This window comes from Gluconobacter albidus (assembly GCF_002723915.1).
GTDB lineage: Bacteria > Pseudomonadota > Alphaproteobacteria > Acetobacterales > Acetobacteraceae > Gluconobacter > Gluconobacter albidus.
In genome coordinates, this window is sequence record NZ_BEWL01000004.1 from 115344 (window position 1) to 173014 (window position 57671).

The following is a 57671-nucleotide window of genomic DNA, read 5'->3' on the forward strand; positions in this document are numbered from 1 at the left end:
CAGATTTCCGCCCTTTCCGATAGACAGGCAAAAACATGTTCGGGGTTGGCGGATGCCGCTGGGGTAGCTATAAGCCGCGCGTTATCGCCTGCGGCTGTTGGAAGCGGACGTCGGCGGATCAGCCAGGGATTGGATGCGCATGATTACGCTGCCGCCGGATTATAGGCCTTCCGACAACGAAGAGTTCATGAGCCCGCTTCAGGTCGAGTACTTCAGGCAGAAACTTCTGCGCTGGCGTGTCGATCTTCTGAAAGAGGCCGATGGAACGCTTGCGAGTCTCTCGGAAGGGGGAATCCATGAATCCGATATTACCGACCGCGCCAGCGTCGAAACGGATCGGGCTTTCGAACTTAGAACCCGTGACCGGGCCCGCAAACTGATCACCAAGATCAATATGGCGCTCGAACGGATCGAGGATGGAAGCTACGGCTTTTGCGAAGAGACGGGAGAACCGATCGGTCTGAAACGGCTGGAGGCCCGCCCGATCGCCACGCTGTCCATCGACGCGCAGGAGCGTCATGAGAAGATGGAAAAAGTCCATCGCGACGATTAAGACTTGCGCTTGGCGCGCTGACCCGTTACGAAGCGCGCCAAGGCAACGGTATGCTGCTGTAGCTCAGTGGTAGAGCACTCCCTTGGTAAGGGAGAGGTCGACAGTTCAATCCTGTCCAGCAGCACCATTTTTCCTTACTTCCCTAAAAGTACGGAATACGTCGCAAGATTTATAAAGCTGCGATGCAGGACTATGGTATTCCTGATACCGGGTATCGGGACATGAACTCCGTTACAATAAATGGAGAACACGTCATTCTGGCCTTTGACAGCAGGCAAGATCGACCCCAGCAACGCTAATATTGCGTCCGAATGAGCCGCCTGCAACAGTGTTGCCTATATTGGCTTCTGGTATTTGAAAACCAGAACAAACTTTATCTTTCACAATCAGCCACCATTTCACCTATTCCGACAATCTACAGAAATCGGATAGCGTTTATGGTTTCGTATTCGATAACGGCCTTGCGGGGCTATTCAAGCCAATGAATTCGTCAGGTCGCATGCTGGACAGTAATCTCTCTTACCTGACGGAAATTCATAATTACGGGGAAATTTTCGCACAGCGCGCATGGTCGGCCACTGCGGCGGACTAAACCATTCGCACAAAAACGGGGAGCAACTTCGGCTGCTCCTCGTCTTTTTTTGTGGTGACGAAACAGACTGCGTCGCTGTTATGAAAAAAGCCGCACCTTCTTCGGAAGGGCGGCTTTTTTCGTGGTTCTGTGCCTAAAATCAGTCGCGGCGGTCCCGGATTTTAACGTAGGCAATCGCAGCATGCTCGGCGCAGTATGGCTTTCCAGGGAGCGGCGTTGCCCCGCAGAAATGAAAACCCGGCGTACCGGGGTCGCCAATCGGCCAGCAGCATGAAGGACCACGCCGCGTGGGGCGGTCGATACCTGCCGTTGAAAACCGCGGTGGCATGGCTGGACGGGGTGCAGGAGCCACACGGGGTTCCGGTTTAGGAGGCGTGACGGCAGCCTCCCGATGTGACGCAGCCACATCCTTCTGAACCGGAGGAATGACACGGGCCGCAGCAACAGGCTGGACAGGAGCCTTGGGAAGTTCAGCGGCGGGAGCCTTGCGGGGAGGTGCTGCAGACTTCTCGGCGGGTTTTTCCATAGTGCCTGAAGCGGATTTTTCCGGGACGACATCCTTGCCGTCTGCAAACAGGTCCGACCCGGCAGACTCTGTCGCCTTGGCACGGGAGGGGCTTTTGCGACGGGGCGCGGCTTCTGCCGTTCCTGCTTCACCGTCCGCGGCTTTGCGATTACGGATGGGAGAAGGGCGGGGAGGCAGACCCAGACGGTGAGCCTTGCCGACAACGGCATTCTTGGTGATGGAGAGCTGGCGGCCGATTTCGGCGGTCGAAAGTCCCTGACTCCACAGATCGCGAAGTCTGGCGATCGTCTCGTCCGTCCACTCCATATGTTCGTTTCCCTGTCCCGCTTCGGTACCTGATATGGCCCGATATGCTGTTGATCTGCAGTCCCGGCCCACCGGACCCGAAACATCTTCGGGAGGCTTCTTACCAGAAACTCCCCGCCGCGTCGAAGGCGCTTCTTATGCGGCCGTTTCCGCGACACGCTGAAGCTCCACAAGACCGTTCACAACGGCCAGCGCAATCTCGCCGCGCACCAGCGCCTGGGCATCCAGACCGAAGAGTTCGCGACGCCAGCCACGCAGTGCGCCGACATCGGTCTCTCCAAGAGCAATCAGATCAAGATCTTCCGAAGAGGCGACCAACCGGGGCGCCACCTTGTGCTCTTCGCATTTGGCGGCCAGAAGAACCCGCAGAAGCGCCACCAGAGCGGCTGAGGGCCGGACCCGTTCGGATTTCGACGGCGCTTTTGGAAGTTCGGATTCCGGGCATTCCTGAGCAATACAGATGGCCTCGAGCAGCCCTCTGCCCATCTTGCCCTCGGCAAAACCCCGGGTCACACCCCGAATACGGGAGAGCGCTTCAACCGTATCCGGATGAACGGCTGCGATTTCCAGCAGGCTTTCATCACGGATGACGCGCTGGCGGGGAATATCGGCATTCTGTGCTTCCTGTTCGCGCCATGCGGCCACTTCCCGCAGAATAGCCAGCATCCGGCGGTTGCTGGTGCGGGCTTTCAGCTTTTCCCACAGGCGGCGGGGATCGGGGCGGAACGTCTTTTCTTCTGTCAGAATTGCCTGCTCGGAGTCGGCCCAATGCAGACGGCCCTGCTCGGCAAGCTGTCTGCGCAGGGCCTCATAGACCGTGCGCAGATGGGTGACATCGGCGGCGGCATACGCAATCTGGGCACTGCTCAGCGGACGGGCCGACCAGTCGCTGAAGCGATGCGCCTTGTCGATGCTGCGACCAGTGATCGCGCCCACAAGACTGTCATACCCCACCTGATCGCCGAAACCGGCAACCATGGCGGCAACCTGCGTATCGAAGACCGAGACCGGAAGACGATCGAAAATATGAAGGAAAATTTCCAGATCCTGCCGCGCGGCATGGAAGACCTTGATGCAGTCCGGCTTGGCCAGAAGATCACCCAGCGGCGCAAGGTCAATGCCGGGAGCGAGCGTGTCTATCAGGACAACATCCTCGGTTCCCGCGAGTTGCACGAGACAGAGCTCCGGCCAGTAGGTCTTTTCCCGGACGAACTCCGTATCGATGGTCACGAAAGGCTCGTGCTGCAGTTTTTCGCAGATACGGGCCACCTCCTCGCTGGAGGTCAGGAGAACGGGAGTCGGGAAGGTCGGAGCTTTCGAGCGCATGACACGATCCTACACAAAGCGCAGGATCGTGACCACGCCCCTCACGTCCTTCCCTTACCCGTTTTCCGGGCTGCTCAGGGGAGAACGATCAAAGAGACTGGTCGATCCATGCTTTGAGCTGGCTCTTCGGCAGCGCACCCATCTGCTGGGCAACCGGCTTGCCGTCCTTGAAGACGATCAGCGTCGGGATGCTACGGACGCCATACTTCGTCGGGGCTTCGGGATTGGAGTCGATATTGACCTTCGCAACCTTCAAACGGCCCTGATACTCGGCGCCGATTTCTTCAAGCGCCGGTGCGATCATCTTGCACGGGCCGCACCATTCCGCCCAGAAATCAACCAGAACCGGACCTTCGGATTTCAGAACGTCTGCGTCGAAGCTGCTATCGCTGACGGCAACGGTGTTTGCGCTCATGAGTGTGTTCCTTGTGGCAAATGAAGTTTCTGAAAACGGATATCGGCTGCCATGCCCCTCACTGCAAGGGGCTTTTGATGTGGATCAAGACCTTTGCAATGCCTGATCCAGCAGCGAGGACGGAAGTGTGACAACGGCAGGCCCTTCCGTCCAGACCAGCGAGCAGTGAATGTCGTAGCCGGGATGAAGTTGCTCCAGCACGGCACGATAAGCCGCCATCTGACGCAGATAGACGACAGGCGTCCGATCGGCACGCAGCTGCGGATTGCGGTTCGTCTTGTAGTCGCAGATCCAGATCTGTCCGTCCCCGATCCGCAGACGATCGACCTGCCCGAGCACGACGCGCCCGTCACTGACACCCGAAATCGGCTGTTCGGCGCGGCTTCCGGGCGCAAAGAGCGGCGCGAGATCCGGATGGGACAGAACGCCCAGGACCTGTCCGGCCAGACGATGGATTTCCGGCTCCGTCAGACCGAGGGCCCGTCGAGACAGCCAGCGCACCGCCACAGCTTCACGCTCTGTCACCGGGGTTTCCGGCAGAAGCTGAAGCAGACGGTGAATCATGGTCCCGCGTCGCATGGCCTGTTCACGCACCGGCGTGGGACGACCGGCCAGAAGCTCCAGCGGGGAACGGGCAGCGGGGAGTTCGCCAAACTCGGCCCCATCCGGACGGCTGGGCGCGAGCGGACGCGTCAGGGCATCTTCACGCTGGGCAATGAACGGCTTCCAGTCGGGAGCACGCCCCATCCAGTCCGGCAGTGTTGCACAGGAGGCTTCGGCCGCTCCGGGCCTGAATGAAACCGGCGCCAGCGTGCGGTCTTCTTCCAACACGAACCGTTCACCTTCCCAGCCGAGATCCATCGGTTCGGAACGGGCATTTGCCAACTGCTTAAACCCCGCCTCGCACTGCCGGTACCAGCTCTTGTCATCCGGCTCCCGCTTGGCTCCGGCCCCGCAGATCACCAGCCAGTCACTGGCCCGGGTCAGAGCGACGTAAAGCAGGCGGTTGCTTTCCGCTCGGGCTTTTTCGGAATCCCGTTCGGACAGAGCGGCTGTGACCTCCGTGCCCATGCCCTTCTTGGGGACCCAGAGTGGAAGTTCGAAGGCGCCTGCCTCTTCCCACAGGAAATCGCTGCCAGGTGGCGGTTTGGACGTCGTGTCCGGCATGACAACCAGACGCGCCTGAAGCCCCTTGGAGCCATGAACCGTCATGACGCGAACGGCACCCAGATCGCTCTCGGCCTCGCGCTTGCTGGTGATCTCGCTGGCCTCGAGCCAGTGCAGGAAGCCCTGAAGCGACGGAGGATGCAGCCCTTCATAGCGCAGGGCCGCCGTCAGCAGTTCGTCCACCGGCTCGGCCGCTTCCGGCCCCAGACGCCGCAGAAGCCGCGTGCGTCCACCATGCTGCCCCAGCGTTTCGGCGAGCAACCGGTACGGAGACGCATAATCGACACGTGCATAGAGCGTGGACAGCATCTCCCATGCTGCACGCCAGTCCTCCCGTTCCCGGTGACGATCCCGCAGAACGGTCCAGAGCGGCTGACCTTTCGGGCCGAGGGCATGGGCCGTGCCATTGCGGGTGGCGAGCGCCATCAGCGAGTCGTCCGTCAGCCCTCCCAGCGGCGATGTGAGGACGGAAGCCAGCGTCAAATCATCCTGCGGCAGAAGCAGGGCCGCGCAGAGCGTCATGAGATCGCGGACCGCGACCTGCTGCGTCAGCCCGACCCGGACCAGCGTTGCGACCGGCACATTGCGCGATTTCAGAGCCCGGATCAGCGAGCGCAGGAACGGCGAGCGACGGGGGACGAGGATCAGCACGTCCCCCGCTGTCAGAGGCGCCTGCCCCGGCTGGGGCGGACGCCCGATCTGCCGGTCAATCCATTCCGCAAGCGCTTCGGCGAGGCGCTGGGGCGCGCTGCGCTGTCCGGTATTGGCTGAAGGCGCGCGCCAGGGTGTCAGGCCCTCGTCATCGTCCTCGCCCTGAACGACGGGGACGAGCGGCCACAGTTCCACACGCCCTCCCTGCCCCGGACGGGCCGAGACATGCGGGCGGAGCGTCTTTTCGCCTTCCTGCAACAGGCCATGCGCGGCAAGAGTCTGGGAAAATACCGCATCCACGAAGGACAGAACAGGTGGGACCGAGCGGAAAGAGACGTTCAGTTCCGGATCGCGCCACAGCAGCCCGGCATTGCGAACCCGATCCGCGAACTCCGTGCGCCAGCGATGAAATTCTTCGGGCTGGGCGCCCTGAAACCCGTAAATCGACTGTTTGTAATCGCCGACCGCGAAAATCGTGCGCGGGCGCGGCCCCATGTCCCACGCGCCTTCCCCCGCAAAGAACTCGGAGGTCAGCGCACCGGCAATTTCCCATTGCAGGCCGGAATTGTCCTGCACTTCATCCAGCAGCAGATGGTCGATGCCACCATCGAGCTTGTACAGCACCCAGGCCGCACCCGGATCGCGCAGAAGGTTGCGGGTTTCCTGAATGAGATCGTTGTAATCCACCAGACCACGGGCGGACTTGCCGTCCTGAAACGCCGTCAGCATCGGTGCGGCCAGACCGAGCAGGGCACGGTTCAGCAGCACCAGACGCAGGCTTTTGAGGCTGGACTGAAGGTCCACCAGACGTTGCGCCTCGTCTTCCAGCAAGGGCGCAATGCTCGGAACGGCTTCCTGTGCCTTCTTGGCGACGATCCGGTTCATCTGCCGAACGGTCCCCTTGTCCGTCAGCAGACATTTCGCCCAGACGGCCGGTGCCCGCTCTGCCGGTTCCGTCCCGAGCCATTCCAGCATCTGTTCGACGTTGACGCGGGCGGTGGGTGTCACAAGCCCGAGCACATCACGCAGTCCGGCCCGCAGATCGTCTTCCTTCGGAGGGCGACAGGCGAGGGCCTCAAGATCCTCAAGGCTCTGCTGCCCGGCTTTCAGCGCCTTGCGATAGGCGCTGACCACGCTGTCCGGCAGGATCGCCCAGCGCTCCAGCAATGGCCGGGCGCGGCTTTCCTCCATGTTCAGTGTGCGGATGCGCCTGAAGAAATCGTCCAGCCCCACCGTGCCAGCCACATCGGCCGCAAGCTCCGGCGCGCGGGCGAGGCCGTCTTCCATCGCCTCACACAACGCCAGTGTCGTGTCCGTCTCTTCCATCAGCGTGAAATGCGGATCGACCGACGCTTCCAGCGGGAAACGCCGCAGCAGCGACTGACAGAACGCATGGATCGTCTCGATCCGCAGGCCACCGGGCAGATCCAGAACACACAGGAACAGGGCCCGCGCACGCGCCCGGGTCTCGTCCGTATTGGGAACATCGAGGCTTTCAAGTTCCGCCCCCAGCGTCGCATCCGGCAGCGAGACCCAGCTTCCCAGCTTCTGCTGAAGGCGGTTGGCCATCTCGGCGGCGGCGGCCTTGGTGTAGGTCAGGCACAGGATACGCGAGGGATGCGCGCCATCCGCCAGAATGGTGTCGCCGTCCTCGGTCTGGACATAGAGCGGCAGCATGAGCCGAAGCAGACGGTCGATCAGCAGCTTGGTCTTGCCCGAACCCGCCGAGGCCGAGACGAACACCGAAGCGCGCGGATCGGACGCCTGACGCTGCGTGCGGTCGGCAGCAGCAATGACTTCGTCGCGGGTGACGGGGCGGGAAACGGGGTGCATCACAGGCGGCATGTCGTTCATTCGCCCTCTCCTTCCGCATAGGCCGCGCGCCATTCATCCACGCGGGCAAGCTGCGCGTAATCCGTGTAGCGCGGGACATGTCCGGCCCAGGGCTGGGAGCGGTAGGGCTGATCGGGGGTATCGTATTCGTCCACGAGGGTCCGGAGCTTTTCCATGGCCTCGGCAATCAGGGTAGGCGCATCCGTATGAGAGCGCGAACCCGGCACTTCGCTCTCCTTGCCGGGATCGTCTCCGCCCGTCAGATGCCAGTAGAGCAGTTTCTTTGTCTCAACGGCCGGAACGTCCCTGAACGCCCCTTTCGCCAGAAGCGCACCTTCGAGCACGAGCTGAACAGACCAGCCTTCCGCAACGTTCTTTCCGCTCGGTGGCTGCCCGGTCTTGTAATCGAAAACAGTGGCCAGACCATCGGCACCGATATCAATCCGGTCCGCCCGACCGCGCAACTCGAACGGCGCGAAAGCCGCCTCAAGACGGAAAGACGCCGTGACTTCCACGAACCGGCCCTGCGCCGGGCCGCTGTCTTCCATCTCCAGGCGGTAAGAGGCTTCCTTTTCCGCCACCCAGTCCGCAATCCGGGCCAGACGCGGGCCCCACCAGTTCACAAGGGCCGGACGCATATTGGCCTTCGCCAGCTCCTCGGCAAAGACGCGGCGCAGAATGGCGCTCGCATTGGCGGGCCAGCGCTCGGGGAAGTCCCGCAGAACGCGTTCCATCGCATCATGCACGATCATGCCGAAATCGGCGTGTTCCGCGCCTTCCTCCAACGGTTTGAGAGCCCGGAGCTTCAGGACATGCTTGGCGTAGATCGCATATGGATCCTGCATCCACGTCTCAATTTCGGTAATGCTAAGCCCCCGTGGACGCAGAGCGACAGGCGGCCGTGGTTCGGGCGGCGCAACGGCTTCGGCACCCGCGAGCGGCTGATCCAGACAGCGCTGCCAGTCCAGCGCAGGATGCACCGGCAGGCTCTGCGACCGGCCGCCGAGAAACGCCTCCATCCGCACCATCCAGCGCGCCGGAACACCGGGCGCACCCTCACGCCGGGCCGAACTGGCGAACACGGCTTCCTGCGAAGCCAGAATGGTCGAGACGAAATCATGCGCGCTCACGCCCGTCTGCCGCTCCGGCGAGGGCAACCCCACACGCACGCGCATCGGGCGACTCAGCCAGGGGCCCGGATCGGTCGCGGGCGGCCAGACGCCTTCGTTCAGGCCGCCCAGCACCACGACATCGAACGCCAGAAGCCGCGCTTCCAGCACGCCCAGGATCGAAACGCGCGGATGCGCCAGTTCCACGCCGCCCCGATGCGCGCGCAGACCGGTCAGCATCTGCCCGGCCATGGACGTGTTGAGGAACGAATCCAGATGCGTCAGCCGCTGCGGCGGCAGAATACCGGTATTGACGATCAGCGCCGCCAGATGCCGCGACAGCGCCTCCCCATCCTCGCCCAGCCACAGACGCGCGCCCGGATGACGCGGCTCCTCCTCCGGAGCGTCCAGTTCGTCCGCCGTGGCGGCCAGCGCTTCCGCCGTATGGATCAGGCGTTCGAGCAGGTCCGGCAGGGGAATGGCCCCCTCGATGGAGAGAAGCGGATCGAAAGCCTGCTCGATCCGCGCGATGAAGGCAGCGGGGCCTTCCGGCTCGTCCGGGGCATCCGCGCTGGCCCCGTGATCCGGGGCATGTTTCTTCTGTGCATAGTCGTGCAGCGCAGCTTTCAGTCCGGCAATGCCGGGCGCAGGGGCAGGCCCGCGCAGCAGAAGCCGCTCCAGACGCCGGGCGGAAGCGTGGCAGTCCCCCGGCGTGCGGCCCAGAGCGGCGAGCGGATGTTTCAGAACGGACAGCAACGCGACGGGAGAAAGCTGCGCTTCCGCAGCGGTCGCGATCAGCCGCAGAAACACGGCGGCCGGGGTCTGGGACAGGGACTCGCCCGCACTGTCATCGGCATGGATCCCGAAACGCAGAAGCTCGGTCCCCACGCGCTGTGCCAGAGCACGATCCGGCGTGACGAGAGCGCAGGTTTTCCCGGCTTCGGACACGACATCGCGCAAGATCAGCGCAATGGCCTGCGCCTCCTGCTGCTGGTCCTGCGCCGGGAGAATGGAGAGCCTGTCGATATCGCGCGGGCGGCTGTCCTGCCCCCAATGAGCGATACCCTGTTCCGGCAACAGCACTTCGCGCAGCATCAGCTCGCGTCCGCGATCCCTGCCCCCATCCCAGTCCGTCAGTTCCTCACGGGACAGACCCAGATCCGTCAGGATTTCCTTCAGACCCGCCTGAGGATGCGACGGCGGCAGAGCAGCCCAGATCTCGTCCGCCATACCCAGATCCACACCCGGCAGGATCACGAGCCCGGCCGGCAGCCGCGCCACCACAGCCAGCACGTCCGATACCGCCGCAGACCCGTCCGCGAAGCCCACGCCCCAGACCGGTGTTAAGGGCGGCTTTTCTCCCCAGGCGCGGGCCTGCGCCTTCAGCCGCGCAATCTGCCGGGCCACCGGGTTGCACAGCCCCTCTTCTTCCAGCCATTTCGGCCAGACGGCAGTGACGATCTCCAGAAATTTCAACGTCTGCTGCCAGTGATCGGAAAAGCGCTCCTCCACCGCATCCGGCAGGCGCTCGGCCAGATCGACACCGCTGCGCTCGGCCTCGTCCATCAGGTCCGCCAGCGCTTTAGCCAGCGGCCAGGCCCGGTCGATCCCCTTGGTGCTGTCCACACCGACACTCACAAGCGGCGTCTGAAGGATCAGCATCGACAGCACGGCCAGACGTCGCTGCGGCTCCACCGCCGGAGGCAACATGACGTCGATCCCGATAGAGGCCAGCGCGTCCTCGTCCACGTCATTGATCGCAACGATACGCGGCAGGAGTGCGGCCTGCGTGTCCAGAACCCGCAGGAAGGCCTCCATCAGCGCACGGCCCGCGCGGCGGCTGGGAACGAGGATCAGGCCCGGACCATCCGTTCGGGCGGCCGGATCGCGATCGAGCCATTCCTGCGCCACACGATCCAGAAACGGCTCCGTGCCCGCAATGGTGACGACGCCGCTCATGGCTTCAGTCCTGTCAGCCGACCATCGGGCCAGCCCGTCAGGTCAACAAGGCGAGCGTCCTCGGTCTTGCCGGGGGAGAATGTGAGATGCAGCGCGCCTTCCGGCAGCAGGTCTTCGGCCCGCTCTGGCCATTCGACCAGCATGATGCCTTCGCATGCCTCGTCCCATGCCAGTTCATGCAACGCATCCGGCCCGTCCAGACGCCACAGATCGTAATGGTAAGCCATGCCCTTCGGCGTCTCGTATGGCTGGACAAGCGCGAAGCTGGGGCTGGGAACTTCCATCTGCGGGTCCTGAGCCAAATGGCGCAGGAAGGCCCGGGAGAATGTACTTTTCCCCGCCCCCAGACCACCCGAAAGCGCAAGGCAGTCTCCGGGCGCACAACGGTCGGCAATCAGGGCCGCCAGAGTTTCGGTCGCAAGCTGGTCATCAAGGCGTATCTGCATGCCACCAATGTGGCCCGACTGCCGTATGCCAGCAAGGGCGTCCGGAGCCCGTTTAGCGACCGCCATTCCGGAGAAGATCCATCCAGCGCGCCATGACGGCTTCTTCCTGAAACGCGGCGGCCCGCAGCCGGGAGGCGGCCGACATGGCCTGACGCTGTTCGGGCGTGCGCATCAACTCCAGCAGGGCAACGGCCAAGGCCTCCGGCTCTTCCGGCGGGACGAGCAATCCGGTTTCGCCGTCGCGCACGATTTCCACAGGCCCCGTCTCGCAGTCGAACGCCACAACCGGCACCCCAGCCGACAGAGACTCAAGCAGTACCATCGGCAGTCCCTCATAACGCGAAGAGGCCACAAACAGGGCCGCACGGGCATAAGCGGCGTCGATCCCGCCGATAGCCGGCGCAATCGTCACGCGATGCAACCCTTCCGCCTGTTGCAGCAGGGCGTCACGATCCGGCCCGTCCCCCCGGATCAGGAGATCCCAGCCCATGCTCGCCGGGTCCTGTTCCACGATCCGCCAGGCCCGCAGCAACAGGTCATAGCCCTTCTGCTCCGTCAGACGTCCCGCCGCCAGAACCAGCCGGGACTCGGATGGATAGAGGCGATCCGTCACAGGAGGAGCCATGTTCGGAATGGCGGTCAGCCGGGCACGAACCGTCGTCCCTTCTCGCCACAACGCCGTGTCCCGCTGGGTCAGAACCACCACATCATCGGCCCAGCGCGCGGCGAGCTGCCGTCCCCAGACGCGCTTGCGGCGATTTAACGTCACGTTAAAGTTGAAATGCTCCCAGACCACGCAGCGCACACCCGCCAGCTTTGCTGCCGCCACGCCGTAAAGCGCATGGGTGGACTCCACGACCACCAGCGTGTCGATCTTCTCCCGTTTCAGGAAACGCGACAAACGCCACACGATCCGGAACCACGAATTGAAAATCTTTACCGGCCGGACGAACAGCGCGGTCATGGGAATCTCAGGCGACAGGGCAAAGGCCGGAGCGCCCGCGCCGACCAGTTCCACCAGCCGCACGTCGCACCCCTGACGTACCAGTCCGTTCATGACGGCACAGGCCGAACGCTCGGTCCCGCCGAGGCCCTTCAGGTCCTGAATTACAAACGTATATCGTACGTTCAATGCCCTACCCCAAGCCCTTCAAACCGATTATGAAACAGATCATGACGACTGCACCTCAGACCCTCAACACCGATGTCGCGATTGTCGGCGCCGGTCCGACCGCTCTCTTCGCCGCGTTTGAATGTGGCATGCTCAAACTGTCCTGCGTCCTGATTGACGCCCTCGACAGTGTCGGCGGACAATGTGCGGCGCTCTATCCGGAAAAACCGATCTACGACATCCCGGCCCATCCCGCTATCGAAGGCGGCGCCCTGATCGAGGCGCTCGAACAGCAGATCGCCCCGTTCGACGTCCCCCGTCTGCTGGGCTCGCGCGTCGAGACGCTGGAAGGCCATCGTGGGGATTTCACGCTGAAAACCGCACGCGGCGACGTCATCAACGCCAAAGCCGTCATCATCGCGGCCGGTGCCGGTGCGTTCGGGCCGAACCGCCCACCGCTCGACGGGCTCGAAGCCTATGAACGCACGGGCGCGGTGCAGTATTACGTCAAGAAACGCGCAGATTTCACAGGCAAGCGCGTCGTAGTCGCAGGTGGCGGCGATTCCGCGCTGGACTGGGCGCTGTCCCTCTCCGACGTCGCCGAAAAAATCTATCTGCTGCATCGCCGGGATCGTTTCCGCGGTGCGCCTGAGACGCTGTCACGTATCGAGCAGCAGATTGAGGCTGGAAAGATCGAGAAGGTTGTGCCCTATCAGCTCCATGCCCTGCACGGCACGGACGGGGTGCTTTCCACCGTGGAAGTCACCACGCTTGAAGGCACATCGCGCCACATCGGGGCCGATGCACTTCTGCCGTTCTATGGCCTGTCCACCGATCTGGGGCCGATCGCCCTCTGGGGCTTGGACACACATCGCAACACCGTTCCCGTCACCCCGGCCACGCTGGAGAGCAGCACGCCCGGCATTTTCGCGATCGGGGATGTGGCAACCTATCCGGGCAAGCTGAAGCTGATCCTTCAGGGCTTCTCCGAAGGCGCCATGGCAGCCCATGCCATCCATGCCATCGTCCATCCCGACACGGCTCTGCATTTCGAATATTCGACCAGCAAGGGCGTTCCGGGCTAACGAAACGGAACAATATTTTCGTGGCGCTGAGCCGATCACGGTCAGTTCAGGGCGGTTCTACAGACGACAACACAGCAGGACAGATATGAAAGTCATCGTCATGGGCGCCGGAGTGATCGGCGTTACAACGGCCTGGTATCTCGCTCAGGAAGGCCATGAAGTCGAAGTGATCGACCGCCAGCCGGGTGTGGGTCTGGAGACATCTTTTGCGAATGCAGGACAGGTTTCTCCCGGCTATTCAACCCCCTGGGCCATGCCGGGCCTGCCGCTCAAGGCCGCCAAATGGATGTTCGAGAAGCACAGCCCGCTCGTCGTGCGCTCGCGCCTCGATACGGCCATGTTCCGTTTCATGGGCGAACTGCTCATGAACTGCACGGAAAAGGCCTATGACATCAACAAGGGCCGGATGCTGCGGATTGCGGAATACGCCCGCGACCGCCTCGACGCCCTGCGCGCCGAGACCGGCATCACCTATGACGGCGCCCAGAAAGGTCTGATCCAGCTCTTCCGCACGGACAGCCAGGTCGAATACGCCGCCGAAGACATGCGCCTGCTGGCCGAAAGCGGCGTTGAGCACAAGCTGCTGACCGTGGACGAGATTCTCGCCCGCGAGCCCGGCCTCGCCCATGCCCGACACCTGCTCAAGGCCGGTCTGCTCCTCCCCGGTGACCAGACGGGCGATGCCCATCTCTTCACACGCCGTCTGGCCAAAATGGCTGAAGACAAGGGCGTGAAGTTCCATCTCGGCGTCACGATCGAGGCTCTGGAAGCCGCCAGTGACGCCATCGTCAGCATCCGCACCAGCGCAGGACGCATGACGGCGGACCGCTACGTCCTCGCGCTCGGCAGCTACTCCCCGCGCTTCCTCAAGCCGCTGGAACTGCGCCTGCCGATCTATCCGGTCAAGGGCTACTCCCTGACCATGCCAATCACGGATGAAAGCCGCGCCCCGGTCTCGACCGTCAATGACGAGACGTACAAGGTCGCCATCACGCGTCTGGGCGACCGCATCCGCATCGGTGGCACGGCGGAACTGAACGGCTTCAACCTGCGCCTCAGCCCGGATCGCCGCGAGACGCTGGAACTGTCCTTCAGCGAAATGTATGGCGGCGGCGACCTGTCGTCCGCGAAATACTGGACCGGCCTGCGCCCCTGCACGCCGGACGGCACGCCGATCGTCGGTCCCTCCCCGCGCTATGGCAATCTGTGGCTCAACACCGGCCATGGCACGCTGGGCTGGACGATGACGGCCGGCTCCGGCCAGATCGTCGCAGACCAGATCTCCGGCCGCCAGACGGCCATTCCGTCGCTCGACCTCTCGCTCGACCGCTACTGACACTTCCCATCCGTAAGCCTGCGCGGCTTACGGATGCACAGGGCATAAAAAAACGGGGGTCTGCCATGTGCAGACCCCCGTTTTGCTTTCCGCAGTCCTTCAGAAGAACCGACAGAGACGCCTCAGTTGGACGGTGCAGCGTCTTCAGTCGGCGCGGCATCCGTAGCAGCGGACGTCTTATTGTGGTGCTTGTGCTTGTGGTGGTGCTTCTTGCCGGAATGCTTCTTCTTGGGCGTCTCGGCTTCAGCAGCCGGAGCGGCATCGGCAGGAGCGGCCGGGGCAGCGGCGGCGGGAGCCGGAGCTTCAGCGGCAGGCGCAGCAGGGGCTGCCGTCGTGGCGGGGTCAGCGAATGCCGGAGCAGCCGTCAGGGCCAGGGCGGAAACGGCAGCGATCAGGGAGAGGTTGAAAAGACGCATCTGGAAACGAAGCTCCATAACAGAATAAAAATGGACCAGCATTCAGGTTTTCCGAAGTGGTCTCGTCTCCGACGTTATCATTCCCACTGCGCACGGTCGCGCATTAACTTTATGAAATTTCAGTCTCTTGCGCGTGTAACGTGCGAATACGCCTCAATTCAGACAAACTCCCTGAAACCGCATAAAAAAAGGCGTGTCCCAGCAAACCGGGAACACGCCTTTCTTTAAAGAACAGTCCTGAAACGGACGGTTCAGCTTGCGCGGGACTTGGTGGCGCGCTTGCGATCATGCGGGTCCAGATGCAGCTTGCGGATCCGGATGGCAGACGGCGTCACTTCAACCAGCTCATCGTCTTCGATGTAGGCGATGGCCTGCTCAAGGCTCATGCGGCGCGGCGGCGTCAGAAGCAGGGCTTCGTCCTTGCCGGAGGCACGCATGTTGGTCAGCTTCTTTTCGCGGACCGCGTTGATGTCGAGGTCGTTCTCACGGGAGTGCTCACCAAGGATCATGCCCATGTAGATCTTCTCGCCGGCATCGACGAACATCGTGCCACGATCCTGAAGGGAGAACAGCGCGTACTGCGTCGTCGTACCGTCTTCAGCCGAAATCAGCGAGCCGTTACGGCGGCCTTCAATCGTGCCCACATACGGCAGATAGCCGTGGAACAGACGGTTCATGAGGCCCGTGCCGCGCGTGTCGGTCAGGAACTCGCCGTGATAGCCGATCAGGCCGCGCGACGGGATCAGGAACGTCAGACGCACCTTTCCGCCACCGGACGGACGCATGTCCTGCATGACGCCCTTACGGAGCGACATTTTCTCGACGACAACGCCCGAATACGGCTCGTCCACGTCCACCAGAACTTCTTCGAACGGCTCTTCGCGCTCGCCGGTCTCTTCGTTTTCACGGAACAGAACGCGCGGACGGCCGATCGTCAGCTCGAAGCCTTCACGACGCATCGTCTCGATCAGAACGCCAAGCTGAAGTTCGCCACGACCGGCGACTTCGAATGCTTCGCTTTCCGGGCTTTCCGTCACCTTGATGGCCACGTTGCCTTCGGTTTCCTTGAAGAGACGGTCACGGATCTGGCGCGACGTCACCTTCTTGCCTTCACGACCGCCCAGCGGGCCATCATTGATGCGGAAAGTCATGGACAGGGTCGGCGGATCAACCGGACGCGACGGCAGCGGCTCGTTGATGGACGGATCGGCAATTGTGTCGGGAATCGTCGCTTCGGACAGACCGGCCACGGCCACGATGTCACCGGCTTCGGCTTCTTCCACAGGCACGCGGTCGAGGCCACGGAACGACAGCAGCTTCGTCAGACGACCGGTTTCGACGATCGTGCCATCCGGACGCAGCACGCGCACCGGCATGTTCACCTTCGCACGACCCTGGTCGATACGACCCGTCAGGATGCGGCCCAGGAAGTTGTCGCTCTCAAGAATGGTGGAGACCATTCCGAACGGCGCGTCCTTGTCCACGTTCGGCGTCGGCACGTGGCGCAGCACCAGATCGAACAGCGGAGCGAGGTCCTTCTTCGGTCCGTCCAGCTCCAGATCGGCCCAGCCCTGACGGCCCGAAGCGTAGAGCATCGGGAAGTCGAGCTGGTGCTCGTCGGCGCCGAGGGAGGCGAACAGATCGAAGATCTCTTCGTGCACTTCGTCCGGACGCGCGTCGGAACGGTCGATCTTGTTGACGACGACGATCGGGCGGATGCCACGGGCCAGCGCCTTGCCAAGAACGAACTTGGTCTGCGGCAGCGCGCCTTCAGCAGCATCGACGAGGATGATCGCGCCATCCACCATGCTCAGGATACGCTCGACCTCGCCGCCGAAATCGGCATGGCCCGGCGTATCAATGATGTTGATGCGGGTTTCTTTCCACACAACTGACGTGCACTTGGCGAGAATGGTGATGCCACGCTCGCGTTCGAGGTCGTTGCTGTCCATCGCACGATCAGCAACATGCTGATTGTCGCGGAAAGAGCCGGACTGTTTGAGAAGCGCGTCAACCAGCGTGGTTTTGCCATGATCGACGTGCGCGATGATGGCGATATTACGGAGTTCCATGTGGTCTTCCAGACGGGAGGCATCGAAGAGAGGATTTGCGCCGTCTTCTGCACCGAATCCCGCCAATATGCAAACTCTGTCACTGTCTTTTCGTCCTGAAGATGTCTTGAGCCCACAGGAGAGCTGGGCCACATCTCACAAAACACGGCCCCTTCAAGGAGTTCAGCCCCATGTCCGACCACCAGACCGACCACCACCCGACCGGCCCCTCCGCCCCCGGAACCGACGCGCTCAGCCAGCTCGGCCGCGCGACCACAACGCCGCAGAGTCCCGAAGAGGCCGTTCTCGAACGCGTCCCCTCTCCGCATCAGGGACGGCAGTATGTCGTGCGCTTCACGGCCCCCGAATTCACCTCTCTCTGCCCCGTGACCGGACAGCCGGACTTCGCGCATATCGTCATCGACTACATCCCCGGCGAATGGATCGTCGAAAGCAAGTCCCTCAAGCTCTTCCTGACCAGCTTCCGCAATCACGGCGCGTTCCATGAGGACTGCTCCATCGCCATTGCCGAGCGTCTGGTGGCACTGCTCAACCCGCAATGGCTGCGGATCGGGGCGTACTGGTACCCGCGCGGCGGCATCCCGATCGACGTGTTCTGGCAGACGGGCGAGCCGCCGAAGGGCGTGTGGATTCCCACGCAGGACGTGCCCGGCTATCGCGGTCGCGGCTGAACCATGACCGAAGCCGCCGCCATCGCCCGCTCCAGCGGTCCGCTCACGCAGGCGCGGCTGGTGGTGGATCTGCAACGCCTCGGCGTCCTGCCGGGGATGACGCTTCTGGTCCATACGTCCCTGAGCCGGATCGGCTGGGTCAGTGGCGGGGCACGCACCGTAATCGACAGCCTGCTTCAGGCCGTGGGACCAGACGGTACGATCGTCATGCCCGCGCAGTCCTCGGAACTGAGCGACCCGTCAGGCTGGTGCGATCCCCCCGTCCCGGAAAGCTGGTGGGAGACGATCCGCGCCACCATGCCGCCCTATGATCCGCATCTGACGCCGACGCGCGGCATGGGGCAGACCGCCGAAATTTTCCGGACATGGCCCGGCGTGCAGCGCAGCGCCCATCCACAGGTTTCGTTCACGGCTCTGGGGCCGCTGGCCGGGGATATTCTTGCTCATCAGCCGATGGACGATCCGTTCGGCTCGCACTCCCCGCTCGCCGCCATGGCGGACGTGAACGCGCAGGTTCTGATGATCGGGACGGGCTGGGACACCTGCACGGCACTGCATCTGGCCGAGCGGCTCGCTGCCCCTGACGGACCCAGATTTCAGGATGGAACCTGCATCATGGCAGACGGGGAGCGCCGCTGGATCAGCATCCGCCTCCCCGAGACGCAGACGGAGCGTTTCGAGCCTTTTGGTGCAAAGCTCGACGGAAACAGCCTGCTCCGCCACGGGCATATCGGTTCGGCGGCCTCACGCCTGTTCCCGCTGGCCCCGGCCATTCACATGGCCGTGGAGGACTGGAGCAGACCGGAACAGCAATCAGAAAACGATCAGTAAGACGCGCTGATCTCGCCAAGGAACATACGCCCGGCGGACGGTGTCGCACGGTTGGAGAACAGGCTCTGGTAGTTCAGGCGGTTCGCCAGATTGTAGCCGTTCATCGACACCTTCCAGTGCTGGTTGAAGCGGTGTGAAATCATGGCGCTGAAATCCAGATTTGCCGGGGCCCGAAGCGTATTGGCCGAGTCCAGCCACACATGCTCGCGCCAGGTCAGCCCACCGCCGAACGTCACGTTGTAAGGCTTGCCAGCGAAAGCATTATAGGCCGACCACAGCGTCGCCTGGTTATGCGGCACATACTGCACGTTCTTTCCGCGGTTGGCTTTCGTGGCGGAATAGGTGGTGCTGCTGTCATACAGGGCATAGGTGGCGGACACGTTCCAGCCCGGCAGGATCACGCCACCCACCGACAATTCGAGCCCCTGGTTGCGCTGCCGGTCGGACGATCCCGTGACTTCTCCCGTCACCGGATCAGCATTCAGAGCATTGCCCTTGTCCAGCCGGAACAGTGATGCCGTAACTCCCAGCCGGTCGTGCAGGATGCTGTACTTGGCGCCGAGTTCATAAAGCTGCGCCTTTTCCGGGCTGGCGAACGAGTTGGTGCCGGGACGGATGGGCACGGAGCCGTTGGTCACATACATGCCCATCGGCGTGGTGGAATTGGCCCACGTGAAATAATAGGTCTGATGTGAATCCGGCGTCAGCACCAGGCTGGCATTGGGATTGAACACCCCGGTCACATCATGGAAATGCTGGTCCGGGTTCTTTGCGACATTTCCGCCCGTCATGGTGTAGCTCGTCTGCCAGCGATCCCAGCGGAACCCGCCCTTGAGAGACAGCCAGTTCGTGAACCAGATCTGGTCGAACAGGAAAAGACCCGTATCGAAACCGTAGCCGTTGCTGTGCGACTTTGCGCCCAGAGAACCCAGCGAGACGAGACCGGCCGGGTTCATGTCCCCCGGCACCAGATCCAGATTTCCGACATGCGAATTCGGATTGACCAGGCTGGCATAAGGCTTGGGCTTCAGATAGGTCGACTGCGACCGGACGTCATTGACGCGCTCGATATCAAAGCCTGCGACGACCTGATGCCGCAGGAACCCCGTATGGAAATCTGCAACCATCGAGCCGACGTTCTGCACCGACCAGCTCGTCTGCTGATACGGCAGCGGCGCCATGTAGGTTCCCGCCCCCGTTCCAGCGCCGGCACCCACCGGCCCCGAGCGCGCCACAAGCGCCTTCGACGGATCACCATTGAAATAGTTGTTCACGCAGGTCGTATCGCAGGTCGCCTTGGAGGCCGCGAAAGTCCGGTAATATTCCCCGCCCCGCAGATCGTCATAGAAGGTGATGTGTTTGTTCAGTTTGAAGCTGAAACGGGCCGTTTCCATGTTGGCGTTCGTTGCGTTCTGGTCATTGTCCGTCCCGTACCAGTTGGTGCGGCGGATGCCATATTCCGTGATGGGCTGACCGTATTTCGCACCCGGCTTCGTCACAACAGGCACACCGAAATCCGGAACCGAATTTTCCTGCTGGTGCATGTATTGCAGAACCAGCGTCGTTCTCTTGCCGATGCCGAAAGCCAGTGACGGGGCGATGCCCCAGCGATGGGAATAGAGGTTGTCCCGCCCGACGATATTGTGCTCGTCGCCCATGCCCGTAACGCGGAAGGCCGTTGAGTCATTGATCTTCTGATTGACGTCCAGCGTCCCGCGATAATAGCTGCCAGACCCCCCGGAAAACTCAGCGTTGTAATGGTTTTTCAAACCGGGCGTCTTGGTGACCATGTTGATGGCGCCGCCCGTCGTGCCGTTGCCGAACACTTCAGACGACGGCCCCTTGATGACCGAAACGGTCTCGAAATTGAACGCATCGCGCGAATAGACGCCGAAATCCCGCAGACCATCTTCGTAGATGTCATTCTGGGCCTGAAAACCGCGGATCAGGAACTGATCGCCGTTCATGCCGCCCGCGCCCTCGCCGATGGACGTCGTCACACCCGGAACATTCCGCAGGGCCTCATCGAGGGATTTCACATTCTGCTGCTGCATCAGGGCCTGTGGCACTACGTTGATGTTCTGCGGCGTATGCATCACGTCCTGCGGCATCCGCGACAGGCCGGTGGAGTCATGCATGGTGTTGAAGCCATGTCCCTGCACCGTCAGATATTCCGCATCGGCACCTTCAAGGCTCTGCGTCGTGTTCAGGGATTTTGCCGCAGAAGGCGCTTTGGGGTCCGGTTTTTCATCCTTTTTGACGGGATCCGCCGCATAGCCCTGTGAAGACATCAGCAGCGTTCCCGCAACTGATAGCGAAGTGATGTGCGCACGCAGCGAACCGGTCATCGAGGGCCTCTTGGTTACGGAGATGTCTGTTTGTGTTACAGAGGCCAATATTAGAAATAAGAATCATTCGCAACAAATTTCTGAAGGAATGCCTTTCCTTTCGCCAGAAAAACGCTTTGCCGGATCAGAAACTGCCCAAAACACATCAGGCTCCCCGCCCCAGACACAAAGGGTGGAGAGCCTGTCCGGTCTCGTCAGAATTGCGCAGGCTTCAGAGCGTGATACCGAGCTGTCCCTGGAAATACAGCAAAGGCGCACGGTTTTCGTCGAGCTCAAGCGAGACAGGACGCGCCATGAAAAGCGCATGCGTGCCACCCTGGAACGTTTCGACCAGTTCGCAGTGCATCTTCACCAGCGAATCCCGGACAAACGCCGTGCCATCCGCCGAACGCTCGATTACGTCGGAGCCGAACTTGTCTCCCGTCCGGCTGGCGAACAGCATCGCCACGTCCTTGTGGTCATTGCCCAGAATGCTGAGGCCGAACGCCCCTGCTTCCGCAATCGCGCGATAGGTTGCGCTGGCACGGTTGAGACAGATCAGCAGCAGAAGCGGATCAAGGGACACGGAGGTCAAAGCGCTGATGGTCGCGCCCTGCTCGCCTTCGCTGCCTTTGGCCGTCACCACAGCCACACCCGTGGCGAAATGGGACATGGCCTTGCGGAAATCGGTGTCGTTCGGAGTCGTCATGCAGACTCCTTGCCATAATCCGATCGCCAGCGCACCTCCCCCTGCCCGGACGCATGACTTCTCAGAACCCGAGCGTCATATCCGCCCCGAACAGGATGCGGCCCATATGATGCTGGTCATCGAACGGACGCGTGCCGTTGAGGGAACGGTCGAATCGCAGTTCCGGCCGGAACTGGAGCAGCTTGACGTGATGCCCCACGTCCGGCCGCCAGACAGTGTTGAGCGTCAGCGCGCCATAGGTCGTGGCGGGAGCCGACACAGAGCGTGTCGGATTACCAAGCAGAGCCTGTGCATAGCCTTCGTTCTGCGCAAAGCTGGCCACGAAACTGCCCGTATTGTCCCGATACAGCTCGGCCCGCGCATTAACGGTCAGGTTCGGATGGATGTGCCACCCACCCCAGACAACCGCGCTCCATGTATCGGCGCGCAGCCCTTCGTCATGAAGCTGGTTCACCTCGACGGTGGCGCTCCATTTTTTCGAGAATGTCCACGTCCCGTTCAGATCGTTCCAGTACCGCATGGCCCCGTTGGCCCTCGGTCCCAGAGCGCGCACGGCGTCTTCCGGCCCAACCCGCAGCAGATAGGTGAAGGACAGATGCCCGTCCGCCAGATCATTGCCCGTCACGCCGAGATACCCGGCAGGCCGGTCATTGTTATCCCCCCGCCCGAAGGAGGTCTGGTTGCCGGTATCCGCGCCGAACTGAAGATCAAAATGCTCGTCCAGATGAAGCTGGAACATGCCCCCCACATGCTCGAAGGGCGTGGAATATTCGGTCGTATAAGCCAGCGTATAGAACGCCCGCGTCGAGGGATCGAGCGTCTCCACGCCCATGGGCGACGTCAGAATACCGATCTGCCCGTCCAGTCCCCGGCTCGTAAACCAGGGCATGTGCAGCGCGACATTGGCAAAGACCGGCATGGCCTGATAACGGCCATTGATCCAGCGGTCAGACACGCCTGCGATCGTGTAACTTCGCGCGTCAGAGCCATAGAGCATCCGCAGGTTCATCCCCAGCCCGTACCCGTCCCCGATCGGATCAACAGGTTTGGTGAATGTGAAAGTCAGCTGGTTCAGCGTCGCCTGATCGGCATAAGGCGAGAGAAGCTGGCCGAAATTGAGATTGCTGGCGGGATGGCTCGAACTGCCCATGACGCCGCCTTCGATCTGCGCGCCGAAGGACACATCCGAAAACCACTGATCCGTCCACGCCTTGTCCTGGGTGGCCGCAGCACGCGCCTGCGTGCTCCCCAGTAGAACCGCAAAAACCACTCTCACACCCAGGCCGAAACGCTGCCTCATGCCATCCACCTTCCGGTTGCATGAGGCAGCCCATAGCACAGGCCCGGTTTTTTACTTAATGTTGCTAAAGAGGAATATTTCTCAGAATTTGGCCGTTTTCGGGTCTGCCCCCATCCGGCCATCCGCACGATCCATCCCCCCGATGGCCTGCATGTCGTCCGCATCCAGCACGAAGCCAAACACATCCAGATTTTCCGCCAGACGCTTTGGATTGACGGACTTGGGAATCACGATCAGTCCGTTCTGAAGATGCCAGCGGATCACGACCTGAGCCGGAGTGCGGTCGTGCTTTTCAGCGATCTTCCCGATCCGCTCATCGCTCAGCACACGTCCCTTGCCCAGCGGACGCCAGGCCTCGGTGCGGATGTTATGCTTTTCGTGGAATTCCCGCAGGGCGCGCTGCTGGAAATCGGGATGCAATTCGATCTGGTTGACGACCGGCACCTCACCCGTCGCATCCATGATCCGCTCCAGATGCTCCGGTTCGAAATTGGATACACCAATGGACTTCACGCGGCCGGATTTTTTCAGCTCGACCAGGGCTTTCCACGTCTCGACATACTGCCCCTGATCCGGCATCGGCCAGTGGATCAGATACAGGTCCAGCACCGGACGACGCAGCAGACGCGCGCTCTCCTCATAGGCACGCAGCGTATTGTCGTAACCCTGCTCATCATTCCACACCTTGGTCGTGAGGAAGATTTCCGGATGGTCTTCCAGACCTTCGCCGACCCCGGCTTCATTCTTGTAAAGCCGCGCCGTATCAACGGAGCGATACCCGAGTTTTACAGCTTCCCGAACAATATCAGCGGTCTCGTCCGGAGGCGTCTGCCAGACGCCCAGACCGATCTGCGGCATGGTGTTGCCATCATGAAAGGAAATAACCGTCTGGGCGTCGGCGGATGGAACCTGTGACGACATGTCTGCCTCCTTGCAGGACTTGAAGAAAAAATCATCAGCGCGTGGGGTGCTGGCTTTTCAACGCAGGCTCCGGACGGACGGTTCAGTCTCCGTTGAGCAGAAGGGCCAGCTTGCGGTTGAATGTCTCGACCGTGAAGGGCTTGACCAGAAGCGCACATCCGGGTGCAAGAGCCTGATTTCCCAGAATGTTCTGCTCGGCATACCCTGTGATGAACAGCACTTTGAGCGATGGCCAGCGCGTCAGCATCTGCTCGCCCAGTTCGCGCCCGTTCATGCCGCCGGGCATCCCGATATCGCTGATGAGAAGCGAAGGCGGCGCGCCCTCCGCCACGAGTGCCTTCGCTGACGGGCCGTCGCAGGCGCCCTGAACGATGCCCCCCAGATCCGCCACCATATCCGTCACGATCATCCGCACTGCCTCCTCGTCATCCACAACGAGAACGCGAAGCCCCTCCAGAAGACGGGGCTGCGGCGCCGACGGCAACGGAGGCGGCTCGGGGCGCAGGGTCTCCCGTCCTTCATAGCGCGGCAGCCAGAGCGATACGGCGGTCCCGTGTCCCGGAGCAGAACGGATTTCCACCTTCCCACCCGACTGCTGGGTAAAGCCGTAAATCATGCTCAGTCCCAGCCCGGTTCCCGCGCCCTGCGGCTTGGTCGTGAAAAACGGATCAAAGGCCCGCTGCACAATTTCGGGGGGCATGCCACAGCCTTCGTCCTGCACCGTCAGGACCACATAATCGCCCGGCGGGATCGCCGTTTCAACGGAACCCGCATCCCCCAGAATCCAGTTGGCACTCTTCAGCAGCAGCGTGCTCCCCTGATCATGCATGGCGTCACGGGCATTGATGCACAGATTGAGGATCGCGTTTTCGAGCTGATTGGCGTCCACCCGCGTCCGCCACAGATCCGGCTGGAGATCCAGAACAAGGTCTATGCCTGGTCCGACCGTCCCGCGCAGCAGGCTCTCGAGCCCCCGCACCAGCACGTTCATGTCCGTGGGGCTCGGATCGAGGGTCTGTCGCCGCGAGAAGGCCAGCAGACGGTGCGTCAGCGAAGCCGCCCGACGGACCGCCTCCTGCGAGGCCGTGATGTACCGCCCCAGACCCTCCGTCCGCCCCTGCGCGATCCGCAGCCCCAGAAGTTCCAGCCCTCCGCCAATCCCGGCCAGCAGATTGTTGAAATCATGCGCCAGACCGCCCGTCAGCTGGCCGACCGCCTCCATCTTCTGGGCCTGACGGAGCTGTTCCTCAAGTTCGTTGCGTCTGGTCAGATCGCGTCCGATTGCATAGATCGCATCACCTTCGTCGTTGCAGCTCCAGTTATAGGTCCGCCAGGTCCCGTCATGCCGCCGCATCCGCACATCCAGCCCCGCTGCCGGCCAGGGCGTGCCCTCCATAAGGCGTGCGAACGTGTCCCGGACGGTCCGCTTGTCATCAGGATGACACAGCGCATCCAGCCGTAGCCCGGCCAGTTCGTCCATCCTGTAGCCCTGCATTTCTTCCCAGCTCGGGCTGACCGCGACGTAATAGCCGTGGCGGTCGATGATGACGAACAGGTCCTTTGCAATATTCCACAGCCGGTCGCGCTCGCGGGTCCGTTGCAGGATCCGCTCTTCAAGCATGACATTGAGGTCCCGGATCTGCTGCTGGGTCCGGGCCTGACGCATGGACGCATGGGTGCGGTCCGCCACCGCACGCGTGAAGACGATTTCCTCATCCGTCCAGACATGCGGCACGTCATGACAGACGAACATCAACCCCACAAAGCGCCCGAACTTGAAAATCGGAATGGCAAGAAACGCCACGATCCCCTCGGCCGTATACCGCGCCCCGGACCCCGCCGTCAGGGTATCCGTATGGACATCGGTAATGGCAACCGGCTCACCCCGCCCCAGAGGTGACCGGAATTCCCCGTAATCGGCAAACATCCGTACACCCACAAGCGGGCGTCCCGCTTCGGCAATGCCGCCGACGGTCATACCGGTTCCGTCGTCATTGACCATCCCGTAACCCGCGCCGCTGGCATTCAGCTCCCGGCAGATGATCCGGGCCGCGACTTCTTCCATCATACTGGTATCGTCGAGGGCGCGGAGCTGGTCCCCGAGTTCGACAAGCGCAGCCTGCCGCAAAGCCTGCCGCTTGCTCCGGTCGATATCGAAAACAATCCCGGGAAAGCGGGCCACACGCCCCTCATCCCCCAGATCGCAGCGCCCGTTCCCCTCGAACCAGCGCTGCCCTTCCGGCGTCTCCGCCCGGAACTCGAAACGGCATTTTCCGCCGCGCCGCGTCGCCGCCGTGACAGCCTGCACCACCGCGAACCTGTCCCGCGAGTCCACGGCGTCGTAAATGATGTTGGGCATGACGCCTTCACGCAGACAGGCCGGGTCCAGTCCCAGCGTCAGAGCCAGCCTGGCATCGCCCATCATCCGCGACGTACTGTCGTCCCACATCCATGTCCCGGCAATCGCGCCCGCATCGAGCGCAAGCTGGAGCCGCTCGGCAGACTGGTTGGCATCCGTCAGGTCGCGCCCGATCGCCAGCAGGCGCTGCACATCCCCGTCCTCACCGAGCACGGGCGTGACCACCACGTCCCAGAAACGGCGCGCGCCTTTCATGGTCATGGCATAACCCTGAAACCGCGCCGTCTCGCCTTCAAGGGCGCTCTGCACCGCCAGAGCCGCCCGCCGTCGCGGCTGCCCGCGCCACAGATCCACCCAGGGCAAGCCGTGCATGATGATCGGGCTGTCCATTTCCATGGAGCGGACGCCCCCTTCGTTGACGAAGCGGATACAGCCGTCACAGTCGAGAATATGGATGCAGTCCGGCAGGCTCGACAGCAGCAGCCGTGTAAAGGATTCGCTGGATCTCAGGGCTTCTGCCGTCAGCGACGCGGAAGAGACATCCATCGCGAGCCCGACACTCCGGCGCCCGTCAGGGCGGCTCTCGTCTTCCCGCCAGCCACGCAGCAGCACATGCCGGAGCATGGGGGTGTCCTGCGGGGCGTGCTCCGCCGCAGACGGATGCGCAGACTGGTACGAAAAGCGTGAGGGCACCAGAATCCGGAAACGAAGCTCGTACCCCCCCTCGTCCCGCAGTTCGTCCTCAATGCTGTCATCATAGATGAACCGGTCATCCGGATGCAGAAACTCCAGCAGTTCGTCGATGGGCACACCCACCGCCAGCCGCTCGGGCGCCAACCCCCACAGCCCGGCGAACCGGGCATCTCCCGTCACCATTCGCATCGCAAAATCGCAGCGATAGAACGCGACATCCGCCGTATCCGCCACACGCTGCATCCGGAGCTGCATCCGCTCCACAGTCGCATGTTCAAGGGTAGCGTGTTCCTCTGGTGTCGGAGGAGCCGCATGTTCGCGCAGCAGGTCGTCCACCTGCAACGCACACAAGGCCCGGACATGCTCCAGCGCCGGAGCATTCTGCCGTACACACAGCCAGACCTCCACGGCACCGGACCGCACGGACAGCAGACATACCGTACACACACCAAGGGACTGACCATCCATAAGACAGGCCGCGCCCTCGGCGGCAATCGCACTCCCTCCCCCACCCAGCACGCGCACACCCTGCGTGTCCCGAACCAGAAGGGCAGCCTCCCCCCCACCTTCCGCCGCGGCAAGAGCCAGAAGATGAACGCACAGAATGGAGGCACGACCGCCGGAGGGAGAAGGATGCAGCATCTGTGCTTCCGTTTCCCTGTCCGTCTCCTGCACGAGATCCATCAGCCCTCTCCCTCAGCCCTGCCCGTCCGGACACGTCTCCTGCCGGAACTGTATCACGCCATAACAGATCCGCCATTTCCCGTATCCTGTCACGCCTCATCTCGGGCATCGGGCAGGAGGCAGAACAGCCGGTCCGATGCTGCAGCGCGGGGCTTGCCGAAAAACACGGGACGGGAGAAAACTGTGGCGCAACTGCACCAGCAGAGAAAATCCGGAAAATTATCACATATGATTTTGAATATTTTCCCAATTCCATGTTATAGTTTAGGGCTAAAGATGGCGAATCATAGTGCCTGTCACAGAATAGCCCTCTCCCTCACCTCCCGGTACAGGCTGGCCTGATCCGGTTTTTTTCTGCTTTTTCCTGACAGGCCTGCCCTGCGGGTCGCCGGAGTTTCCCCGTCATGAGCGACACAGTGCTCACTTCTTCCGCCACCGCCACCAGACCGCCGATGGTCGGCCGCATGATGTTCGCCGTCATTCTGGCCGCGATCGCCGGCCTGATGTTCGGGCTGGACGTAGGCGTCATTTCCGGTGCACTCGGCTTCATCCGCGACGAATTCCACGCATCCGATTTCGAACAGTCCTGGATCGTGTCTTCCATGATGTTCGGCGCGGCTCTGGGTGCGTTGGGCGCGGGACGCATGTCCTACGCATTCGGACGCCGCCGCGCGCTGATCTTCAGCGCGTTCCTGTTCGTAGCAGGCGGTCTGGTCTGTGCGCTGGCCTCCTGCGTCTCCGAACTGATCATCGGACGCGCGATGCTTGGACTGGCCATCGGCATCGGAAGCTTCGTGGCACCGCTCTACATCTCCGAAGTCTCGGACGAGAGCCGCCGCGGAAGCCTCGTCTCGATGTACCAGCTCATGATCACGTTCGGCATCCTTCTGGCCTTCGTGTCCAATGCCATCCTGTCCTACAGTGGCTCATGGCGCTGGATGCTCGGGATCATGGCCATTCCGGGCATATTCTTCCTGATCGGCTCGTTCTTCCTGCCCGACAGCCCGCGCTGGCTGATGCTGCGGGGCCGTCATGAAGAAGCCCTGTCCATCATGAAAGAGCTGCGCCACGACCCCGAACACGCCCATCAGGAAATCCGCGACATCCAGGGACAGATCCATGACCGCCAGCGCGGTCTGGCCATGTTCCTCGAGAACCCGAATTTCCGCCGCGCCGTCATGCTGGGCATCTGCCTTCAGATCGCACAGCAGCTCACGGGCATCAACGTCGTGATGTACTACGCCCCGCGCATTTTCCAGGAAGTCGGCTTCGGCTCCAGCGGGCAGATGTGGGGTACGGCAATCGTCGGCGTGGTCAACTGGCTTGCGACTTTCATCGCGATCGCCTTCGCAGACAGCTGGGGCCGTCGCCAGATGCTGATCACAGGGTTCGCCATCATGGCCACAGGACTGGCCATGCTTGCCGCCATCATGTCAGGCGGCCTCGGCAGCTCGGACCTGTCGCATTATCTCGCCGTTGCGGTCCTGCTGTGCTTCATCGCAGGTTTCGCCTTCTCGGCTGGACCGCTTGTCTGGGTGCTGTGCTCGGAAGTGATGCCGCTTCAGGGACGCGACTTCGGCATCACCTGCTCAACAGTCACGAACTGGATTACGAACATGGTCGTCGGCGCGACCTTCCTGGGGCTGCTGAGCTCGCTGGGCTCGGCCAACACCTTCTGGCTCTATGCGGGGCTGAATGCACTGTTCATTTTCATGGTGCTGTTCTTCGTCCCCGAGACCAAGGGCGTCTCCCTTGAATCCATCGAGATCCGTCTCAACCAGGGTATCAAGCTGCGCGATATCGGCCGCTGAACTCCGTACTCACGACATAAAAAAGGCCCCCGTTCCGGCTGGAACGGGGGCCTTTTTTACATCCGAAGCCTTAGCCCCGGGATGAGGCGATCTTGCGATCGGTCTTGTACTGGCTCAGCGCATAGACCGACCAGATGGCAGCCGGAATCCAGCCAATAATCGTTACCTGCAGCAGCAGGCACACCAGACCGGCAAACGGACGGCCGATGGTGAAGAACTGAAGCCAGGGCAGAAGCAGGGCAAGAATGAGACGCATGGTGCGCTCCTTTCACAAAGAGACTGTATCGTCAGTGATCGGGGAGAAACGCACCAGATGCAACTCCGGATCCGTCAAAGGCTCAGAGAGAAGCTCCGACCGGTTTGGAAGATGCCGTCTTGGTATGCATCCACCCGCCTTCAAATCCTGCACGTTCCAGACCGGCCCGCAGATAGGGATTTTTCTTCATGGTGTTCCAGACCAGCCCGCTACGCCAGTTCTCCAGCATCAGCAGAATCGGCCCCTGATCAATCCCGAGCTGCTGCCCATCCACCCAGTAGGATTTCTGATCGGCAAAGGACGGATTGAACGCGTCGAGGAAGCCATATTTGTTGTAGATCCGGTCTCCGTAACGGGCGCGCATTTCCTTGAGCGCCGGCAGGGCGATTTCCGGAGCAAAGGCGATGGACCCACCCACGGCCGTCGGTGCGATCGTGCCATCATCCAGAATGTAATCCCGCCCCGCGCCACGCGCGCTGTAGGCCAGATAATGGCGCTTCTTGCCGTCATAGATCTGCTGCGCATCCCCCGGACCGTCACAGGCCGTCAGGCCCCAGATATTGGGGCCATAATCTTTCCAGTCGCCCGGATTGGCCTGCGCATAGGCGCGCTGGGCATAGGCCGCTTCACGGCCGTTCTGGAAATAATCGACGTTATGCGCGCGGTCCCAGGCATCCTGAACGCCCCGGAAGTCGATCCAGGATTCACTGTACTGATGGCCGAACATCGGCGCGAAATTCAGCATCTTGTGCCCCTGAAAATCGCCCCACTGCCCTTCATAGGTCGCAGTCCAGGCCTTCCAGGTCTCGGCCGGAAGCGGGTGCGTCGGCGAACCCAGTGCCTGAAGATAAATGATGAGGCCTTCGTTATAGCCCTTCCAGTCGCTGGGCAGGAACGTGCGCGGCGGCATCCAGCCCATGCTGAGCCAGGGGCCATGCGCCTTCATCCACGTCCAGTCGATCCGGCGATACAGATGATCCGCAATGTCGCGGATTTCCTTCTCCTGCGGCGTGTCGCGATCGAAATAGGACTGCGAGAACAGCACGCCCCCCATCAGCAGCGCGGTGTCGATACTGGAGAGTTCGGACCAGTCTGCAACCCGCAGACCGGTATTGGGGTCAAGGAAATGATAGAAGAACCCCTTGTAACCCGCAGCGCCCGCAACATGATCGTTCTGCGGCAGGCTGGCCAGAAAGCGCAGCGTTGTCAGCGTCCGGTCCACGGCCTGCTGACGCGTGATGTAGTTACGCTCCACACCAATGCCGTAAGCCGTCAGCCCGAAACCGACGCTGGCAATGCTGGCAGCCCCATTGGGCAGTGGTGCGCGGTCCGGCACCAGGCCGTTCTTCGGATTGGCGGTTTCCCAGAACCAGTTGAACGTGCGCTTTTCCAGATCGTCCACAAAAGCGGCATCTGCAGCTGGAAGGTTTGCCGGCTGAAGCGCTGGTGAAAGCGCCGTACTGGCCGTCGGGGCCGCCTGAGCGGCCTGAAGAGTCAGGCTCAATGCACCCAGTGCAAATCCTGCCTGACAGAAACGGGAAATCCGGGATTTCCACCTCTGCCCTGCCGGGGCGGCTGGAGAGAAAAACGGGACTTCGGAAGTCCGCTGCGTCCGGTTCTGCATGCTCATGCGGGGAGGATAAGCAGAAGGACCGCCCACGATGCACCCACCGTTACATCAACTTTTAGTGATACCTGAAAAGTGAGGAAACTCCGCCCTTGTTCCGTAAAGCCTCACGACAGGATCGACGGAGATGTAACATTATTGGTATCTGAAATGACACTCTCCGAAACCTGAGGCGAATCTGCCCCGCACAGCATACGGGCAGCGACTTCAGCCGTCACGAATGTAGCGATCACCTCCGGGCGCTTGTCCCGCACCCCGAAATCCCCGATCGGACAGACCAGACGGTCGATCTGCTCCTGCGGAATGTCGACCTGGCGGAACGCACTCTCGAACCGTTTGCGCTTGGTGCGCGACCCGATCATGCCGACATAGCGCAGGTCGCCCCGCTCCAGCGCGGCCCCCGTGATGAGCGCATCCAGCGTATGGCTCTGGGTCAGAACCAGCACGCCCGATCCGGCAGGTGCTGCTTGCAGCAGCCCTTCCCAGCGGTCCGTGACATGCACCTCCACCCCGGATGGCACGATGCCGAACTCTTCTTCACGCGCATCCACCCAAACCAGCCGCAGCGGCAGAAGCGCCAGCGCGCGCGCCAACGCCCGTCCGACATGCCCCGCACCAAACAGCAGCAGTTGCGGCAGTTTCTCCCGCTCCGCGCAGATTTCCGCCTCAAGAGCCCCGGCATCCTCCACGCGCGCGATGCGGATCGTCACAGCGCCGCCGCAGCACTGGTTAATGGCCGGACCCAGCGGAATATGGCGCTCGACCGGTGCCCCGCCCGAAGCGAGAAGTGCACGCCCTTCCGCCATGCAATCCCATTCCAGACGCCCGCCGCCGATCGTGCCGGTCTGTTCGGTTCGGGTCAGGAGCATGAATGCCCCCTCTTCACGTGGCGTCGAGCCCAGGGCACGAATGACGGTCAGGCGCACAATCTCCTGCCCGTCCCGCCGCCAGCGCAGAACATCCGCCAGCATGTCAGCCAGCCCGATCCTGCAATGCCATCAGGGTTTTCAGAACCCGCTCAGGCGTGGCCGGTGCATCGAGTTTCGGACAGATCCGGTAGTCGTCCAGACTGGCGATCGCGTCTGAAATAGCCTGTAAAACCGCAACCCCATGCACAAAGGGCGGCTCTCCAACGGCCTTGGAACGGAAAATAGTCTCCTCCCGGTTGGGCGCGTTCTCCAGCAATTCCACATTGAAAATCCGCGGCCGGTCGGAACAGGCCGGGATCTTATAGGTGCTGGGCGCATGGGTCCGCAGACGCCCGCCTCCGTCCCAGACCAGTTCCTCCGTCGTGAGCCAGCCAGCCCCCTGCACGAACCCGCCCTCGATCTGCCCGATATCAATGTCCGGATTCAGGGACTGCCCGGCATCATGCAGGATATCCACGCGGTCAATGCTGTGCTCGCCCGTCAGCAGATCGACCGACACTTCCGCACAGGCCGCGCCATAGGCGAAATAGAAAAACGGCCGCCCGCGCCCGGTCTCAGGATTCCAGGAAATCTTCGGCGTCTTGTAAAACCCGTTCGAAGACAGCGACACCCGCGCGAAATAGGCCTGCCAGGCAAGCTGCTGAAAGGTCATGACCTCCGCGCCGACATGCACGCCATCGGGCCCGAAATGGATGTCTTCGGCCGCCATGTCCCACTTCTCAGCGGCAAAGACGATCATCCTATTCTTGATCTTGCGCACCGCATCCAGCACCGCCATGCCGTTCAAATCCGCCCCCGAAGACGCCGCCGTGGCGGACGTATTCGGAACCTTCCCGGTCGTCGTCGCCGTGATGCGGACGCGATCCGCCGTCAGGCCGAATTCGCGCAGGACGATCTGCACCATCTTGGTGTGCAGCCCCTGCCCCATTTCCGTCCCGCCGTGGTTCACCTGAACCGAGCCGTCCGTATAGACATGCACCAGCGCGCCGGCCTGATTGTAATGCGTGGCGGTAAAGGAAATGCCGAACTTCACCGGCGTCAGCGCAATGCCGCGACGGATGATGCGGCTGGTGCGGTTGAACGCCCGGATTTCGGCCTTGCGCGCCTGATAATCACAGCGCGCGACCAGCTTTGTCAGGATCTCGGCCGTAATCGAGTCCTCGACTGTCATATGATACGGCGTAAGATTACGCGTCCCGGTCCCGTAAACATTCCGCAATCGGACCGCCACGGGATCAAGCCCGGTCGCAAACGCAACTTCCTCGATCACGCGCTCCGCCGCGACAATCCCCTGCGGCCCGCCAAAACCGCGATAAGCTGTGTTGGACTGGGTGTTGGTCCGCAAGGGTTCGGATTTCAGCCGCACATCGGGATAGAAATAGGCATTGTCGGCATGGAACAGAGCTCGGTCCGTGACCGGCCCAGACAGATCCGCCGCCCAGCCGCACCGCGCCGCCAGAACCATGTCCACGGCCAGAATATCGCCCTCATCGGTGAAGCCGACGTCATAGTCGATCAGGAAGTCATGCCGCTTCCCGGTCGCCATCATGTCATCATCACGGTCCAGACGCGCCTTGACGGCCTGCCCCGTCCGGTCGGCAGCGATGGCGGCCAGACAGGCCCATGCATTGGCCTGCGTCTCCTTACCGCCGAACGCACCACCCATGCGCCGCACTTCCGTCGTGACCAGATGATGCGGCCGCCCCAACACGGCCGCCACCAGATGCTGCGTCTCGGACGGATGCTGCGTGGAGGACCAGACCCGCATTTCCCCGGCCTCTCCAGGCTGGGCGAGCGCGGCCTGCCCTTCCAGATAGACATGCTCCTGCCCGCCAATCTCGATCTGCCCCGACAGACGGCGCGGCGCGGCTTTCAGACCACGCTCCACATCCCCCCGCTGCATGGTCAGGGAGCGCCAGACCATCGGGCTGCCATTCTCCCGCGCCTGCGCGATGTTCAGGATCGCGGGCTTTTCTTCGTATTCAATTTTCGCCAGACGCACGGCCTGACGCGCCGCCTGACGCGAGGTCGCCACCACGGCGAACATCGTCTGCCCCCAGAAATGGACATGATCCGTCGCCAGAAGCGGTTCGTCTTCCCGGTGAACCGGACTGATCTGGTTCTCCCCCGGCACATCATCCGCCGTCAGCACGCAAACGACGCCCGGCGCGGCGCGGACGGCACCCAGATCCATCGATACGATCCGCGCATGAGCCTTCGTGCTCAGCCCCGGCACGAGATGCAGCGTGCCGCGTGGTTCAGGCAGGTCATCAATATACGCCGCCTGCCCCGTCACATGCAGCAGCGCGCTTTCATGCTTCATGCTGGTCGAAGCGGCCCCCGGAACGAGATCAGACATGCGCCAGCCCTCCCGTCCGGGCAAGACGCGCCTGACCGCAGCCCGTCGTTTCTTCAAAAAACCGCGTCAGCAGGTTGGCGGCCACGGTCTGCCGATACCAGGCACTCGCCCGCATATCGGTCAGCGGGGCGAAATCTTCCAGAATCGCCGATCGTGCCGCCTCCAGCGCGTCCTGATCCCAGACCCGCCCAATCAGTGCAGCTTCCGCACCCGATGCCCGCTTCGGGGTCGCGGCCATGCCGCCATAGGCCAGCCTGACCACAGTGATCCGGCCCTGATCGTCCGTCTCGATCATGAAAGCGCCCAGAACGGCGGAAATGTCCTGATCGAAGCGCTTGGAAATCTTGTAGGCACGGAACTGCGCACCCCGCGCAGGCTCAGGAATGATCAGGGCCTCCACGAACTCGCCGGGCTGCCGGTCCTGCTTTCCGTAAGCGATGAAATAGTCTTCCAGCGCAATAGACCGACGCTCCGCCCCGCGCCGCAGATGCAGCGTCGCATTGGCCGCAATGAACATCGGCGGTCCATCCCCGATCGGGGAGCCATTCGCGATATTCCCACACACCGTCGCACTGTTCCGCACCTGCGTAGAGCCCAGACGCCGGATCATTTCCCCCGCATCCGGCAGCAGTTCCGCAATGGCCGGGCGCGCGTCCTGATACGTCACCGCTGCCCCGATCCGCAGTCCTTCAGGGGTTCTGGTCAGGCTGCGCAGTTCGGGAACGCGCCCGATGGGCACGACATGCTTCAGGCGACGCATCCCCTTCGTCACCCAAAGCCCCACATCCGTGGCCCCCGCAACAATCGTCGCCTCCGGATCGGCCAGCAGGATCTCCGCCAGATCGTCCGCGGACGCCGGGATACTGAGCGTACCCTCCGGCCATTCAAGCCGCACGCTCTCGCCGTCCTGCAACGCCGTCAGACGTCCGGCGATCACCTCCACCTGCGCATCGAAACGGTCCGGCCCCGCCGCCATCGCCTGTTTCATGGCCCGCACGATCGGCGCATAGCCGGTGCAGCGGCATAGATTTCCGGCCAGTGCGTCATCAATGGCCTGATCGTCCGCCTTGGCCCCTTCAGTCTTTCGATAGGCCGCCATCGACATGACAAAACCCGGCGTACAGAACCCGCACTGCGAGCCATGCTGCTCGACCATGGCCGTCTGCACGGGATGCGGCTCATCCGGCGTGCCCAGATCCTCGATCGTAAAGACCTGTGCACCGTCCAGCATGCTGACGAACTGAATGCAGGCATTGACCGCCCGCCAGTTCAGCCGCCCGTCTTCAAGCCGGACGACCAGCACCGTACAGGCCCCGCAATCGCCTTCATTGCAGCCTTCCTTGGTGCCGGTCCGGCCACGGTCGCGCAGCCAGTCCAGCAGGGTGAGCGTCGGGGACAGATCCCTGAGCGTGCAGAGGTCTTCCCCCAGATAAAAACGGACAGTCTGGCGCATCGGGCGGGATCTCGGGCAAAAATACGAGGGGGCGTGCAGCCTTCTGTGCCGCACCGCAGGCGTTGCCGTCTATATCCAAGATCGGAACGAAGCGTTGCCTTTTCTAGAGCAGGGGATAATGGCAGGCGACTGTCCGGCCTTCCGCGATCCTGTGGAGTTCCGGGCGCTCCTGCGAACAGCGCGGCTGGGCCAACGGACAGCGCGTATGAAACGCACAGCCCTGCGGCGGATGGATCGGGCTCGGAACATCGCCTTTGAGCGGCGGAGGCAACGGCCGGTCCGGGCGTGGCACCGCGTTCAGCAATGCCCGCGTATAAGGGTGGGCCGGGGCTTCCAGAACAGCCAGCACATCCCCTTCCTCCACAATCCGCCCCAGATACATGACGGCAATCCGGTCCGCCATCTGCCGCACGACCGCCAAATCATGGGAGATAAACACACACGCCACACCCAGCGAATTGCGCAATTCCCGCAGCAGGTTCACGATCTGCGCCTGCACCGACACATCGAGCGCGGAAGTCGGTTCATCCGCGACCAGAAGATCCGGCCCCAGCATCAACGCACGCGCAATGTTCAGACGCTGCCGCTGACCGCCCGAGAACTCATGCGGATACCGGGACAGAACGGACGACGACAGACCAACCTGCTCCAGAAGCGTCCCGATCCTCTCCGCAATGCCGGTCCGTCCATGGATCCGCATCGGTTCCGCCAGCGTGTCGCCGATGGTCCGGCGCGGATTGAACGTCGAGGACGAGTCCTGAAACACCATCTGCATCCGGGGTCGCCAGCGGCGCAACGATCGGTCCGACAGGCCGGAAATCCGCTCGCCTTCAAAGAACACCTCGCCCGAACTCGGCGCCCCCAGCCCGATCAGCGTCCGGCCCAGCGTGGACTTGCCACAGCCGGACTCCCCGACCAGCGCCAGAGCCTCCCCGCGATGCACGGCCAGCGACACATCGCTCACGGCCCGCAGGGTCTCCCCGTGTGACAGACGGTAGTGTTTGCTGAGGTTTTTCGCTTCAAGAAGAATGGTCATGCGTCGTACAGCACGCAGGCCACGCGCCGCCCTTCTTCCGGTTCACGCAAAGCAGGACGCACGGCACAGTCCGGCCGCACGAAGCGGCAGCGCGGCGCGAAAACACACCCTTCAGGCCGCGCATCCGGAGCCGGCGGACGCCCCGGAATGGTGGGCAGCGCATCAGGTCTCGGTCCATCCAGCGGCGGGATCGCCTCCAGCAACGCCTGCGTATAAGGATGCAGCGGCCGCGCCATGACCGCTGCGACTGGTCCTTGCTCCACGACAAGCCCGGAATACACGACCGCCACATGCGTGCAGGTCTGCGCCACGACGCCCATGTCATGCGTAATCAGCATCACACCGGCCCCGCTGTCGCGGATTTCGCACAGCAATGTCAGGATCTGTGCCTGCACCGTGACATCAAGGGCCGTGGTCGGCTCATCCGCGATCAGAAGCGCGGGGCCACAGGACAGCGCCATTGCGATCATGGCGCGTTGGCGCAGACCGCCCGAAAGCTGGTGCGGATAGCGCTTTGCCGCGGCTTCCGGATCAGGCACCCCCATCCGCCCCAGCAGAGCCACGGTCCGCGCTCGCGCCTCACGGCGGCTGAGGCGCTCGTGCAGGCGAATCTGTTCATCAATCTGCGCACCAATGGAGCGAACGGGCAGGAACGCCGTCATCGGGTCCTGAAAGATCATGGCCATGCCCGCACCGCGCAGACGCCGCCACTCCCGATCCTTCATCCCCAGAAGTTCGCAGCCCTCGAAACGGATGGCCCCCGAAGCTTTCAGACCCGGCAGCAGCCCCATGACACTCATCGCCGTCAGGCTCTTCCCCGACCCGGACTCCCCCACCACGCCCAGCGCATCCCCGCGCCGCACGCTTAGAGACACGTCTTCCAGCAGCGCTGTTCCGTTCGGCAGTTCCAGATGCAGGTGATGCAGCTTCAGAAGCACTTCAGCGTCCATGCCGTCCCTCCCTGATCCGCGGGTCCAGCAGGGCATACAGCCCGTCCACCAATGCATTGGCGATGACGACGAAAACAGCGGCATACATGACCGTCGCCATGATAAGCGGCAGATCGAGCGTCGCCAGAGCCTGATAGGTCAGCCGCCCCACGCCCGGCATGGCGAACACGACTTCCGTCAGAAGCGCGCCGCCCCCCAGAAGCTGCGCGAAATCCAGCCCGAACAGCGACACATAACTCAGCCAAGACAACCGCAGGCCATGCCACAGCCACACCCGAACCGGCCCCGCCCCCTTGGCGCGCGCTGTACGGATGGAATCCTCGCCCATCGCCGTTAGCAGTTCGGAGCGCAGGACCCGCGCATACAGACCGATAAAACATACGGCCAGCGTCAAAGAGGGCAGGAACAGCGCCTTCGCCCAGCCCCAGGGGCTCTGCGAAAACGGCACATATCCGAGCGGCGGCACCCAGCGGAACAGAAACGTGTCATGCCAACGGCTCTGCGTGACGAGATTGACGACCTCGCCCAGCCAGAACACCGGCATAGACAGACCAATCAGCCCCAGAACCATCAGGAGCCGGTCCACCCAGCTGTCGCGCAGCACAGCCGCAGCAATCCCGAACACCAGTGACCCGCTAACCCAGAAAAACGCGGCCCACAGCACAAGCGAAAGCGTCACCGGGGCCGCCTGCAACACTTCAGGCACAACGCGCTGACCGTGATTGACGAAAGACGTCAGATCCCGACTGACGAACAGTTTCTGCATCATCGTCGCATACTGCGCCGGCAGCGGACGGTCGAAACCATACTCCGCCCGGATGCGCGCTACGACCTGCGGACTGGCCCCGCGGCCGGCAATCCGCGCCGTCGGATCCGCGCCCGGCGTGGCAAAGAAAATCGCGAACACCAGAACGGAAATCCCGAAAATGACCAGCAGCATCTGCCCGGTCCGGGACGCAAAACTCCGGATCATCAGGCCCCGCCTTTCGGATCAATCTGGTCCCGCAGTGCATTGCCCAGAACATTCAGCGCCAGAACAGTCAACACGATCGCAACGCCCGGAGCAATCGCCACCGCAGGGCGCGTATAGAGCAGCCCTTCGCCGTCCTGAATGATCGTTCCCCACGATGCCGCCGGAGCCTGCACACCGAGCGACAGGAACGACAGCGCGGATTCCGCGAGCATGCACAACGCCATCACCAGAGGCGCGAGCACGGCCATGGTCGGCATCAGTCCCGGCAGGATCTCCCGCCACAGAATGCGAAAATCTGACGCGCCCATCCCCCGAGCCGCCATCACAAAACCCGCCTGCGACAGACTCAGCGCCCGCGCCCGAAAAGGCCGGGCCGCATAGGGCACATAAACCAGCGCAATAATTCCAATCGGAATCAGCAGATTATCCGCGCCGATGGTGATGAACCCAAGCCGGATTCCATGTCCGACCGTGACGACGGACAGTGAAATCGCAAACAGATAGACCGGGATCGCCCAGAGCATGTCCAGAATACGCGACAGGATCAGGTCAATCCAACCGCCAAAATATCCCGCGCAAATCCCCAGACACGCCGCCAGACACAGACAGAACAGTGCGGAGGACGATGCAATCAGAAGCGAATTGCGGCCGCCATAAAGCACACGCGCCGCCACATCCCGCCCTTGCGAATCCGCGCCCAGCACATAAGGCCCCGGCCGCCAGTCCGGCCCAATCGGGCTGAGGCCCAGATGCAGCGGATTGTCATTCGGCTGCATCAGATCGACGCGCTGTCCATTACGGATCGTGGTTCCCGCAATATCGGACGAGAACGGCTCGACGTCGTTCAGCGCGGCATAAAGCGGGGCAGACAGGCAAGCAACAATGATGAAAGCCAGAAGCAGGGCCGCAAAAGCACCGTCACGTCGCGTGAAAACAGCGCGGACAACCCGCCGGTAACTTCCTTCCACGCCTGCTCCCATTCGTTCCGGTTTGCGTTGTTTCCTGTTCTACAGCACGAAACCACCCGGACAGAAGAGGCTCTTCGCAATCAGGCGAGATCGAGGGCCGGTTTGCGCACATGCAGACGAATGCGCTGCTGGAGCGTCCCCAGATCGGGAAGGAGTTCATTATGAAGCGCACGCACGCTGTCATGCGCGGCATAAAAGCGCCGTTTCCCGCTGCTGCTGACCAGAATGGCCGCGCCGAGAAAGACGCCGTTGATTTCGATAATGGTTGAACCAAGCATGATGCCGGACCCTGAAGAAAGAGCCCGACAATTCTATGTCAGGCGTTGTGACATGCCGGAGGCAAATGCCTCCGGACCTGAAAAGAAGCAGCGCGATTGCTGCGAGCTACACATTCGACACATCATCGACCGACTGGCCCTGTTTCTGTGGACGTCACTTCAGAATGTCGAATACGACACCCGGACACGCAGCGTCAACATATAACGTATGAACATGATGTGATATCTGTAAATACGTTTTAGTTAAGTTATTTATATGTTGTCGCAAACCCCATCATTTACCGTCTGCCCTTCCCCCCGTTTTCCATGTTAAGTGGAAATCATGAGCAAGAAGGTTCCGTTGTCCCCCGCCCCGTTCGAGGGTTATGCAGCCCCCCGGGGACGCGTTTTCAACTCTTTTCTGGAAACGGTAGGAGGCACCCCGCTGGTCGCGCTGCCTCACCTGACCCAGCGTGAGCATCTCAACGGGCGATTGCTCCTCAAACTGGAATTCTTCAACCCACTCGGTTCCGTCAAGGACCGCATCGGCGTGGCCATGCTGCGGGATGCCGAAGCGCGCGGCCTCATTACGCCGGGCCGCACGGTCCTGATCGAGCCGACATCGGGCAATACCGGCATTTCGCTAGCCTTTGCCGCCGTGGCGCTTGGCTACAGGCTGATCGTGACCATGCCGGAAAATGCGTCGACCGAACGTCGCAAGATGCTGCGCCTGATGGGTGCGGAAACCGAACTGACCGCCGCCGCCCGCGGTATGGCCGGTGCGATCGAACGCGCCGAACAGCTCAACCGCACCCTCCCCGACGCCTGGATGCCGAGCCAGTTCGAAAACGACGCCAATCCCGCCGTACATGAAGAGACGACGGCTCAGGAAATCTGGGAAGATACGGCAGGCAAGGTCGATATGGTCGTCGCCGGTCTGGGAACGGGCGGCACGGCCTCCGGCATTGCTCACGGCCTGAAGAAACATCGAAAATCCATCAAGATCTACGGCGTGGAACCGCGCGAAAGCGCGATCCTGCACGGAGACGAACCCGGCCCGCATGGTATTCAGGGCATTGGGCCGGGATTTGAACCCGATACTCTGGACCTCAAGGCGCTGGATGGCGTTTTCGAAGTCTCCGAACAGGAAGCCGTTGCCACCGCGCGCCTCTGTGCGGCGGTTGAAGGCATCCCCATCGGCATATCCTCGGGCGCTGCCCTGTTTGCCGGAATGGAACTGGCCCGCAAGCCGTCCAGCCGCGGCAAGACGATCGTGGCGATCGTGCCGTCCTTCGCGGAACGGTATCTCTCCACGCAGCTTTTCGACGGCCTGTCCTGAGAGTCGCAAAATAACTTTTTTATAAAGTTATTTTATTTAATATCCATATATGTTCGTTATTAAACTCGAATCCTGTTCCGGTCTCTTGAAGAAGAGTCGGGAGGGCTGAGAGGAGATAACGTCATGAACCTGTTTTCCGGCCGTCCCACATCTTTCGATCCCGCCTGGGCCACGCATGGCCTGCCCGGGACGGCGCAGCCCAACATCGCCAGAGCATTCCACACCCTCGGACAGCAGGTCGATCTGCTTCTGGTGCCGGGCCTGTTCGGCTCGGGCCCGGATCACTGGCAGTCACACTGGGAGCAGGCTTACGGCCTGCGCCGCCTGCATCAGAAGGACTGGGAAACACCAGATCCCGCAGACTGGGAAGCCGCCCTGACGGAGGCTGTCGAAACCTCAACACGCCCGGCTTTCCTGATCGCACACAGTCTCGGCGCCGTGCTGACCGCAAAATGGCTGACACGTCATGGCGGGCGGCGCGTTGCCGGAGCCTTTCTGGTGGCCCCGGCCGATATCGACCAGACGACACATCCGGATGTCGCGCTCATCCGTGCGTTCGGCCCCCTGCCTGCAACGCCTCTGCCCGCCGCCTCGGCCGTCATGGCCAGCAGCAACGATCCCTGGCTATCCCTGCCCCGCGCGCGCGAACTGGCCGGACACTGGCAGTCGGATTTTCTGGAAGCCGGCGCTGCGGGCCATATCGGCAGCAGCGAACCGCTGGGCCTGTGGGAGCATGGCGCAACAGCCATGCTCGATTTCGCCAGAAGGCGGCTGCCGCTCCGGGTCCAGTAACCCGGAGCAGACGCCCTCAGGCCTGACGGCCGGAAGGTTTCCAGCGGTTGAGCAACAGGGAATTGCTCACCACCGAGACAGAACTCATGGCCATGGCCGCCCCCGCCACGATCGGATTCAACATGCCGAATGCCGCCAGCGGCAGGCCCAGAATGTTGTAAATGAAGGCGAAGAACAGGTTCTGCCGGATCTTGGACAGGGTAGCGCTGGACAGGGAAATTGCGTCCAGAACCCCGGTCATTTCGCTTTTCATCAACACGACATCCGCCGTATCGAGTGCCACGGCAGACCCGGCACCGATGGCAAATCCGACATCTGCCGCTGCCAAAGCAGGCGCATCGTTGATGCCATCGCCCACCATGCCCACCAGATCGCCCTGAGCACGGTATTTCGCCACGCCTTCGGCCTTGTGCTCTGGCAGAACGCCTGCCAGATACTCATCCACACCGACCTGTCGCGCCACGACCGAAGCCGCGCGTTCGTTATCGCCCGTCAGCATCACAACACGAATGCCGCGCGCTTTCAGAGCCTGCACGGTCGTCACGGCATCGGTCCGCAGTTCATCCGCCAGCGCGATGATGCCCAGAACCTCTCCGGCCCGCGCTACGGCAATGACGGTATTGCCTTCGCTTTCCAGCGCGGCGACCGGCAGGGACGACAGGTCCAGCCCGCTGTCCTGCATGAAAGCAGGAGACCCCAGCCGTGCTTCCTGCCCGTCGATCCGGGCAATAACGCCCTTGCCGGGAACAGCTTCAAAACCCTCTGCTGCTACAGACGCGCTGACACCATTGCTCTGCGTATAGTCCACGATCGCCCGGGCCAGCGGGTGCTCCGAGTTGTGCTCAAGGGCGTAAGCAACGCCCAGAAGCGTATCCACGGGAATACCCGCTGCCGGATGAACCACCGCAACAGTCGGGCGCCCCAGGGTCAGGGTACCGGTCTTGTCGACAATAATGGTCTTCAGCTTTTCGGCCCGCTCCAGCGCATCGGCATTGCGAAACAGAATACCGGATTGTGCGCCACGCCCCGTCCCCACCATGATGGCCGTCGGCGTGGCCAGACCCAGCGAACACGGGCAGGCAATGACCAGAACGGACACGGCAGAAACGAGACTCCAGACCGCAGATCCGGTCACAGCCCAGCCGATCAGGAACGTCAGCACCGCAATCCCGATAACGGCCGGGACGAAAATACCCGAAACCCGATCGGCCAGACGCTGCACATTCGCCTTGGAGCCCTGCGCCTGCTCGACCATTTTCACGATCCGCGCCAGTGCGGTATCCGCGCCAACGCCCGTGGCCCTGACACGCAGCGCCCCATTGGCGTTCATCGTCCCGCCAAACACGTCCTGCCCGGCTTCCTTGAGAACCGGCACGCTCTCACCCGTCAGCATGGATTCGTTGACTTCGGACGCCCCTTCAAGGACCTCTCCGTCCACCGGCACACTTTCACCAGGACGCACGACGAAAATATCGCCGACATGCATGTCCGCCACGGCCCGGTCCACGATCACGCCGTCACGCTCGACATGCGCAATCTGAGGCTGAAGCTGAAGCAGGCTTTCGATCCCGGCGCTGGTCCGGTTCTTGGCCCGCGTTTCCATGAGCTTGCCGAGCGAAATCAGCGTGATGATGGACGCACTGGCTTCGAAATAGACATGCTGATGCAGCCCGAACACCACAACAACCGCACTGAACAGCCAGGCGATAGACGTCCCAAGAACGACCAGCACATCCATATTGGCCGAACCGCCTCGCACCGCATTCCAGGCCCTGCGATACAGATGCGCCCCGCACACGAACTGCACGATCGTGGCGAACAGAAACTGCACTGGAACCGGTACGATCATGCGCCCGAAGAACATGCCGATCATCTCGGCAAAGAGCGGAAGGGACAGGACGAGCGTCAGGATGAACCGGTTGCGCTCCCGCTTCCAGATGGCCTCGCGCTTGGCCTTCGGGTCTTCCCGCGTTCCCTCGTCCAGTCTTGTTGCGCCAAAACCGGCCTTCTCGATCTTCCCGATCAGAAACGCCGGCTCGACCACGCCAGAAATATAATTGATATGCGCCCGCTCAGCCGCGAAATTGACGCTGGCCTGCACGGAAGGCTGACGGTTCAGGATCTTTTCGATCCGCGCCGCACAGGCCGCACAGGTCATGCCCGACAGCGACAGGTCAAGGCTCTGCTCGTCCACGGAAAAGCCCGCGCGGCGCACGGCGGCCACAACAGTCTCGATGGAGGAGGAGGCATTTTCAAAAGCGACCTGCGCACGTTCGGAGGCGAAATTAACGGTCGCACTGACGCCCTCCTGACGGTTGAGGACTTTTTCGATCCGCGCGGCACAGGCGGCGCAGGTCATGCCGCCGACGGGGAAACTGATCGTTTCTGACATCTGGAAAGGGTCCTGTCGGCTAGGAAGACGGGAGGAAAGCTCCACAAGAAATATACCCCATACCCCTATTTTTCAAGTGCAGAAAAAGCAGCTTTTCCACTCCCGAGAACAATCTCGCGATCATGAAAAACACGCAGCGCATCATGATGCGCCACACTGACGCATGTGGTGTGGGGCAAAAAGAAAAGAAGGGCCTCGTAAAGACGACGTTCATTGACGTCGTCCAGAGCAGACGTCGCCTCGTCCAGAAACAGGATTGCAGGCCGGAACAGCAACGCCCGCGCCACCGCCAGACGCTGCTGCTCGCCCGGAGACAGCACAGCCCCCCAGTCCGCAGCTTCATCCAGCCGATGGCCGTATCCCGCCAGATTGACGGCTTCCAGAGCCTGCTGACAGAACGCTGTGTCGTAATGGTCTGGCGTCGCGGGATAGCTCAGCGCCTGACGCAGGGTCCCGGACGGAACATAACTGCGCTGGGGCAGAAACATGGCCTGTCTCATATTGAAAGAGACCTCTCCTCGCCCGTGACGCCACAGCCCGGCCAGCGCACGCAAAAAGGTGCTTTTTCCGGAACCGGACGGCCCACGCACCAGCCAGCGTTCGCCAGCCTGTATTGTCAGATCGCCAATCCGCGCAATCGGCGCCCCATCCGGCCGGTCCAGCGTCAGGTCGCGAATCTGCACGACAGGTGTTTCGGAAGCGAAACGTACAATCCCGCTCCGGGACGACTGACTGACAACCCGCTCGAACTCGCCCAGACGCTGAAGCACCGAACGCAGGGTCGCCAGATCGGCATAATTGAAAATGAACCATTCCAGACTGATCCGGACCTGCGTATAGGCCGAATTGATCTGCGAATAGAGCCCGAAACTCAGGGCATGAGCCATCGCTTTGGGGGCCAGCATCAGCCAGAGCGGTATCGTTGCGACTCCGGTATAAAACTCGCTGATGAAATTGACCCGCCACGTATACCGCACAACGGTGCGCCAGTTGGTGGCGATATGGGTCAGATAGCCGGACAACCGCAACTGCTCGGCATTTTCGCCCCCATAAAAGGCGATCTGCTCCGAATTACGCCGCACATCCATCAGCCCGGCACGCAGATCGGCATCGAAATGCTGCTGTCGGTAGTTCGCACCGATCAGCGGCGCGCCGAAGCGCTCCAGTATCCCGGAAGCCACCAGCGACGTGAGGACCGCTCCCAGAAAAAGATAGCCGGGAATGTGGAAATGATGACCATGCCAGTCGAAGGACAATACCCCTCCGATGTTCCAAAGAACGACCGCGAAAGACAGCAGCGTGGTCACCGCATCAATGGCGTCCAGCCCCAGTTTGAGCGTCTGGACCGTCATCTGGGACAGATCGTCCGCAATACGCTGGTCGGGGTTGTCGGCCCGGTTCGGGCCATGTTCAAGCCGGTAATATGCCTCTTCCGACAGATACTGCCGCAGATAGACTTTCGTGTTCCACAGACGCCACCGCATCGAGAGAACCTGCGTCAGATAGGTCTGGGTCGCATGAACCCCCACGGAGCCGAGCGTCACCAGAAGGTAAAACGGCAGCATCCCCAGACAGCGCCCGACCTCTCCTGCAAAGAACGCATCGAAAAACCGGTGATACCAGGCCCCGAACCAGACGGCGGACTGAACGTAGAGCACGGACAGCCCGATGGTCCCGCCCAGAAGGGACCAGGCCCACCACTTCTCTTCGGACTTCCAGTAAGGAAAAAGAACCTTCCAGTCCGCAAGGGAATGTGGCGGGGTTGCGTCGTCAGTAGTTTGCACGAAGCGTCGCCATGAAGCTGCGCGGGGCAGCCGGGAAGTTGAACTGCCACTGACCGCTGGCACGCTCGTAATAATACCGGTTGGTCAGGTTTGTTGCGTTAAGCTGAAGCCGCAGGTGGCGGTTGAACCGATACCCCGCCATGGCATCCAGAGTCATGTAACCGCCCTGGATGGTCGTGGCGTAACTGCCGCGCAGATTGCTGTTCGCATTAATTCCCGCCCCCACGTTCAGGCCTTTGAGAAAACCATCCTGGACATTGTAATGTACCCAGGACTTGAACATGTGGTGCGGTGAGAAAACACCCCCGAAGTCGCTGACCTTCGAGTTCGAAACCTTCGTATCCAGATAGGTATACCCAATGGATACGTCGAGCCCCGGCAGGATCTGGCCATCAACCTGCGCTTCCCAGCCCTGACGGCGGATCGGACCGGTCGTGACGTAGAACTGCGAGTGATATGGATCCTGCACCGGCTGGTTGATGCTTTCCATCCGGAACAGCGCGGACGAGATGTTCAGGCGTCCGCGGAAATATTCCGCCTTGAACCCGGTCTCGACCTGATTGCCTTCCTGTGGCGCAAGACCGCCCCCACCATAGGTCTGCCTGCCGACGGCCGGCGTGAAAATGCTGGCATAACTGGCATACCATGAGATGTTCGGCGTGATCTGGTAAACCGTTCCCAGATAGGGGGTGAGCTGCCCGCGCAGATCAGCCTGATTGACCCACTCCCCCTTCGGGGCAGGAGAAATCTTCTGAAGCTTCTCATAGTAGCGTGAAACACGCCCACCCAGAATCAGGGACAGGTGCCGGATCACCTCCAGCCGAAGCTGACCATAGAACCCCCACTGATAGGCATAGTCATCCGTCCCGTATCCATCGGCATTCTGCTTGTAATCAAAGCAGCTTGCCGGAGGCTGGGGAACGGCATTGGTGTTTTCGAGGCTGATATTGTTGTAGATATTGTTGCAGTTCACATTCGCATACTGCGTAATCTGCTCATAGGAATTGTAGTTGAACCCGAACAGCGCATGATGCGTCCTGTTGAGCAGCTTGAAACTGCCCTGAGCATACACATCCGCGGAGCGGGACGTGTTGGAGCCTCTGTATTTGGCAATCCCCTGATCCCGGTACTGAAGCTTTCCGGTCGTGGGACTGATCTTGTTCCAGGGCTCGTTATAGAAAATATTGTAGTCCTGGTCATAGAACGTGGCGCGGGCCGTCGCCGTCCAGTCCCCCCAGAGCTTCTGGGTGATGGACGCAATCGTCTGCTGCGTCATGTAGTTCGAATACCCCCAGCTCTGGCTCGGGTTCGCATCCCGGTTGCCGGACCACAGCGTATTGGCCGTGGTCAGCGGCAGACCATAATAAGGTGCCGTAATGTCCTGCTGCTGGGCAGCATGAGAGACCATGAACGTCGTCGTGGGCGTAACATCCCACTCCAGCGCGCCATAGGCCTGCCATTTGCGCGAATGGGAGTATTTGTAGAAAAAATGGTTGTCCTGATACAGGTCGGCCGTCCGGAAACGCACCGTCTTGGAGCGGTTCAGCGGAATGGTGATATCCGTATCCACCCGGTAATTGTCAAAACTGCCCACGCTGGCCGACCCGCCCGCAGCGAAGTCCATACCAGGCTTTTTCGTCACCTGGTTGACCACGCCACCCGCGCCGCCTCCGCCCTGCAACAGACCGGAGGAGCCACGAAGCACCTCGATCCTGTCATACATTGACAGATCAAAGGCCGCGTTGTTCAGCGTTCCTGCAGCGTTGGGCGTCCCATCAATCGACGTCGTGAGCTGATATCCGCGTGAATAATAATTGGAATTGGCCGTAGAGCCGGGAAAGACGCGAATCCCGTTGATCTGCCGCATCGCATCCGCCATCGTCAGCATGTTGGAATCTTCCATACGCTGCTGGGTGATGACCGAAATGGACTGCGGCACGTCCTTGAGCGCCACGGGGCTTTTCCCCCAGACCTCAACGGCAGGCGCCGTATAGGTGTGGTTGGTCCCCAGAACCTGAATATTTTCCTCTGCCGCTGCGTCCAGATCGTCTGAAGAGCGCGATACGACTGCGGCAGGGGCTGCGGCGGAGACCGCAGCAGGGGCTTTCGCAGACTTCGCGGCAGGAGTTTCGGCGCGCCGGGAGACGCCGCAATGCACAGGACGCGGCGCCCTGTGTGTGGCATGGCAGACAGACGGGTGGTTTCTGGCGCGCTCTGCAACCGTATCAGCCAGGGCCGCAGGGCATGCGCCCGCCATCAGGCTGCCCCAGATCAGGGCATGGTGGGAAATGGCGGAAAAGCCGAGCCGACGGCGAACTGAAATGCCATGCTGTGTCATAATGTCTGTCCTAAAGAGACATGCCAGCCCCATGCAACAACCCGTTCCACGAAAAGCGCCGTGTCGCGGCCTGAGACTGGCAATGAAACGCTCCTGTTCAGGAGGAGGCGTGCTCCTGCTTCAGGAAACGACGTCAAATCCCGTGTCTTCGACGACGCCCCTGAACGCTGCGGGCGAAACGTGGGCGGGGTCGTAAGAGACCGTCACCTTGCCGCCATCCAGCACGATATCGACGCCCGTTACGCCGTTTACGGCTTCAAGTGCGCGCTGGAGCTTGCCCGAACACCCGTTGCAGGACATGCCCTCGACCGTCATGTGCGCTGTTTCTGTCATGTCACGAAATCCTTGAAAGAGAGAGAAACTCCCCCGGTGACGGGCATATCCACATACGATGCGGGGGTAGGGTTTATATAACTATTCACCATAAAACGATTCTGGCAATATTTCCTATTCCACGATAACAATATGATATATATACCGCACCGGGGTATGCAATTTTCATATTGCCTCCGAAACAGATTCGACAAGATAATTTTTTCAGACACGGAAAAATAATCTTTTCCGATCCCCCGGCAGGGTATAGGGTCAGATCAGATTCGAACGATGAATCGCTCCGTTTCTCCCCCTTCTGTGGTGATTTCTGATGGTCAGGACACATGCCCGGATCTGGATCGGCCTGCTGGCCTGCCTGCTCATGCAGGTCGGGCTGCTGCTCGGCACATCCACCGCGCAGGCCAGATCTGAGGCCCCCCACATGGCCATGGCAATGCACCACATGGCCCATCACCAGAAGCCGGATGCCAAAGACTGCTGCAAAACCTCAGCGTTCCATGCCATCCCCCATCCGCAACAGTCTTCCGAAGGCTGCTGCCACACCCATGCGGTCTCAACCGACCCCATGCTGACAACGGCGTCCATCCACCCGTCCGGCCCGGTCCGTGCGACTTCGCAGGCCTTTGCGTCCGGCCTGCAGGGCCGTTTCAGCGGCACGGACTGGATCCCCGCCTCTCCGCCTCCCAAACCCCGCGCGATCTGACACACGCCTGACCGGCGTGGACCCGTCCTGCTACCCGCAATGGGCATTCAGGGCCTCACCTTCTGTCATTTTCGCGGATTTATCCTCATGACCTTTCCGTCCCGCTTCCGGGACGGCCTGACACGACGGCGTTTCGTGACGGGGATCGGCGCAGGCGGCCTTCTGGCGGCCCTGCCCCGGACCTCACAGGCGCTCTCGTCCAAGGCTGCCCCCTCTGGAGGTTCTCCTCTCAGGGCCTCTTCCGGCATTATACCCCCCCACCCCTCTGAGCGGTGGGATCTGAAGGTCGGCCACACGCGCATTTCGCTTGATGGCAAGACCATGCACGCCCCGACCGTCGGCGGCACGGTGCCCGGTCCGATCCTGCGCTTCAAACAGGGCGATACCGTCAGCATTAACGTGACCAACACGCTGGATGAACCGACCTCGATCCACTGGCACGGCATCCGCACGCCCGCGAACATGGACGGCGTACCGGGGCTGAGCTTCGGCGGCATCGCACCCGGCGAGACCTTCACCTACCGCTTCAAACTCCATCAGAGCGGCACCTACTGGTATCACAGCCATTCCGGGATGCAGGAAGCGATGGGCCTGTATGGTGCGATGGTGATCGACCCGCGCCGACCGGACCCGAACGCCTGCGACCGCGATTACGTCATTTTCCTCGCCGAATGGACGGATGTCATGCCCCATGACATCGTCAGCAACCTCAAGATGCAGGACGACTATTACGTCTTCCGCCAGCGCACGGCCGCATCCTTTCCGAAGGAAGCACGCGAAGCGGGAAGCGCCGGGGCTGCCCTCGCGGACCGTCTGGCCTGGTCAAAAATGCGCATGGCCGCGACCGACATCGCGGACGTCTCAGGCGCGATTTACACCTATACGCTGAACGGCCACGCCCCGGACATGAACTGGAGCGGCCTGTTCAAACCCGGCGAAAAAGTACGTCTACGCTTCATCAACGGCTCGACCATGACGTTTTTCGACATCCGGATCCCGGGGCTCGAAATGCTCGTCGTGCAGGCGGATGGCAACGACATCGAACCCGTCCCCGTGGACGAGTTCCGCATCGGCGTGGCGGAAACCTATGACGTGATCGTCCAGCCCACGGACGAGCGCGCCTATGCCATTTTCGCCCAGAGCGAAGACCGCACCGGCTACGCCCGCGGCACCCTCGCCCCGCGCGAAGACATGATCGCCCCCCTGCCCCCCATGGACCCGCGCCCGGTCCGAACCATGGTCGATATGGGCATGGGGAACATGAAGCCCGGCGAAAGCATGAAGGACATGGACATGTCGGGCGATATATCCGGCATGAAAATGGATGGCGACATGGCCGGAATGGACATGAAAGGCATGGATATGAGCCACATGGCCATGCCGAAGATGGAAGTGGACGATCCCGGCCCGCCACCCATCAATGTCGAAAACCAGATGCGCGCCATGATGCCGATCGACCGCACCGGCAGCCTCGGCGACGGGCTGGAAAACAACGGCCGCCGCGTCCTGAACTATAAGCAACTCCGCGCCACGCGCCCCGGAGCGGATCTGCGACCGCCGACGCGGGAAATCATCCTGCATCTGACCGGCAACATGGACCGCTACATCTGGGGCTTCAACGGCCGGAAATTCTCGGAATCCGGTCCGATCCGCCTCAAACTCGGCGAACGGGTGCGTTTCACGCTCATCAACGACACCATGATGGAACATCCGATCCATCTGCACGGTCTGTGGAGCGAGCTGGAAAACGGTCAGGGCGATTACCGCCCCTACAAGCACACCATCATTTCCCAGCCGGGCTCGAAGCTGAGCTATCTCGTGACGGCCGATACCCCCGGCATGTGGGCATATCACTGCCACCTGATGTATCACATGGATCTGGGCATGTTCCGCACGGTGATCGTGGCATGAAACACGCCCTCTCCCTCGCAGTCCTGTCCGCTCTCGCTGTTTCGGCCGGCACAGCCCGTGCCGCTCAGACGGTCTATCGCGCCGCCGATGCGCCGGAGGCGACCCCGGTCGTCTATATCGGCAACATCAAACCCGCCATGGATCAGGGCACCTGGCTGCACGGCATCTTCAACCAGCTTGAAGGCCGCTATGCGCCCGGCGGCACCGATTTCCGCTGGGATGGCGAAGCCTGGTTCGGCGGTGACTACAACAAGATCTGGCTCAAATCCGAAGGCACGCTCGAAAAGGGTCGCCTGAGCGATGGCGACCACGAACTCCTCTATACGCGCTCCATTTCGTCCTACTGGAACCTTCAGGGCGGCGTGCGGATGGATCTCGATGACGGCCCGACCCGTACCTGGGGCGCGTTCGGCATCGAAGGTCTGGCACTCTACGAGTTCGAGTTCGAGGCCACGGCCTATGTCAGCGACCGCGGACGTTTCGCCGCCCGCGTGGAAGGCTCTTACGATTTCCTGCTGACCAACCGCCTGATCCTTCAGCCGCAGGCTGAATTCAATTTTTACACGAAGTCCGACACGGGACGGCAGGCTGGCGCCGGTCTGTCGGATGTCGATGCCGGCCTGCGCCTGCGATACGAGCTCTGGCGGAAATTCGCGCCCTACGTGGCCGTGACCTACTCCGGATATCTCACCCAGGCCCGCCGGATCGCCCGTGACCAGCACGACGACACCGGCTCCGTCCGCTTCAGCCTCGGCGTCCGAAGCTGGTTCTGATTCCAACATCCCATAAAAGAAAGTCACACATCATGCGCAAAACCCTCCTCGCACTGGGCATCCTTTTCACAACCGTCGCAGCCTACGCCGATCCGTCCATGCCCGGCATGGACATGAGCCATATGGATATGGGCGGCAAAAGCACCATGACCATGTCGTCCCCCAAAACACAGGACCCGATGGCCGGACTGAACATGGATCAGCAAATGGCCCTGTGCGCGCGTCTGGAGACGCTCAGCAAACAGAACAGTCCCCTGACGCCGAAAATGAAGCAGCAGCGCGCCGCCTGTCAGAAAATGGACATGGGCATGACGAGCCAGTCCGCACCGGGCGAAACGCTGGACCGCTGAAGGCGCGGATTTTTTCAGCGCATCATCCGGCGGACGACCTGGAGAAGCTCGTCAATCGCGTCTTCTCCACCGTCTTCCTGCACCGCCCGGCGCACGCAGCCATTGGCGTGGGAGGACAGGATCTGGATGGACACACCATCCAGAGCCGACTTGATGGCGGAAATCTGGGTCAGGATATCCACGCAGTAGCGGTCGTTCTCGATCATGTTGAGAACACCGCCGACCTGCCCCTCAATCCGGCGGACGCGGTTCGTCAGGGCCTTCTTGCGGGGCTGCTCGACACGGCGGCCGTCATCGTCCAGCGGCGCACAGTTCTCGCAGACATCCACTGCATGTTCTTTCTGGGATAGTGCCATTCCTGGATCCGCCCTTTAGTCAGACATCCGAACATCACCCTGCGGGTCCATGTCCGCCCATCCGGGCCCGCCTCCTGAGCGCACCCATAGGGCGTGTGTATGCCCCGCTGCGCCGGGAATTGCCAGTCCGCAGACGCCGATCCGCCTTTTCCCGATCGAAAAAACCGAGTCTCCCGCAGGGAAACGGACGTTCTGTTCTGCCGGAAGAGGCGAATATTCCCTTTTTGTTTGGGATGTTGGTCCGCAACAGCCCCCATCAGCGCGGATTTTCGTAAAATTTATTATAAAATCCGGCAATTTTCTCCAGTCCCGCATAGGACCCCGGACAACGCTTGATGCAAATCATTCTCACTCCCCTTCCCGGACGGGCCGGATGCGCCTATCTAGGACAGAGGCCGGAGCCCGTGAGCTTCCGCCACACCACCGGGGTACGGAACTGATGTTGTATCTGGATACACTGCCCAAGGGCGGACATGCCGTGATCGAAAAGGTCGAACAGCGTGCGCCCCTGGACCCGATCGCCACACGCCTCGGCGAGCTGGGTTTCGTCCCCGGCGAGGCCGTACAGGTTGTCGCGACCGGTCCGATGGGCAGAGATCCGATTGCCGTGCGTCTGGGCTCGTCACGCTTTGCCCTGCGCCGCGGTGAAGCGGCCCGCGTTGGCCTGCGGACCGCTTCCTGACACCCCATGAGTGTAACCGCGTCTCCGCAGACACCCGCCTCCCCTTTGCATATCGCCCTCGTCGGAAATCCGAACTGCGGCAAAACGTCCCTGTTCAACCAGCTGACGGGCAGCCGCCAGAAGGTCGCCAACTATGCGGGCGTCACGGTCGAGCGCAAGGAAGGGTTCTTCACAACACCCCATGGCCGCACCATCCGCGTGCTCGACCTGCCGGGCGCCTACAGCCTTGATTCAACCAGCCCGGACGAAGATGTCACACGCGATGTCTGTCTCGGACGCCATCGGACCGAACCCCGCCCCGAAATGCTGGTGGCCGTCATCTCGGCGACCAATCTGCGTCTGCACCTGCGTTTTCTGCTGGAACTGAAGCAGCTCGGCCTTCCCGTTATTGTCGCACTGAACATGATGGACGAAGCCCGCCGTCACGGACTTCAGATCGACGCAGCCGGATTGCAGGCCGATCTGGACATGCCCATCGTCCCGGTCGTCAGCCTCAATCGTGCGGGCGTGATGCCGCTTCTTCAGGCGCTGGATCTCCCCCTCCCGCCCGCACCCGTACCCCTTCCGGCGGGGCTCGACCCGCATATGGAAGTCCGGCGCCTGCTTGCAACCCATGTCGTCGATCCCGCCGCTGGAACGGACCGCCTGACAGATCGGCTGGACCGCGTATTCCTGCATCCCGTCTGGGGGCCGGTCATCCTTCTTGCCGTCCTGTTCGTCATGTTCCAGACCGTCTTCGCCTGGGCGCAGCCGCTCATGGACGGGCTGGACAGCGGGATCTCCACTTTCGGGCAGATCGTCCTCAAGCCCCTGCCGGATGGCATTCTGCACAGCCTTCTGGCCGATGGCGTTCTGGCGGGTGCGGGCACCGTCATCGTGTTCCTGCCGCAGATCCTCATCCTGTTTTTGTGGATTCTGGCCCTTGAGGAATCCGGCTATCTGCCCCGCGCCGCCTTCCTGCTGGACCGGCTGATGGCGCTGGCCGGGCTGAGCGGACGCTCCTTTATTCCTCTGCTGTCGAGCTTCGCCTGCGCCATTCCCGGCATCATGGCCGCCCGCACGATCCAGAACCCGCGCGACCGTCTGGTCACGATCCTGATCGCGCCGCTCATGACCTGCTCGGCGCGTCTGCCGGTCTATACGCTGCTGATCGGCGCGTTCGTGCCACATCATACGGTGCTCGGAATTTTCGGGCTTCAGGGGCTGGTGCTGTTCGGGCTTTACGCAGTCGCCATCGTCAGCGGCGTGATCGCCGCACGGGTCATGACGCGGGGCGTGAAGTCCGAAGAACATCCGCTGCTGCTCGAACTGCCGTCCTATCGCCGCCCGAACCTCAGGAGCCTCGTGCTCGGACTGTGGCAGCGCGCGGTGATGTTCCTCTCCCGCGTCGGCACGATTATTGTCTCGCTGAACGTGCTGCTCTGGGCGTTGTCGAGCTTCCCGCTTCCGCCCGCAGGCGCTCCGGGTGCCGCGATTGATTACAGTCTGGCGGGCCGGATCGGCCATCTGATGCAATGGGTGTTCGCACCCATTGGCTTCAACTGGCAGATCTGCGTCTCGCTCATCCCCGGCCTCGCCGCGCGTGAAGTGGCGGTCAGTTCGCTGGCCACCGTCTACGCCATCGGGGCCACGGATGACGGCGCGGCCGACAAACTCCTGCCCCTGCTCTCGACGCAATGGAGCATGGCCACTGCGTTTTCACTGCTGGCGTGGTATGTCTATGCCCCGCAATGCATTTCCACGCTGGCTGTCATGCGTCGGGAAACCGGGTCCATCAAAACCGTTCTGTGGGCTGCGGCGTATCTGTTCGGCCTGGCCTATCTGGCCGCGTTCCTGACCTATCACATCACCCGCGCCATTACGGGAGTTCCCTGATGCTTGAACTTGCTATTGCCGTACTGATCGTCTGCGCGGCCGCCATTTACTGGTACGCCCGCCTCTTTCCCGCCCGATGGGGCAAAGTGCGGACGGCCGTCGGCCTCTCCGCCCCGCAACCCACAATCGGCAAGGGCTGCGGCGGCTGCTCGGGCTGTGACCGCGCGGGCAAAGGTGGCTGCCACTAAGGCAGCCCCCCCATTCTCAGGCCTTCTGCAGGCCCGGATTGCCACGCTCAACCGCAAAGCTGGCATAGGTGGACAGCCTGCCCCCCGGCACCATGACCCGATCAATGGTCTTCAGATCGGCATGCCAAACTTCCGGCCCCACATCGCACAGAACGTAACCGCGCTTGTCGGTCGTGGCTTTCAGATGCGGGTTCTCGCTGCGGGCGATGCGGCTGAAATGGTCGTCATCGCCCAGACCATCCGCTCCCGATGAAATGGACGTCGCGAGAAACTCCACCGAAACCGGTTTGCCGCGCCCCGGCTCGATCAGCAGATCTCCGGCGAAGTGCCGATGCGCGTCTCCGGTCACGTTCACCACATTGCCTGGGCAATGCGTGTCGATGAAGTCCAGCAGGCGCTTGCGGCTGTAAAGATAGCCCGACCACTGGTCCATGCTGTAGGTCAGCTCGGAATGGGCGGACTTCCGATGCGCCAGATCCATGACCATGACCTGATGCGCCAGCAGGTTCCATTTCGCATCCGACCGCCCCAGACCATCAAACAGCCACTGCTCCTGTTCCGCGCCCATCATGGTGCGCTCGGGAGACCAGACGTCCTTGCCCTGCGCGGCATTTGTGTCACCATACGCCTGATCGCTGCGGTACTGGCGCGTATCCAACACGAACATGTTCATCAGATCGCCAAAGGTGAAGCTGCGATAGAGCTGCATGTGGCTGCCATCGGGAATGGACATCGCCCGCAGTGGCATGTTCTCGTAATACGCCTGTAGTCCGACCGCCCGGCGCAGACGGAAAATCTCCGGCGGCGTGCCGTCCTGATCCGTATCGCCAGCCCAGTTGTTGTCGATCTCGTGGTCGTCAAAGCTGACAATCCACGATGTCGCCGCATGGGCGGCCTGAAGATCCGGATCCAGCTTGTACTGGGCATAGCGGCGGCGATATTCGTCCAGCGAATAACATTCCGGCCCGACATGACGCCGCAGAACATGCGCCTTGCGCCCGTCGATATCCCGCAGATGATCGCCGCTATCCGCGCCTTCGTAAATATAGTCGCCATAATGGAACACGAAGTCGATCGGCTCATTCGCAATGGCGCGCCAGGCGGTGTAGTAGCCATATTCGTAATGCTGGCAACCTGCGGCTGCAAAGCGCACGCGCGACAGCGGCGCACCCGGCATCGGCAGCGTACGCCCCCGGCCAACCGGGCTCTGATAGCCGGCAATGTGAAAGCGGTACCAGTACGGCCGGTCCGGCTTCAGCCCCGCAACCTCGACATGAACCGAATGGCCAAGCTCCGGATGGGCGAGCGCCTGTCCGCTCTGCACGGGTTTCGAGAACGTTTCGTTCTCGCTGACTTCCCATCCCACCAGAACCGGTTTGAGAGCCTCCATACCGCCTGCCTCTTCCAGCGGGTCGGGTGCAAGGCGTGTCCACAGCACCAGACCGTCCGAAGCCGGATCGCCGGAGGCCACGCCAAGCTGGAACGGAGTGGCCGTGAAAGTCGGATTTTTATCCAGATCCCGCGGGACGGCAGCCCGCAGCGCACGGACGCGCGTCGAGAGGAGGAGACCCGCACCAAGGCCGGTCAGCAGGCTTCTACGTTTCATGAACACCATGCAGCAGTTCTTTCCTACGAAGCCCGGCTCCCTGCGGAACCGGGCTTCCAGAGGTCTTTGGACACACGCCCTCCGCTCTGTGGACACATGAAATGGAGATTTGCCCACTCCCCCAAACGCCATTTCATGAAACTGTCACGAATACGGCCGGTCGAATTCCCTAAACGCTGTTGCGCCGTAGCCCGGAGGGGTCCTTTCAGGGCGTGGTGATTCGGAAACATCC

At 61.9% G+C, this 57671-nt stretch carries 46 protein-coding genes and 1 tRNA gene; 17 read left to right on the top strand and 30 right to left on the bottom strand.

Annotation, left to right across the window (positions count from 1 at the left end; all coding sequences use genetic code 11):
• The first annotated feature begins 139 nt into the window (after positions 1–139).
• From dksA to GAL01_RS16170, 3 genes are all read left to right on the top strand, one after another.
• The gene (dksA, locus tag GAL01_RS07025) at positions 140–553 is read left to right on the top strand and encodes an RNA polymerase-binding protein DksA (protein ID WP_062029923.1); all 414 of its coding nucleotides are present in this window, start codon (positions 140–142) and stop codon (positions 551–553) included.
• A gap of 52 nt (positions 554–605) precedes the next feature.
• Positions 606–680 (top strand) — tRNA-Thr (locus GAL01_RS07030).
• 258 nt (positions 681–938) lie between these two features.
• A complete protein-coding gene (locus GAL01_RS16170) occupies positions 939–1145 on the top strand; it encodes a glycoside hydrolase family 68 protein (protein ID WP_082790715.1) in 207 nt (68 codons plus the stop codon).
• A gap of 139 nt (positions 1146–1284) precedes the next feature.
• Here GAL01_RS16170 and GAL01_RS07040 read toward each other — a convergent pair whose 3' ends face one another.
• From GAL01_RS07040 to GAL01_RS07070, 7 genes are all read right to left on the bottom strand, one after another.
• The gene (locus GAL01_RS07040) at positions 1285–1977 is read right to left on the bottom strand and encodes a GcrA family cell cycle regulator (RefSeq protein ID WP_062029870.1); all 693 of its coding nucleotides are present in this window, start codon (positions 1975–1977) and stop codon (positions 1285–1287) included.
• A gap of 135 nt (positions 1978–2112) precedes the next feature.
• Positions 2113–3303, bottom strand: a complete 1191-nt coding sequence (gene rnd / locus GAL01_RS07045) for a ribonuclease D (protein ID WP_062029872.1) — start codon at positions 3301–3303, stop codon at positions 2113–2115.
• Between the two features lie 88 nt (positions 3304–3391).
• Positions 3392–3718: a thioredoxin TrxA gene (trxA, locus tag GAL01_RS07050; protein ID WP_062029874.1), complete on the bottom strand. Its 327-nt coding sequence runs from the start codon at positions 3716–3718 to the stop codon at positions 3392–3394.
• 84 nt (positions 3719–3802) lie between these two features.
• Positions 3803–7390, bottom strand: coding sequence for a double-strand break repair helicase AddA (addA, locus tag GAL01_RS07055; RefSeq protein ID WP_082790716.1), 3588 nt, complete (start codon positions 7388–7390; stop codon positions 3803–3805).
• On the bottom strand, positions 7387–10437 hold the full coding sequence (gene addB / locus GAL01_RS07060) for a double-strand break repair protein AddB (protein WP_062029876.1): 3051 nt from the start codon (positions 10435–10437) through the stop codon (positions 7387–7389). Before addB ends, addA begins: the two co-directional genes overlap by 4 nt.
• Positions 10434–10883, bottom strand: a complete 450-nt coding sequence (gene tsaE / locus GAL01_RS07065) for a tRNA (adenosine(37)-N6)-threonylcarbamoyltransferase complex ATPase subunit type 1 TsaE (RefSeq protein ID WP_062029925.1) — start codon at positions 10881–10883, stop codon at positions 10434–10436. The genes addB and tsaE overlap by 4 nt, the downstream gene beginning before the upstream one ends.
• Before the next feature lie 52 nt (positions 10884–10935).
• Positions 10936–12015: a glycosyltransferase family 4 protein gene (locus tag GAL01_RS07070; RefSeq protein WP_062029878.1), complete on the bottom strand. Its 1080-nt coding sequence runs from the start codon at positions 12013–12015 to the stop codon at positions 10936–10938.
• A gap of 41 nt (positions 12016–12056) precedes the next feature.
• Between GAL01_RS07070 and GAL01_RS07075 the strand changes: the two genes are divergently transcribed.
• Together GAL01_RS07075 and GAL01_RS07080 are read left to right on the top strand one after the other, a co-directional pair.
• Complete coding sequence (locus GAL01_RS07075; protein WP_062029929.1) at positions 12057–13079, top strand: NAD(P)/FAD-dependent oxidoreductase; 1023 nt, start codon at positions 12057–12059, stop codon at positions 13077–13079.
• An 85-nt stretch (positions 13080–13164) separates the two neighbouring features.
• A complete protein-coding gene (locus GAL01_RS07080) occupies positions 13165–14415 on the top strand; it encodes a D-amino acid dehydrogenase (RefSeq protein WP_062029880.1) in 1251 nt (416 codons plus the stop codon).
• Positions 14416–14537: 122 nt separating this feature from the next.
• Here the strand turns inward: GAL01_RS07080 and GAL01_RS15665 are convergent, their stop codons facing one another.
• Together GAL01_RS15665 and typA are read right to left on the bottom strand one after the other, a co-directional pair.
• Positions 14538–14873 carry a hypothetical protein gene (locus tag GAL01_RS15665; RefSeq protein ID WP_156476381.1) on the bottom strand — a complete coding sequence of 112 codons (336 nt, stop codon included), beginning with the start codon at positions 14871–14873 and terminating at the stop codon, positions 14538–14540.
• A 209-nt stretch (positions 14874–15082) separates the two neighbouring features.
• Positions 15083–16903, bottom strand: coding sequence for a translational GTPase TypA (gene typA / locus GAL01_RS07090; protein ID WP_062029933.1), 1821 nt, complete (start codon positions 16901–16903; stop codon positions 15083–15085).
• A 170-nt stretch (positions 16904–17073) separates the two neighbouring features.
• On the opposite strand from typA, the gene queF reads away from it, so the two are divergent.
• Positions 17074–17574, top strand: a complete 501-nt coding sequence (queF, locus tag GAL01_RS07095; protein WP_062029882.1) for a preQ(1) synthase — start codon at positions 17074–17076, stop codon at positions 17572–17574.
• A 3-nt stretch (positions 17575–17577) separates the two neighbouring features.
• Positions 17578–18405, top strand: coding sequence for an aminoglycoside N(3)-acetyltransferase (locus GAL01_RS07100; protein WP_062029884.1), 828 nt, complete (start codon positions 17578–17580; stop codon positions 18403–18405).
• Here the strand turns inward: GAL01_RS07100 and GAL01_RS07105 are convergent.
• The 5 genes from GAL01_RS07105 to GAL01_RS07125 form a co-directional block, all read right to left on the bottom strand.
• A complete protein-coding gene (locus GAL01_RS07105) occupies positions 18399–20753 on the bottom strand; it encodes a TonB-dependent receptor (protein ID WP_231865319.1) in 2355 nt (784 codons plus the stop codon). The two genes, GAL01_RS07100 and GAL01_RS07105, sit on opposite strands and share 7 nt — an antisense overlap.
• A 211-nt stretch (positions 20754–20964) precedes the next feature.
• Positions 20965–21441, bottom strand: coding sequence for a flavin reductase family protein (locus tag GAL01_RS07110; RefSeq protein ID WP_062029886.1), 477 nt, complete (start codon positions 21439–21441; stop codon positions 20965–20967).
• 61 nt (positions 21442–21502) lie between these two features.
• On the bottom strand, positions 21503–22741 hold the full coding sequence (locus GAL01_RS07115) for an outer membrane beta-barrel protein (RefSeq protein WP_062029888.1): 1239 nt from the start codon (positions 22739–22741) through the stop codon (positions 21503–21505).
• An 81-nt stretch (positions 22742–22822) separates the two neighbouring features.
• Positions 22823–23662 carry an aldo/keto reductase gene (locus GAL01_RS07120; protein ID WP_062029890.1) on the bottom strand — a complete coding sequence of 280 codons (840 nt, stop codon included), beginning with the start codon at positions 23660–23662 and terminating at the stop codon, positions 22823–22825.
• A gap of 82 nt (positions 23663–23744) precedes the next feature.
• Positions 23745–27398, bottom strand: a complete 3654-nt coding sequence (locus GAL01_RS07125) for a PAS domain-containing protein (RefSeq protein ID WP_062029893.1) — start codon at positions 27396–27398, stop codon at positions 23745–23747.
• A gap of 404 nt (positions 27399–27802) precedes the next feature.
• On the opposite strand from GAL01_RS07125, the gene GAL01_RS07130 reads away from it, so the two are divergent.
• The gene (locus GAL01_RS07130) at positions 27803–29209 is read left to right on the top strand and encodes a sugar porter family MFS transporter (RefSeq protein WP_062029895.1); all 1407 of its coding nucleotides are present in this window, start codon (positions 27803–27805) and stop codon (positions 29207–29209) included.
• 70 nt (positions 29210–29279) lie between these two features.
• On the opposite strand, the gene GAL01_RS07135 is transcribed toward GAL01_RS07130, so the two are convergent.
• The 10 genes from GAL01_RS07135 to GAL01_RS07180 form a co-directional block, all read right to left on the bottom strand.
• Positions 29280–29465 (bottom strand): YqaE/Pmp3 family membrane protein, encoded by a 186-nt coding sequence (locus tag GAL01_RS07135; protein WP_062029897.1) that lies wholly within the window; start codon positions 29463–29465, stop codon positions 29280–29282.
• A gap of 82 nt (positions 29466–29547) precedes the next feature.
• Positions 29548–31095: a glucoamylase family protein gene (locus GAL01_RS07140; RefSeq protein WP_099253183.1), complete on the bottom strand. Its 1548-nt coding sequence runs from the start codon at positions 31093–31095 to the stop codon at positions 29548–29550.
• Between the two features lie 104 nt (positions 31096–31199).
• Entirely contained in the window at positions 31200–32063 is an 864-nt protein-coding gene (gene xdhC, locus GAL01_RS07145) for a xanthine dehydrogenase accessory protein XdhC (protein WP_062029899.1), read from the bottom strand.
• Position 32064: 1 nt separating this feature from the next.
• Positions 32065–34380: a xanthine dehydrogenase molybdopterin binding subunit gene (xdhB, locus tag GAL01_RS07150; protein WP_062029901.1), complete on the bottom strand. Its 2316-nt coding sequence runs from the start codon at positions 34378–34380 to the stop codon at positions 32065–32067.
• Complete coding sequence (gene xdhA / locus GAL01_RS07155) at positions 34373–35833, bottom strand: xanthine dehydrogenase small subunit (protein ID WP_062029903.1); 1461 nt, start codon at positions 35831–35833, stop codon at positions 34373–34375. The genes xdhB and xdhA overlap by 8 nt, the downstream gene beginning before the upstream one ends.
• Before the next feature lie 103 nt (positions 35834–35936).
• A complete protein-coding gene (locus GAL01_RS07160; protein ID WP_062029905.1) occupies positions 35937–36869 on the bottom strand; it encodes an ABC transporter ATP-binding protein in 933 nt (310 codons plus the stop codon).
• Positions 36866–37819, bottom strand: coding sequence for an ABC transporter ATP-binding protein (locus GAL01_RS07165; protein ID WP_062029907.1), 954 nt, complete (start codon positions 37817–37819; stop codon positions 36866–36868). The genes GAL01_RS07160 and GAL01_RS07165 overlap by 4 nt, the downstream gene beginning before the upstream one ends.
• Positions 37809–38792 carry an ABC transporter permease gene (locus GAL01_RS07170; RefSeq protein ID WP_062029909.1) on the bottom strand — a complete coding sequence of 328 codons (984 nt, stop codon included), beginning with the start codon at positions 38790–38792 and terminating at the stop codon, positions 37809–37811. The genes GAL01_RS07165 and GAL01_RS07170 overlap by 11 nt, the downstream gene beginning before the upstream one ends.
• Positions 38792–39772, bottom strand: a complete 981-nt coding sequence (locus tag GAL01_RS07175; protein ID WP_062029911.1) for an ABC transporter permease — start codon at positions 39770–39772, stop codon at positions 38792–38794. The genes GAL01_RS07170 and GAL01_RS07175 overlap by 1 nt, the downstream gene beginning before the upstream one ends.
• 68 nt (positions 39773–39840) lie before the next feature.
• The gene (locus GAL01_RS07180; protein WP_062029912.1) at positions 39841–40038 is read right to left on the bottom strand and encodes a hypothetical protein; all 198 of its coding nucleotides are present in this window, start codon (positions 40036–40038) and stop codon (positions 39841–39843) included.
• 322 nt (positions 40039–40360) lie between these two features.
• Between GAL01_RS07180 and cysK the strand changes: the two genes are divergently transcribed.
• Together cysK and GAL01_RS07190 are read left to right on the top strand one after the other, a co-directional pair.
• Entirely contained in the window at positions 40361–41356 is a 996-nt protein-coding gene (cysK, locus tag GAL01_RS07185) for a cysteine synthase A (RefSeq protein ID WP_062029913.1), read from the top strand.
• A 123-nt stretch (positions 41357–41479) separates the two neighbouring features.
• Entirely contained in the window at positions 41480–42148 is a 669-nt protein-coding gene (locus tag GAL01_RS07190) for an RBBP9/YdeN family alpha/beta hydrolase (RefSeq protein ID WP_062029915.1), read from the top strand.
• Positions 42149–42164: 16 nt separating this feature from the next.
• Here GAL01_RS07190 and GAL01_RS07195 read toward each other — a convergent pair whose 3' ends face one another.
• The 4 genes from GAL01_RS07195 to GAL01_RS07210 all read right to left on the bottom strand — a co-directional run bounded on the left by GAL01_RS07195 (position 42165) and on the right by GAL01_RS07210 (position 48995).
• Positions 42165–44540: a heavy metal translocating P-type ATPase gene (locus tag GAL01_RS07195; protein WP_099253173.1), complete on the bottom strand. Its 2376-nt coding sequence runs from the start codon at positions 44538–44540 to the stop codon at positions 42165–42167.
• Positions 44541–44605: 65 nt separating this feature from the next.
• Complete coding sequence (locus tag GAL01_RS07200) at positions 44606–46324, bottom strand: ABC transporter ATP-binding protein/permease (protein ID WP_062027567.1); 1719 nt, start codon at positions 46322–46324, stop codon at positions 44606–44608.
• The gene (locus tag GAL01_RS07205) at positions 46311–48662 is read right to left on the bottom strand and encodes a TonB-dependent siderophore receptor (RefSeq protein WP_082790611.1); all 2352 of its coding nucleotides are present in this window, start codon (positions 48660–48662) and stop codon (positions 46311–46313) included. The genes GAL01_RS07200 and GAL01_RS07205 overlap by 14 nt, the downstream gene beginning before the upstream one ends.
• Before the next feature lie 120 nt (positions 48663–48782).
• Positions 48783–48995: a heavy-metal-associated domain-containing protein gene (locus GAL01_RS07210; protein WP_077802164.1), complete on the bottom strand. Its 213-nt coding sequence runs from the start codon at positions 48993–48995 to the stop codon at positions 48783–48785.
• A 310-nt stretch (positions 48996–49305) separates the two neighbouring features.
• Between GAL01_RS07210 and GAL01_RS07215 the strand changes: the two genes are divergently transcribed.
• The 4 genes from GAL01_RS07215 to GAL01_RS07230 all read left to right on the top strand — a co-directional run bounded on the left by GAL01_RS07215 (position 49306) and on the right by GAL01_RS07230 (position 52732).
• A complete protein-coding gene (locus GAL01_RS07215; RefSeq protein WP_062027565.1) occupies positions 49306–49698 on the top strand; it encodes a hypothetical protein in 393 nt (130 codons plus the stop codon).
• Positions 49699–49785: 87 nt separating this feature from the next.
• Positions 49786–51609: a copper resistance system multicopper oxidase gene (locus tag GAL01_RS07220; protein ID WP_062027569.1), complete on the top strand. Its 1824-nt coding sequence runs from the start codon at positions 49786–49788 to the stop codon at positions 51607–51609.
• Positions 51606–52382 carry a copper resistance protein B gene (locus GAL01_RS07225; RefSeq protein ID WP_062027563.1) on the top strand — a complete coding sequence of 259 codons (777 nt, stop codon included), beginning with the start codon at positions 51606–51608 and terminating at the stop codon, positions 52380–52382. Before GAL01_RS07220 ends, GAL01_RS07225 begins: the two co-directional genes overlap by 4 nt.
• A 32-nt stretch (positions 52383–52414) precedes the next feature.
• A complete protein-coding gene (locus GAL01_RS07230; RefSeq protein WP_062027561.1) occupies positions 52415–52732 on the top strand; it encodes a hypothetical protein in 318 nt (105 codons plus the stop codon).
• A gap of 14 nt (positions 52733–52746) precedes the next feature.
• Here the strand turns inward: GAL01_RS07230 and GAL01_RS07235 are convergent, their stop codons facing one another.
• The gene (locus GAL01_RS07235) at positions 52747–53088 is read right to left on the bottom strand and encodes a metal-sensitive transcriptional regulator (protein ID WP_062027560.1); all 342 of its coding nucleotides are present in this window, start codon (positions 53086–53088) and stop codon (positions 52747–52749) included.
• A gap of 439 nt (positions 53089–53527) precedes the next feature.
• Between GAL01_RS07235 and GAL01_RS07240 the strand changes: the two genes are divergently transcribed.
• Genes GAL01_RS07240 through GAL01_RS07250 form a run of 3 tightly spaced genes read left to right on the top strand, consistent with a single transcriptional unit; the run spans position 53528 to position 55833 of the window.
• Positions 53528–53770, top strand: a complete 243-nt coding sequence (locus tag GAL01_RS07240) for a FeoA family protein (protein ID WP_082790610.1) — start codon at positions 53528–53530, stop codon at positions 53768–53770.
• Positions 53771–53776: 6 nt separating this feature from the next.
• A complete protein-coding gene (gene feoB, locus GAL01_RS07245) occupies positions 53777–55645 on the top strand; it encodes a ferrous iron transporter B (protein ID WP_062027555.1) in 1869 nt (622 codons plus the stop codon).
• A complete protein-coding gene (locus tag GAL01_RS07250) occupies positions 55645–55833 on the top strand; it encodes a hypothetical protein (protein WP_062027553.1) in 189 nt (62 codons plus the stop codon). The genes feoB and GAL01_RS07250 overlap by 1 nt, the downstream gene beginning before the upstream one ends.
• Positions 55834–55849: 16 nt before the next feature.
• On the opposite strand, the gene GAL01_RS07255 is transcribed toward GAL01_RS07250, so the two are convergent.
• On the bottom strand, positions 55850–57448 hold the full coding sequence (locus tag GAL01_RS07255; protein WP_062027551.1) for an alkaline phosphatase D family protein: 1599 nt from the start codon (positions 57446–57448) through the stop codon (positions 55850–55852).
• Between the last annotated feature and the right edge of the window lie 223 nt (positions 57449–57671).

Coding starts and splice junctions, on each gene's coding strand:
- dksA (WP_062029923.1), top strand. CDS start 140: ATGATTACGCTGCCGCCGGATTATAGGCCTTCCGACAACGAAGAGTTC.
- GAL01_RS07040 (WP_062029870.1), bottom strand. CDS start 1,977: ATGGAGTGGACGGACGAGACGATCGCCAGACTTCGCGATCTGTGGAGT.
- rnd (WP_062029872.1), bottom strand. CDS start 3,303: ATGCGCTCGAAAGCTCCGACCTTCCCGACTCCCGTTCTCCTGACCTCC.
- trxA (WP_062029874.1), bottom strand. CDS start 3,718: ATGAGCGCAAACACCGTTGCCGTCAGCGATAGCAGCTTCGACGCAGAC.
- addA (WP_082790716.1), bottom strand. CDS start 7,390: ATGAACGACATGCCGCCTGTGATGCACCCCGTTTCCCGCCCCGTCACC.
- addB (WP_062029876.1), bottom strand. CDS start 10,437: ATGAGCGGCGTCGTCACCATTGCGGGCACGGAGCCGTTTCTGGATCGT.
- tsaE (WP_062029925.1), bottom strand. CDS start 10,883: ATGCAGATACGCCTTGATGACCAGCTTGCGACCGAAACTCTGGCGGCC.
- GAL01_RS07075 (WP_062029929.1), top strand. CDS start 12,057: ATGACGACTGCACCTCAGACCCTCAACACCGATGTCGCGATTGTCGGC.
- GAL01_RS07080 (WP_062029880.1), top strand. CDS start 13,165: ATGAAAGTCATCGTCATGGGCGCCGGAGTGATCGGCGTTACAACGGCC.
- GAL01_RS15665 (WP_156476381.1), bottom strand. CDS start 14,873: ATGCTGGTCCATTTTTATTCTGTTATGGAGCTTCGTTTCCAGATGCGT.
- typA (WP_062029933.1), bottom strand. CDS start 16,903: ATGGAACTCCGTAATATCGCCATCATCGCGCACGTCGATCATGGCAAA.
- queF (WP_062029882.1), top strand. CDS start 17,074: ATGTCCGACCACCAGACCGACCACCACCCGACCGGCCCCTCCGCCCCC.
- GAL01_RS07100 (WP_062029884.1), top strand. CDS start 17,578: ATGACCGAAGCCGCCGCCATCGCCCGCTCCAGCGGTCCGCTCACGCAG.
- GAL01_RS07105 (WP_231865319.1), bottom strand. CDS start 20,753: ATGACCGGTTCGCTGCGTGCGCACATCACTTCGCTATCAGTTGCGGGA.
- GAL01_RS07110 (WP_062029886.1), bottom strand. CDS start 21,441: ATGACGACTCCGAACGACACCGATTTCCGCAAGGCCATGTCCCATTTC.
- GAL01_RS07115 (WP_062029888.1), bottom strand. CDS start 22,741: ATGAGGCAGCGTTTCGGCCTGGGTGTGAGAGTGGTTTTTGCGGTTCTA.
- GAL01_RS07120 (WP_062029890.1), bottom strand. CDS start 23,662: ATGTCGTCACAGGTTCCATCCGCCGACGCCCAGACGGTTATTTCCTTT.
- GAL01_RS07125 (WP_062029893.1), bottom strand. CDS start 27,398: ATGGATCTCGTGCAGGAGACGGACAGGGAAACGGAAGCACAGATGCTG.
- GAL01_RS07130 (WP_062029895.1), top strand. CDS start 27,803: ATGAGCGACACAGTGCTCACTTCTTCCGCCACCGCCACCAGACCGCCG.
- GAL01_RS07135 (WP_062029897.1), bottom strand. CDS start 29,465: ATGCGTCTCATTCTTGCCCTGCTTCTGCCCTGGCTTCAGTTCTTCACC.
- GAL01_RS07140 (WP_099253183.1), bottom strand. CDS start 31,095: ATGAGCATGCAGAACCGGACGCAGCGGACTTCCGAAGTCCCGTTTTTC.
- xdhC (WP_062029899.1), bottom strand. CDS start 32,063: ATGCTGGCGGATGTTCTGCGCTGGCGGCGGGACGGGCAGGAGATTGTG.
- xdhB (WP_062029901.1), bottom strand. CDS start 34,380: ATGTCTGATCTCGTTCCGGGGGCCGCTTCGACCAGCATGAAGCATGAA.
- xdhA (WP_062029903.1), bottom strand. CDS start 35,833: ATGCGCCAGACTGTCCGTTTTTATCTGGGGGAAGACCTCTGCACGCTC.
- GAL01_RS07160 (WP_062029905.1), bottom strand. CDS start 36,869: ATGACCATTCTTCTTGAAGCGAAAAACCTCAGCAAACACTACCGTCTG.
- GAL01_RS07165 (WP_062029907.1), bottom strand. CDS start 37,819: ATGGACGCTGAAGTGCTTCTGAAGCTGCATCACCTGCATCTGGAACTG.
- GAL01_RS07170 (WP_062029909.1), bottom strand. CDS start 38,792: ATGATCCGGAGTTTTGCGTCCCGGACCGGGCAGATGCTGCTGGTCATT.
- GAL01_RS07175 (WP_062029911.1), bottom strand. CDS start 39,772: ATGGGAGCAGGCGTGGAAGGAAGTTACCGGCGGGTTGTCCGCGCTGTT.
- GAL01_RS07180 (WP_062029912.1), bottom strand. CDS start 40,038: ATGCTTGGTTCAACCATTATCGAAATCAACGGCGTCTTTCTCGGCGCG.
- cysK (WP_062029913.1), top strand. CDS start 40,361: ATGAGCAAGAAGGTTCCGTTGTCCCCCGCCCCGTTCGAGGGTTATGCA.
- GAL01_RS07190 (WP_062029915.1), top strand. CDS start 41,480: ATGAACCTGTTTTCCGGCCGTCCCACATCTTTCGATCCCGCCTGGGCC.
- GAL01_RS07195 (WP_099253173.1), bottom strand. CDS start 44,540: ATGTCAGAAACGATCAGTTTCCCCGTCGGCGGCATGACCTGCGCCGCC.
- GAL01_RS07205 (WP_082790611.1), bottom strand. CDS start 48,662: ATGACACAGCATGGCATTTCAGTTCGCCGTCGGCTCGGCTTTTCCGCC.
- GAL01_RS07210 (WP_077802164.1), bottom strand. CDS start 48,995: ATGACAGAAACAGCGCACATGACGGTCGAGGGCATGTCCTGCAACGGG.
- GAL01_RS07215 (WP_062027565.1), top strand. CDS start 49,306: ATGGTCAGGACACATGCCCGGATCTGGATCGGCCTGCTGGCCTGCCTG.
- GAL01_RS07220 (WP_062027569.1), top strand. CDS start 49,786: ATGACCTTTCCGTCCCGCTTCCGGGACGGCCTGACACGACGGCGTTTC.
- GAL01_RS07225 (WP_062027563.1), top strand. CDS start 51,606: ATGAAACACGCCCTCTCCCTCGCAGTCCTGTCCGCTCTCGCTGTTTCG.
- GAL01_RS07230 (WP_062027561.1), top strand. CDS start 52,415: ATGCGCAAAACCCTCCTCGCACTGGGCATCCTTTTCACAACCGTCGCA.
- GAL01_RS07235 (WP_062027560.1), bottom strand. CDS start 53,088: ATGGCACTATCCCAGAAAGAACATGCAGTGGATGTCTGCGAGAACTGT.
- GAL01_RS07240 (WP_082790610.1), top strand. CDS start 53,528: ATGTTGTATCTGGATACACTGCCCAAGGGCGGACATGCCGTGATCGAA.
- feoB (WP_062027555.1), top strand. CDS start 53,777: ATGAGTGTAACCGCGTCTCCGCAGACACCCGCCTCCCCTTTGCATATC.
- GAL01_RS07250 (WP_062027553.1), top strand. CDS start 55,645: ATGCTTGAACTTGCTATTGCCGTACTGATCGTCTGCGCGGCCGCCATT.
- GAL01_RS07255 (WP_062027551.1), bottom strand. CDS start 57,448: ATGGTGTTCATGAAACGTAGAAGCCTGCTGACCGGCCTTGGTGCGGGT.